Consider the following 57671-nt stretch of genomic DNA (forward strand, 5'->3'; position numbering starts at 1 on the left):
GCCCGGCAGCAGTACGAGATCGAGGCCACCCAGGCCGCCGTGGAGGCGCTCGCCGAGGCGCACAGCGACAACCGGCATCGCGACCGGCTGGTCCGCCTGCCCACCCTCGACGCGGTGCGGGACCGGCTGGAACACCTGGCCGCCCTGGCCGGCTCCGAGTGCCTGTCGTTCATTCCGGGCGGCCCGCGCAAGTTCGACGCCATCGCGGTCAGCCGACCATTCCACCGCCGCGCACTCGAACACGGAATCGCGGTCCGGGCCGTCTATCAGGACAGCTTCCGCAACGACCCGGAAACGCTGGCGTACGCGCGCTGGTTCAGTGAAATGGGAGGAGAGGCCCGGACCGTCCCACTAATCCATTTTCAACTGACAGTCGTCGATCGTCGGCTGGCCCTGCTCCCGATAGACCCGGCCGACCCGCGCAAGGGCGCGGTCGAGATCCACAGCCCGGGGGTGACCACCGCCGTCTGCGCCCTCTTCGACCAGGTGTGGTCGTCCGCCACCCCGTTCGGCAGCGCCGCGCCCGTCGACGACAACGGTCTCGAACCGCCCGAACGGGAACTGCTCCGGCTGCTCGGCGACGGCCACACCGACGAGTCGGCCGCCCGCCGGCTCGGCCTGTCCGTCCGGACGATCCAGCGGATGATGTCCGACCTGACCGACCGGCTCGGTGCCGCCAGCCGCTTCCAGGCCGGCGCGAACGCCGTACGCCAGCGCTGGCTGTGAGCACCGGACCGCCCGGATCATCGACTTTCGGCGACTGGTCGCCGGCCGTCCCCGACACCTAGCGTGGTCGACAGGGCGAGCCGGACCCGGCCCGCCACCGTCACACGGAGGGAACCGATGGACGCCCGCAAGACCGGCAAGCAACCCGCGGCCCGCCACGGTGCCGGCGACAACCAGACCTACCTCGGCGTCCCACTCCTCAACAAGATCGTCCTCTTCGCCGGGCTGCCCGCCCTCGTACTGGTGCTCGGGTTCGGCCTTCCCCCGCTCGCCCGCTGGGCGCTGAGCTGGGAGGTCGGACTGCCGATGGGCTTCGTCTTCCGGCTCTTCGCCGGCATCGACCGACCCTGGGAGATCGCCGTCAACATGGCCATCTGGCTCGCGGTGGTGGCCGGGATCGCCCTCACGACGATGACCGAGTCGCTGAAGCTGACGGTTGGCGACACCGAGCTGCGGATCGAGCGGGGCGAGGAGAAGTGGACCATCCCCCGCGCCGACGTGGCCGCCGTCTTCGTCGACGGCACCAAGGTCGTCGTCCTCGACCACGAGTCCCGCCAACTGCTGTACGAGACCCACGAGGCCGCCCCGACGGTCATCGCCGACGCCTTCCGCGGACACGGATACCCGTGGCGGGACACCGACCCGTTCACCGACCTCTACCGCCCCTGGCACGTCCACACCGCCGACCTGCCGCCCGCCGTCCACGACCTGCTCGCGATCCGCGCCTCGGCCCTGAAGAAAAAGGCCCACAAGGAGGTACGCGACCTGCGCGGCGCGATCCTCAAGCTCGACTACGCCGTCCGGGACGAGGGCACCCAGCAGTACTGGCGCCCCCTCGTACGGTCGTGACCCGGTGCTCTCCGCCGCCACCGGACAGCCGCGAACCGGCGGCGTCGCTACCGTGACCGGTATGGTCCGCGTCCTCCTCGTCGACGACGACTCCATGGTCCGCCTCGGGCTGGCCACGGTCCTCGGCGCCGGCCGGGACATCGAGGTGGTGGGGGAGGCGGCCGACGGCGCCGAGGCCCTGGCCGCCGTTGCCCGGCTGCGGCCGGACGTCGTACTCATGGACATCCGGATGCCCGGCATGGACGGCCTGGCCGCCACCGAGGCCCTGCGTACGGTCGCCGGCGGACCGGCGGTCATCGTCCTCACCACGTTCGACACCGACGCCCACATCCTCCGGGCGCTGCGCGCCGGCGCCAGCGGCTTCCTACTCAAGGACACCCCGCCGCTGGAGATCATCGACGCGGTGCGCCGGGTCGCCGAGGGCGAGTCGATGCTGTCCCCGTCGGTGGTCGGCAGGTTGATCGAACACGTGGTGCGCGACGAGGACCGCGCCGACCGCACCGACCGGGTGGCGCGGGCCCGGAGCATGCTGGGCCGCCTCACCGGACGGGAGCGCGAGGTCGCCGAGGCGGTCGGCCAGGGCCTGTCCAACGCCGAGATCAGCCTCGAACTGTTCATGAGCGTCGCCACCGTCAAGGCGTACGTCTCCCGGCTGCTGACCAAGATGGAGTGCGCCAACCGGGTGCAGGTCGCCATCCTCGTCCACGACGCCCGGGGCTGACGCGGCCCCGGCGCCTGGCCGGAGGCCGGTCAGCCGGTGCGGTCCTTCAGCGGATACGGGATGAAGGTGCTGCGGTTCTCGTCGAGGTCGAGGCGGCGGCTGATCGGGGCGGCGGCCCGCTGCGGGCAGGTCATCCGCTCGCAGGTCTTGCAGCCGGGGCCGATCGGGGTCGCGGCGTCGGTGGCGTGCAGGTCCATGCCGGCGGAATAGACCAGCCGGCCGGCGTGCCGGGTCTCGCAGCCGAGCCCGATGGCGAAGACCTTGCCGGGCTGGCCGTAGCCGCCGTGGTGCCGGATCACGGTGCGGGCGATCCACAGGTAACGCTGCCCGTCCGGCATCGCCGCGACCTGGGTCATCACCCGGCCCGGCGCGCTGAACGCCTCGTACACGTTCCACAGTGGACAGGTGCCGCCCGAGCGGGAGAACGGGAACCCGGTCGCCGACTGCCGCTTGGACATGTTGCCGGCCCGGTCGACCCGCACGAACGAGAACGGCACGCCGCGCGCCTTCGGCCGCTGCAACGTGCTCAGCCGGTGACAGACGCTTTCCCAGCCCATCGCGAAATGGTTGGTCAACAGGTCGATGTCGTAGCGCATCGTCTCGGCCGCGGACAGGAACCTCTGGTACGGCAGGATCACCGCGGCCGCGAAGTAGTTGGCCAATCCCACCCGCATGAGAATCTGCGTCTGCACATCGTCGAACCGCTCCTGTTCGATGATCTCGTCAATGATGTCGGTGTATTCGAGAAGCGCGATCTGGGCACCCATCCGGATCGCCTCCTGCCCGGCCCGAAGCGACGTCGACAGGTGCAGGGTGCGGGTCTGCGGCCGGTAGCGGTGCAGGTCGCCGGCGAGCGCGTCGGTGTCCTGCCGGGCGATCCGGATGCCGTGCCGGTCGGCCAGCCGGTCCCGCAGCGCCGACCGGGCCTCACCGCGCCGTACGCCGATGCTCCCGGCCAGCGCCTCGGCCGCCTCGTCCAGCTCCGGCACGTAGTTCTGCCGCCGGTAGAAGAAGTCGATGACCTGGTCGTGCGGGCTGCGCCCACCGACGGTGTCGCGGTCGCCGACCAGCTCGGTGAGCTGCTCGTTGACCTGCTGGTAGCGGCGGTGCAGGTCGATCACCGCCTCGGCGACCTCGGGCAGCCGGCTGGCCAGCTCGGTCAGGTCGGGCACGCTGGCCCGGGCACCGAGCGCCTCCCGCAGGTTCGCCACCAGCCGGGGCGCGTCGTGCGGGGCGAAGAACGCGGTGTCGATGCCGAAGACCTCGGTGATCCGCATCAGCACGGCGACGGTCAGCGGCCGGGTGTCGTGCTCGATCTGGTTGAGGTAACTCGGCGAGATGGCGAGCTGCCGGGCCAGTTCGATCTGGCTGATGCCCCGGTCCTCGCGCAGCCGGCGCAGCCGGGCGCCGGCGAACGTCTTGGTCATCGCGACTCCTCTCCGGCCGGGATTCCGACACGTTAACACCTCTGCTAAAGGACCCTTTCGCAAGTTGGCAAAAAGCGCTTTCCAGTTTTCAATAATTGGCCGATTACGTATCTCGACCCGATGATCCGCCCGGTGCCATGGTGGGGACACGCCGTTCCCGGATGACCGAAGGAGAGCCCCATGAGCACAGCGGCAGAGCAGTTGCGGAACGAGTGGGCCACCCAGGCCCGGTGGCAGGGCGTCGAACGCACCTACCGCGCCGAGGACGTCGTACGGCTACGCGGGGCGATCCAGGAGGAACACACCCTCGCCCGGCGCGGCGCGCGGCGGCTGTGGCAGCTCCTGCACGAGGAGGACTACATCCACGCCCTCGGCGCGCTCACCGGCAACCAGGCCGTCCAGATGGTCCGCGCCGGCCTCAAGGCCATCTACCTGTCCGGCTGGCAGGTCGCCGCAGACGCCAACCTGTCCGGCCACACCTACCCCGACCAGAGCCTCTACCCGGCCAACTCGGTGCCCGCCGTGGTCCGCCGGATCAACAACGCGCTGCTGCGCGCCGCCCAGATCACCACCGCCGAGGGCACCCCGACCGACCACGACTGGCTCGCCCCGATCGTCGCCGACGCCGAGGCCGGCTTCGGCGGCGTCCTCAACGCGTACGAGCTGATGACCGCGATGATCGCGGCCGGCGCGGCCGGCGTGCACTGGGAGGACCAACTCGCCTCCGAGAAGAAGTGCGGCCACCTCGGCGGCAAGGTGCTCATCCCGACCGGGCAGCACGTGCGGACCCTCAACGCCGCCCGGCTCGCCGCCGACGTCGCCGGCGTACCGTCGGTGATCGTCGCCCGGACCGACGCGCAGGCCGCCACCCTGATCACCACCGACGTCGACGAGCGGGACCGGCCGTTCACCACCGGCGAGCGGACCGCTGAGGGCTTCTACCGGGTACGCAACGGCATCGAGCCGTGCATCGCCCGCGGCCTCGCCTACGCCCCGTACGCCGACCTGCTCTGGATGGAGACCAGCAAGCCGGACCTGGAGGTGGCCCGGCAGTTCGCCGAGGCGATCAAGGAGCGCTACCCGGACCAGCTGCTGGCCTACAACTGCTCGCCGTCGTTCAACTGGCGCAAGCACCTCGACGACGCCACCATCGCCAAGTTCCAGCGCGAACTCGGGCACATGGGCTACAAGTTCCAGTTCATCACCCTGGCCGGCTTCCACGCGCTGAACTACTCCATGTTCGACCTGGCCCGCGGCTACGCCGCCGACGGGATGCCGGCGTACGTCTCCCTCCAGGAGAGGGAGTTCGCCGCCGAGGCCGCCGGCTACACCGCGGTCAAGCACCAGCGTGAGGTCGGCACCGGCTACTTCGACCTGATCAGCACCGTGCTCAACCCCGCCGCCGAGACGACCGCGCTGCGCGGTTCGACCGAAGAGGAGCAGTTCGCATGACACTCCAGGTCACCGGCCCGATGGGGGACCGGTTCGAAGAAGTCCTCACCCCGCACGCACTGGAGTTCCTGGTCGCCCTCGACCGGGAGTTCGCCGCCCGCCGGGTGGCGCTGCTGGACACCCGCCGCGCCCGCCGCGCCCGGTACGCCTCCGGACAGCTTCCCGACTTCCTGCCCGAGACCGCCGCCATCCGCGCCGACCCGACCTGGCGGGTGGCGCCGCCGGCCCCCGGACTCGCCGACCGCCGGGTGGAGATCACCGGCCCGACCGACCGGAAGATGACCGTCAACGCCCTGAACTCCGGGGCCAAGGTGTGGCTCGCCGACTTCGAGGACGCCACCGCCCCGACCTGGCACAACGTCGTCAACGGCCAGCTCAACCTGATCGACGCCCTCGACCGGCGGATCGACTTCACCAGCCCGCAGGGCAAGCGGTACGCCCTGTCCGACGACCCGGCCACCATCGTCGTCCGGCCACGCGGCTGGCACCTGGTCGAGAAGCACATCGTCATCGACGGCCGCCCCGTCTCGGCCAGCCTGGTCGACTTCGGGCTCTATCTCTTCCACTGCGCGCGGCGGCAGCTCGACGCCGGTCGCGGACCCTACTTCTACCTGCCCAAGCTGGAGACGCACCGCGAGGCGCGGCTGTGGAACGACGTCTTCGTCTTCGCCCAGCGCTACCTCGGCATTCCGCAGGGCACGATCCGGGCCACCACCCTGATCGAGACCATCACGGCCGCGTTCGAGATGGAAGAGATCCTGTACGAGCTGCGGGAACACTCCGCCGGCCTGAACGCCGGCCGGTGGGACTACATCTTCAGCGTCATCAAGAACTTCGGGCAGTGGCCGGACTACGTACTGCCGGACCGCGTCGACGTGACGATGACCGTGCCGTTCATGCGGGCGTACACCGAACTGCTGGTGCGGACCTGCCACAAGCGCGGCGCGCACGCCATCGGCGGCATGGCCGCCTTCATCCCCAGCCGGGACCCGGCGGTCAACGAGGTCGCCCTCGGCAAGGTCCGGGCCGACAAGGAACGCGAGGCCGGCGACGGGTTCGACGGCTCGTGGGTCGCCCACCCGGGGCTGGTCCCGGTCTGCCGCGAGGTCTTCGACGCCGTACTCGCCGACCGGCCGAACCAACTCGACCGGCTCCGCGACGACGTCTTCGTCACCGCCGCCGACCTGCTCGCCGTCGACAAGACGCCGGGCCAGGTCTCGCTGGCCGGGGTACGGTCCAACATCGCCGTCGCCCTGCGCTACTTCGACGCGTGGATCGCCGGCACCGGCGCGGTCGCCATCTTCGACCTGATGGAGGACGCCGCCACCGCCGAGATCGCCCGCTGCCAGGTGTGGCAGTGGCAGGCCCACGGCACCCCGCTGGCCGACGGCGGCGTGGTCACCGCCGACCTGGTCCGGTCGCTGGTCGCCGAGGAGTCGGCGAAGCTGGCGCGGGGACGCAGCGGCGCCGACCGGGAGCGGGCCCTCGCGGCGGCGACGGTCTTCGACCAGAACGCCCTCGCCGAGGACCTGCCGGCGTTCTTCACCACCGACGCCTACGCCCGGCACCTGGTCGAGTCGACGTAGGTGTCTCTGTCGGAGCCCACAGCGAATTCGGCGTACGTACAGCGAATTCGCTGTGGGCCGCGACAGGCAGCCGGACCCGCGACAGGCAGCCGGACCCGGGCGGCCGGGAGACGGGGCCAGCGCGGCCGGCCCGCCCGGCCCTAGCCTCTTACCCATGGAGACGAACTGGGCCGGTAACCACACCTACCGGGCGGCCGGGGTGCACGCGCCGGCATCCGTGGACGAACTGCGCGACGTCGTGGCCCGCGCGGACCGGGTGCGGGCGCTCGGCTCCCGGCACTCGTTCACCGACATCGGCGACACCACCGGCCTGCTCCTGTCGCTGGCCGCGCTGCCGGCCGGCGTCGACATCGACCCGGACCGCCGCCAGGTCACCGTCGGCGGCGGCGCCCGCTACGGCGAGGTCGCCGAAGCGCTGCACGCCAAGGGCTGGGCGCTGGCCAACCTCGCCTCCCTGCCGCACATCTCGGTCGCCGGGGCGGTCGCCACCGGCACCCACGGCTCCGGCGACCGCAACGGATCCCTCGCCACGGCGGTCGCCGCCGTCGAGATCGTCGGACCGGACGGCGCCGTCCGCCGGCTCACCCGGACCGACCCGGACTTCGACGGCAGCGTCGTCGCCCTCGGCGCGCTCGGCATCGTCGTCACGCTGACCCTCGACATCGAGCCGGCGTACGACGTACGGCAGACCGTCTACACCGGACTGCCCTGGGACACCGTGCTCACCGACCTCGACGCGGTCACCGCCGGGGCGTACAGCGTCAGCCTCTTCACCGACTGGGCCGGCGACCGCGTCGACCAGGTGTGGCGCAAGAGCCGCGCCGGCGAACCACCGGCGGACTTCCTCGGCGCACCCCGGGCCGACGGCACCCGGCACATGCTGGCCGGCGCCGACGTCGCGGCCGTCACCGGGCAGCACGGCGTACCCGGCCCGTGGCACGAGCGGCTGCCGCACTTCCGGATGGCGTTCACCCCCAGCCGGGGTGAGGAACTCCAGAGCGAATACCTGGTGCCGAGACGGCACGCCGCGGCGGCGATCACCGAACTGCGCCGGCTCGGTCCCCGGCTCGCGCCGGTTCTCCAGGTCGGCGAGATCCGTACGGTGGCCGCCGACCGGCTCTGGCTGAGCGGCGCGTACGGCACCGACGTCGTCGCCCTGCACTTCACCTGGGTACGCGACACCCCCGCCGTGTACGGGGTGCTGCCGGCGATCGAGGAGGCGCTGCTGCCGTTCGGGGCCCGCCCGCACTGGGGCAAGTGCTTCGTCGCGACCGGTGCGGAGCTGCGGGCGGTGTATCCGCGGCTCGCCGACTTCGCGCGGCTGCGTGACCGGGTCGACCCGACCGGCAAGTTCGGCAACGCCTTCGTCGACCGGGTGCTCGGTCCGTCGGCGGCCACCGGTGGGTAGCGGTGGCTCCAGCGGTCGAGCCGGTCGTCGCCACCGGTGACCCGGGTCAGCCGGCCAGGTCGAGACCGCGTAGCCAGTCACGCAGATCGGCGGGTAGGAGTGGGCGGGCGGTCACCCAGCCGTCGGCGTCCGTCCCGGGGTCGTCGGTGGCGGCGTCCGGTTGGACGGTCGCGGCCCAGAGCGGACCGGTTCCACCGGCGACCAGCACGGCCGAGCTGACATGGTAGGTCTCGCCGGTCCGGCCGAACGGGATCAGCTTCGCGGTGTACCGGTAGTCGGCGAGGGCGGCGACGAAACCGCAGGCGGTCACCCCGACCGGCTCATCGAGTTGCCGCAGCAGCGCGCTGTACCGCAGCCGGACGGGCCGGTCGTCGTTTCGGGTTCCGATGATGTCGTCGTCGGGTACCCCGAGCAGGGTGACCACCGCGGTGTCCAGGTCGTCGTCGACCCGTCTCAGCTCGTGGGTACCGCCCGGCCCTGCCCCGTGCACCACGACCCCGGCCGGCCCCTGGCAGACGATCGCCATCGCGGAGGAGTCCGGTGTCCGGACACGTACCGAGACGGCCTGTCGCGGATCGAGCACGGTGGTCAGCAGATCCTGGTACGCCGGACTGATCCGCCAGTGGTCCGGCGCCTCCTCCACGACACCACGCACGATCAGCGAGCCGAGCAGACGCCGCGCCATGACGGCCCGGTGCGGCTCGGCGGCCGCGGTGACGAGGGACGGCCCCACACCCGGGAAGCCGACCCCGGTCAGCCCGTAGGCGATCGCGTCGAGTTCGTCGGCCGACGCACGAAGTGCGAGAGGACCGGGGGAGCCGGTGGTTCCCGTCATGGACGTGTACCCGGCGGTCATGGGAGGAGACCACCAATGCTCCTGAGCCCGTTCAAGACCGGGGCCGGGGCGATGCTCTTGGCGGCCGCACCGGCGACATCGGCAGCACCCTTGAGGACCGAGCCGCCCGCGTTGCCGACGATGTGCACGATGTCGTTCCCCTTCTCGAACAAGAGGTAGTCCGCGCCGTCCATCAGCATCACCGGGCCGTCCAGCGCGACGAAGATGATTCCGTCGAGACCCTTGTCGGCAAGTGTGCCGGCACCCGGGACCACGTTCAGTACGTCGGTGCCGAGATGCATCAGCGAGGCGGTCACGGCCGCGCTGTCCCGGAGCTTCTCGAACCCGCCACGTAGGCCGTCGTGCTCCTGGGTGCGCCACTGCTTGATGTCGGCGAGCGTCATCGCGCCGGATCCGACTACCGGAACCATCATGGTGCCGCCACGCTTGAGGCGGTTGAGGCCGCGCCCGTCCCCGGCCAGCCGCTCGGCCAGGTCCGGCGCTGCGGGTCGACGCGCCGGGGTCGGCGGTGCGCCCGGCTTCGGAAGACGCTGGGACATGTCACGGAGTCTTTTCGCCGCTTCGTAGTAACGTGCGGCGATGTCGGGCAGTTTCGAGCCTGTGACGTCCTCACCGAAGAGGTCGGCGGCCACCGCGGTGACGCGGCCCAGCCGTCCCGTCTTCCGGTGTCGCCCCGATTCCCCGCCACCGTCGCGTAGCGCCCGGTGAATCTTGGCGACGGAGGCGCCGGCCCAGACCCCCGCGTCCACCGCGGCGAGCCTGCCGGCGGTCGCCGACAACCAGCGGCCTTCGGCCCCGAGGCTTCGTTCGAGCGCGTCCAGAGCCCTGGCCAGCGTCGTCGTCTGCTGGGCGATGCCCGGACCGACGTTCGGTAGCGTTTCGCAGGCCCGGCCGGCGGCCCGTACCGAGTCGGCGGTGCCACCGAGCGTGCCGGCGGCCCGGATCAGGGACATCCCGGTGCCGTTGATGTCGTCGAGATTGAACACGTACCGGGTGACCGGATTGTTTCCCACCACGGTCAGCCTCCCGTCAGGCCGGCGGCGCCCCGCTTGGCCAGCCAGTCGAGGTGCAGTTCGGCATAGTGCCGGCTGGTCCGGTCGAGCGTCTCGGCGAGGTCGGTGAGTCGCCGGGTCACCCCGCGCAGTTCCGCGTCGACTCCCTCGACGCGCCGCCGGAAGTCGGCCGCCGACGGGCTCTGGAACTCGACGGCCGCCACCTGCCGGCCGATGGTGTTCGTGGTGGTGCCGATCCGGTCGGCGGCGGCACGCAGCGCCACCGCCTGTTTCGCGGCGGTGGCGCTGTATTCGGCGTACCGTGCGCCGTCGGTGCTGGGGTCACATACGAGGGACATGCCCCGAGCCTTCCCGTTCCGGAGACCCCCCTCAATGGGCAGGGATCCCCGCCGGTCAGGGCCAGATGTGACAGAGCCGTGCCATCGGCTGGAAGCCTCTCGCGGTGAAGACTGTCCACTCGTTGGTGTATTCCCGGGCCCAGACCCAGACACCGGTCTCCGGATGGTGCAAGGCGTGCAATGGCAGGGTGCCGTGGGGCTGGTCGGCGAAGCAGGAGAAGGCCGGCCCACCCGGGGCGTAGTTCGCCGGGGTGTTGGGATCGGCGGAAAGGTAGTAGTTCGGTTCGCGGCATCCGCTGACGCACTGGAACTGGTAGATCTGGATCAGCCCGGGCACCTCGGCCACCTGGGTCGATTGGTAGACCCGGCCGGGGGAGGACTGGGAGCTCCAGCCCGGTGGCACGTCGGGGCTGATGGACAGGAGGTTGGTCTGTCGCGGATGGGGTGCCTTGAAGCGATGGAGGACCGTCGGACCGGTCGACTCGTAGACGATGTTCACCGGGCTGCCGGGCGCCAGTTCGGTGCCGGGCTGGGGGTCCTGGGTGATCACCTGGTTGACCGCGAGCGTCGCGGCTCCCTCGACCCGGTTGCAGGCCAGGCCCGCGCTCTGCAACACCTGGCAGGCCTGGTCCGGCGGCATGTTGTGGACGTCCGGGACCGCCGAGTTCGTGTGGTACCGCAGCGTGACGGTCCCGTTCGGGTCCAGCCCGGCACCCGGCAGCGGATGCTGGTCGATCACCGTGTACGTCGGGGAGCCGGGGCCGATCGGCGTCGGGGCACAGGTCAGGCCGACCGGGCAGGCCACGTTGTATGGCTGGCTCGCGAAGTTCGGCACCGCGATCTGGACCGGATAGGTGATGGTGACCCGGGTACCGGTGTTCGCCGGTTGCCCGGCCGTCGGGTCCTGGCCGGTCACCAGCCATATGGCGTTGCCATCCACGGCCAGTCCGGCCGGCTGCTCGACGCAGGTGAGGTGCGCCTGCGCCAGTGCCCGGCAGGCCTGGTCGGCCGGCAGGCCCTGCACGGGCGGAATGGTGGCCTCGCCCCGGTAGACGACGGTGACCGCGCTGCCGTGGGCGACCCGGGAACCGGCCGGCGGATCGGTGCGCAGCACCTGGTCGGTTTCGCCGGCTCCGTCGTTCTGGGCCACCGGAACGCAGCGCAGTTCCGGCGTGAGTCGCGCGCATGCCGCGGTACGGTCGGTGCCGACCAGGTCCGGCACCGTGATCGTCGGCTTCGCCGGCGGTGTCCGCCGGGGTGCGGTGGTCGGCTGCGGTGACTGCCGTGGGGTGCTGGTCGGGGCGACGGTGGGCGTTCCGCGGGGCTTGTCGCCGGGGTCGGTGGAGACGTCGATCTCGGTCTGCCTGCCGTCGGCGGTGAACGTGATCACGATGCTGGTGTCGTGCGGGTCGTTGATCCACACCCGGTTGTCGCGGACGGTCACCTGGAACTCGTCGGACTTGCCCGGCACCGTCACGACCGCTTCGACCCGAAGGCCGCGGTGCTCGACGACGATGACCTGCCGGGTGCTGTAGTCCGGCACGTAGATCCGCTCGTGGTGGACGACGGGAGCGCCGAACCGGTTACCGGCCCGGTCGTCGGGCAGCCTGACCCGGCGGTCCTCGCCCCGTTCCCCGTCGAGGTCGGTGATCACCAGCTCCCCGGTGGCGGGCAACGCGATGGCCAGTGGGCGGGCTCCGGGGGCGCTCACCCGGCCGTGCCGGGCGGCCAGGTCACGTTTGTGGAGCAACCCGTCCCCGCCGTACATCCCGACCTCGCCGGAATCCGGCCGGTAGAGCACAGGTGCGTCCGCGACCAGGGTCAGCATGGCCGGCTCGCCCCTGCCGGCGACGCGTTGCCTGTGGGCGATCCCGCCCTTGGGCATCTCGATCAGTTCCCCGGACTCCTGGGCGTAGCCCCAGGCCGTACCCCGGGAATCCACCACCGCCTGGGTGACCCTGACCGGTGTCGGCACCGGGACCCGTTGCCCCGTCGTCGCCTCCAGGCCGTCGACGGTGCCCCGTTGCCCGTCGACCAGGTAGGTGGCACCACCGCCGGTCACCACCGACAGGTGCCCCTTGGACTCGGGCCGGTTGTCCACCGTCTCGGGGTCGAGGGTGCGGGTGGGCAGCCGGGTGACCACACCGGTGTCGTTGTTGACCACGAAGACCGAGCCGGCGTCGACCTGGACGATCTCCAGTCGCTCCTTGCCGGTCGCCAACTTCTTGGCGGTGATCGCGTCGGCGTCCTGGTTGTCGGCGTTGACCCGCATGACCCGTTCGCCCTTTTGCAGGTAGGTGCTGCCGTCGCCGAGCGCGGCCTCCGAGGACCGGTAGCCGGTGCCGAAGCCGACGGCGGTCACGGCGAGGACGGCCACCAGACCGAGGGCCATCCGGTTGACCCGGGTGCCGGTCAACGTGGCCCGCGCGCTGGGCATCCGTCGACGGAGCCGGGCGGGCCAGGACGGGTTTCTGAATCCGGGCATCACATTCCTCCGTGGACGGACGAGCCGGGTGCGGGCACGGCGACGGGGCGGCCGGCGGTGTCCGAGAATAGGGGATGATGCCTCCTGGCGGTGAGTTCCGCGTTGGGGAGGGTTTCCCATCGCCCGAGGAAAGGCGATCGACGACGTTGATGCGCATCGAATACGCGGGTGGGGTGCGTGAACTGGCGGGCGACGAGCGGGTGACGTTCGGCCGGTCCCGAAACAGCGGCATCCTCCTGGACCCGGACGACGTCAGCATCTCCCGCACGGCCGGGACCGTCCACCGGCAGAACGGCGTGTGGTGGCTGACGAACTCGTCCGACACCCGCACCCTGTCCGTCGTGGACGATGTCGGCTTCCGTCAGGTGCTGCCCCCGGCCCGACGGGTCGCGGTGGAGACGCCGACCATGGTGCTCGTGGACGGCGCCCGTGGGCAGCATCTGCTACGACTGCTGCCGGCGGCCGCCGAGCGCGCCGAAGCGACGGACACGACGGCGCGACCGGCCGCCGCCGAGGTCGCGACCGCGATCGGCGCCGACGTGCTGATCAAAGACGCCGACCGCCTGGCGATGGTGGCGTTGTTCGCCGGCTACCTGCGCGAGCCACCCAGATACGACCCGCACCCCCAGTCGTACGGCGCCGCCGCCAAACGGCTGGGCTGGCCGGAATCGACGCTCCGGAAGCGGATCGAATACCTCCGGACCCGGCTGGACGCGGCCGGCGTGCCGAACCTGCACGGCTCGTTCGCGCTGGCGAACCTGGCCGAGTACGCGATCGGTCGTGGTCTGGTGACCCGCGAGGACCTGGCCCTGCTGCCCCGGTGAGCCGGGGCCGCCGGCCGGTGGGCCGAGACAGTTGGGGAACCCTGCCGATGGCTGGCTCGCCGTACCGCTCCTAGCGTCGGATCCGACACCGACCAACGAAGGAGATGCGATGCCCGTCATCGGCGGCGAGATCACCCAACTGCACTCGCTGAACGGCAACTTCCGGCGTCAGAGCGCCACTGTGGACACCCTGCTCCGCGATCTGCGCACCGAGCTGGACAACACGTACTGGCGCGGCGGTGCCGCGGACCGCTTCCGGGCGGCCTGGCAGAGCGAGTACGAGCCGGCGCTGATGCGGCTCTCCGCGGCCCTGGAGGACGCGGCCCAGGAGGTACGCCGGCGTACCGAGGCGCTGGAGCAGGTCGGCGGCTGAGCGTCGACTGAGGGAGCGTGGGGCGAAGGCGCGGACCGACATGGAACGGGAGCTACGCCTTGCCGTACCCGGCGGGGAGAAGGCGCTGACGGTGCGGGCCGGCTCACGGGCCACGGCACACGACCTCGCCCGGGCCCTCGCCGAACAGAGGGGTGCGGCGGCATCGCCGACGGGGCTGTGGGTGGCCGGCGAGCCGGTACCCGGGCAGACCCCGCTGGCGGAGCTCGCCCTACCGACCGGGGTACGGCTCAGCCTCTCCGGGGAGAGCGTCGCCCCGGTCGGCACGGGCACCGTGCCCGGCGACCGGGAGTTGGCGGTGGTGGGCGGCCGGGCCGAGATCGTCTCCGTCCCGATACCGGGCGACGGCACCCTGCTCATCGGTCGTGGCGCCGAAGCCGACCTGGTGCTGAGCGATCCGGAGGTCAGCCGGACCCACGCGCGCCTGCGGGCCGACGAGGAGGGAACCGGTGAGTTGAGCGACACCGGTTCGCGTAACGGGACGGCCTGGCGGGGCGTCCGCCTCGTCGCGCCCGTGGTCGTCCGGCCCGGCGACACGTTCGCGGTCGGGGAGACGGTGCTCGCGGTACGGGCGGCGACACCGTCGGACGCACCTGTCGATGTGGCAGCGGACGGCGAGGTCGTGCGGTACAACCGTCCGCCGCGCATCTCGTTCCGGCCGGCGGCGGTCCGGTTGACCGTGCCCCGCCGGCCGGAGCGACCCCGCCGGGTACGTTTCCCGCTGCTGATGATGCTGGTACCGCTACTGCTCGCGGGCGTCATGTACGTGGTCTACCCGGCGGCGGGTTACTTTCTGATCTTCCTTGCGCTGTCGCCGGTCCTGGTGCTCGCCAACCTGCTGTCCGACCGGCGTAACGGCGGCAAGGAGCACCGCGCCGCGCTGCGGGAGTACGAACGGCAACGCACGGAGCTGACCGACCGGCTCGACGCCCTTGCCCAGGAGCAGGGGCGGAGCTGGCGGGAGGCGCTGCCCGACCCGGGGCGGCTACTGCGGATCGCCGGCCGGCCGACCCGCCGTCTCTTCGAACGCCGCCCTTCGGACGAGGACTTCCTGCGGATCCGGGTCGGTCTCGCCCCGCGGCCGGTGGACGCCGTCCTCGCCGGACAGGAGGGCCGGTCAACCGGTTCTCCGGAGGAGGACGACGCGGTCGTACCGCCCCTGGTCGACCACGCGCCGGCCGCGATCGATCTGGCGGCCGTGGGGGTGTTGGGGCTGGCCGGCCCCCGGGAGCCGCTCCTGGCGACCGTACGGGCACTGTTGGCGCACCTGGCCACCCTGCACGCTCCGCACGACGTGGGGCTGGTCGTGCTGACCGGGCAGGCGGAAGCCGCCGAGTGGGAGTGGGTCACCTGGTTGCCGCACACCCTGCCGCACACCGCGGAACTGGCCTGCCGCCGCATGGTCGCCACCGACGCCGAACAGGTCCGGGCCCGACTCGCCGAACTGCGGCGCGTCGTCGACGAGCGGCAGGCGGAACGGCAGGCGACGTTGCGGAGCGAGCCTGTCGTCGGCCGCCGGCTGGTGGTCGTCGCCGACGGCGCCCGACGGCTACGTGGCCTGCCCGGGCTCGCCGAACTGCTGACCGAGGGGCCGGACGGCGGCGTCTACGCCGTGTGCCTGGACGCGGACGAGACGAACCTGCCCGCCGAGTGCGCGGCCACCGTCGTCCTCACGAGCACCTCGGGCACCCGCGCCCGGTTGCGGCGTCCCGGTCTGCCGGTCACCGAATCGGTGTTGCTGGACCGGCTGTCCGTCGCACACGCGACGGAACTCGCCCACGCGCTGGCGCCGCTGCGGGTGCTCGGCGGCCACTGGGGTGCGGGGGGTGGACTACCCGACACCGTACGTCTGCTCGAGCTGGCCGGACTCGGCCGCGACCCCGGTCCGGAGGCGGTGGAACGCCGCTGGGCGACCGGCGGACGGACCACCGAGGTGCTTCTGGGCGTCGGTCCCGACGGACCGGTGACCGTCGACCTGCGGCGGGACGGGCCGCACGCGCTGGTCGCCGGAACCAGTGGCGCGGGCAAGTCGGAGTTGCTGCAGACCCTGGTCGTCGGGCTGGCACTGGGCAACGCGCCGGACGCCCTGTCCCTGATGCTGGTCGACTACAAGGGCGGCAGCGCGTTCGCGGAATGCCGCCAGCTGCCGCACTGCGTCGGCATGATCACGGACCTGGACGGTCACCTGGTGTCGAGAGCCCTGGAATCGCTCGGCGCGGAGCTGCGCCGGCGCGAGGCGTTGCTCGCCGACGCCGGGGCGAAGGACATCGAGGACTACTGGTCGACCGGCGCTGGGCTGCCCCGACTGGTCATCGTGATCGACGAGTTCGCCTCGTTGGTCGAAGAGGTACCCGAGTTCGTCACCGGCGTGGTCGGCATCGGCATGCGGGGACGCAGTCTCGGCGTACACGTGGTGCTGGCCACCCAGCGCCCGGCCGGTGTGGTCAACGCCGAGCTCCGGGCCAACCTGAACCTGCGGATCTGTCTACGGGTCACCAGCGCCGGCGACAGCGGTGACGTGATCGATGTGCCGGATGCCGCCCGGCTCTCACGCCATCAACCCGGCCGGGCCTACCTACGGGCCGGACACACCGACCTGACGCTGCTCCAGGCCGCCCGGATCGGCTGGCCGCGGGAGAGGGCGGGCACCGCCGACCCGGCGGTCGTGACCGTGTCACCGCGGACCGTCGGCGAACTCGGCCGGCTCCGGCCCGCGTCGGACGGGCAACCGTCGGACGACGGTGCTGCCGACGAGACCGACCTCACCGTGCTGGTGGCCGCGATCCGGCAGGCGGCCCGGCGGGTCGGGGTGGCCACGCCGCCGAGCCCGTGGCTGCCGCCGCTGCCGGAACTGCTCGTCGCCGACCAACTCCCCACCCCGGACCCGACCGGCCCGGACTCGCCGGTGGCCGTCGCGATCGGGCTCGCCGACCATCCCCGGCGACAGGTCCAGGAGCCGTACGTGCTCGACCTGGCTCGGACCGGGCCGGTGCTGGTCGCCGGGATGGCCCGCAGTGGACGGTCCACTGCGCTGCGCGTGCTCGCCACCGGGCTGGCCACCCGCAGCGGGCCCGCCGACGTCCACCTCTACGTCCTCGACCAGGGCAACCAGGCACTCGCGCAGCTCGCCGGACTTCCGCACTGCGGGGCGTACGTCACCGGCGCCGAGACCGACCGCACCGAGCGGGTGCTGACCTTCCTGGCGGCCGAGATCGACCGCCGGCAACGGGTGCTCGCCGCGGACAGCTTCGGGTCGCTCGCCGAGCAGCGGTCCGCCGCCGCCGGAGAGGCGTTGCCCTACCTGGTGCTGCTGCTCGACAGGTACGAGTCCTTCGTGACGCGGTACGTGGACCGGGACGGCGGGCGGTTGGTCGACCTGCTGGACGGCCTCCTGCGCCGGGGGCCGGCGGTCGGCGTGGTCGCGGTGCTGGCGACCGACCGGTCCGGATTCACCCACCGCCTCGCCGGTGCGGTGGCCACCCGGATCGTGCTCGCCCACCCGGACCGGGACGCGCTGGCCGCCTACGGCCTGAACCCGCGGCAGGTGCCGGCGCACCTGCCGCCCGGCCGGGCGATCGTGCTGCCGGGACACGTCGACGTACAGGTCGCCCTGCTCGACGCCGACCCCGACGGCACGGCGCAGGCGGCCGCGGTCGACCGGCTGGCCGCCGAGGCACGGCACAGGGCGGCCGGCATCGAGGCACACGCGCTGCCGGCGCGGGTGGATCCGTTGCCGGACACCATCACCGTCGCCCAGGCCACCGCCCTGCGGACGGAACCGGTCCGAGCCCGCCCGACCACGATCACCGTCGGTGTGGGCGGCAACCACCTCGCCCCGGTCGACCTGGATCTGGTGGAGCTCGGACACGGCTTCCTGGTCGCCGGGCCGTCCCGGTCCGGCCGCACCGGCGCGTTGCTGGCCCTCGTCAGCTCGCTCGGCGGCGGGCCATCCGCGTCCGCCGACAGGACCGGGTCGGGTACGGCGGCGCCGACCCTCGTGCTGGTCTGCCCCCGTCGCTCACCGCTGTATTTGGCCGCCACCCAGCTCGGCGCGGCCGCGCTGCTCACCGGCGACGAGCCGCCTGGCACCCTGCGGAGTCTGCGGGCCGATTCGTCGGCGCCGGTGGTGGTCGTGGTCGACGACGCCGAACTGCTCGCCACTTCGGGTATGGCCAGGGAGTTGGAGGAACTGGCCCGTCGGGGACGCGACGAGGGTGACCACCTGGTCGCGGCGGTCGCCATCGAGGATCTCCATCGCAGCCGCCACGGCGGCTGGTTGGGCCTGTTGTGCCGCAACCGCGCCGGCCTGCTGCTCAACCCGTCGTCCGGGGACGGCGAGGTCTTCGAACTCCGACTGCCGAGGTCCATCGACGGCGGCTGGCCACCGGGGCGGGGGTTGCTGGTGGTGCCGGGACGGACCATGCCGGTGCAGGTGCCCGTGGCGGAAGCGGTGCCGGCAGGATGAGGAACCCGGCAGGGGCCCGCAGCGGCTATGGTACGACGACATTGGAACCCGGCCGCGTGCCGCACGCGGAGCCCGGCATCGTCCCACCGCTCACCGTCCCATCGCCCATTGTGGAGACAATGAGTACTCCGGAAAGCGGCCCGGCGGAGCTGCCGACCTCGCCGCCGACGCATCGTGTCCCGGCGCCGCCGGAGGCGGCCATCGGCCCCGCGCCGCCGATGCAGTTGGGGCGCGGCTATCTCAAGGAAGAGCTCATCGGGACGGGCGCCAGCGGAGCCGTCTGGCGTGGCCGGCGACGTGAGGACAACGAGCCGGTCGCGATCAAGGAGTTGCACGCGGGTCGTGCCGGTGACCGGGCCGTCCTGCACCGGTTCCTGCGCGAGCGAGAGGTGCTGCTCGAACTGGACCATCCGCACCTGGTGCGGCTGTACGACATGGTGGCGGAACGGAACACGCTGGCCATCGTCATGGAACTGGTAACCGGGCAGAACCTGCGCCAGGTCATGAGGCGCCAGCCACTGTCCACCGACCGGGCACTCTCGGTACTGTCCCAATTGGCGGCCGCGCTGGGCGCGGTGCACGCCGCCGGCGTGACCCACCGCGACGTCAAACCGGAGAACATCCTGGTCACCTGGCGCGGCGGCGAGCCGTGGATCCAGCTGGTCGACTTCGGCGTCGCCAAGTTCGCCGACGGCCTGCAGCTGACCCGGGTCTCCGAGGTGGTCGGCACGCCGCACTACGTCGCGCCGGAGGCGTCGACCGGTCGTCCGCACGGCCCGCCGGTCGACATCTACGCGCTCGGCCTGGTCGCCTACGAGCTGCTGGGCGGGCGGCATCCATACGCGGGCTCCCCGGATCCGTTGGCGGCGCACATCGTGTCAGAGCCGGCCCGGCTGGCGGGCGTCGCCGAGCCACTCTGGCAACTGATCAACGCCTGCCTGGACAAGAATCCGGACCGGCGGCCAACCGCCGACGCCTTCGCCGCCCACCTCGACCAGCTCAGACATTCCGAGAGCGGGCTACCCGCCGACGCACCCCCACCACGGCCGGCCGGCCCGCCGGCGGGACAGCCCGTCCAGACGGCCGATCCGGTGGTCCGGCCCGACCCCGCTCGTGCTGACGTGCCCGGAGCCACCACCGGGCCGGCTACCGGCCCGGAGACCGGCGAAAGCGTCGGCGGGGCGCCGGTGGACGCGCAACTGCCGACGACCGGGGCGACCGTACTGCTACCCGACCCGCCACCGCCGGCACCGGTCCGACGCCGGGGCTGGCGGAAACCGGTGCTGGCCCTGGCCGCGCTGCTCCTGGTCGCGACCGGGGTCGGGTGGTGGGTGGGCCGACCGGATCCCGGACCGGTCGGCACCCTGGCGGCCACGCCGAGCGGCCCCCCGCCACCCCAGTTCGTCCTGCTGCCGGTCACCGCGACCAGCCCGCGGCGCGGCACGGTCCGGTTGGAGTTCAGCGACGCCACCCACCTCGACGGCTTCGTCAGGTACGTGATCCTGCGCGACGGGTCCAAGGTCGCCGAGGTCGCTTCCGGCTCCGGATCGCCGTACGTGTTGCACGGGATCGACCACCGAACCGAGTACTGCTTCCAGGTGGCGGCGCTGGTCGAGTCGACACAGCCGTTGCCACCCGCCCCGAAGCCGAGCTGTCTGACCGCTGACGGCTGATCGTCCGATCACGTTTCGAAGTGAGGAACCCCCTGATGACCAGCAGCCAACTTGAGGCCGTCGACGGCGGGCGGGCCGGCGCGGGCTCGGACCCGGCCGCATACTTCACCGACCGGTACGAGGCGGTCCGGAGCAACGTCGCGCAGGCGCTGGCCGGCAAACCCGAGGCGGTGCGTCTCGCGCTGACCTGCTTCTTCGCCGGTGGTCACCTGCTGGTCGAGGACGTACCCGGCGTCGGCAAGACCAGCCTCGCCAAGGCGCTCGCCGCCTCGATCGACGCGAGCTGGAACCGTATCCAGTTCACCCCCGACCTGCTGCCGTCCGACATCACCGGGACCAACGTGTTCGACCAGCGTTCCGGGGTGTTCGAGTTCCGGCCCGGACCCGCCTTCGCCCACCTGGTGCTCGCCGACGAGATCAACCGCGCCTCACCGAAGACCCAGTCGGCGTTGCTGGAGGTCATGGAGGAACGGCAGGTGACCGTCGACGGGCGCAGCTACCCGGTACCCGTGCCGTTCCTCGTCGTCGCCACTCAGAACCCGATCGACCTGGAGGGCACCTACCGGCTGCCGGAGGCCCAACTCGACCGGTTCCTGCTGCGGATCGCGGTCGGCTATCCGGACGTGGCGGCCGAACGCGACATCCTGGTCGCCCGGGCCCGCAACGGGGTGGCACCGGTGCTCTCCCCGGTCGCCACCGTCGAGCAGGTGCGCTGGATGATCGAGTACGTCAGCCGTGTACACGTCACCGACGCCGTCGCCGAGTACGTGGCGCGGATCGCCGAGGCCACCCGCAACGACGCCCGGCTACGGCTCGGCGCGAGTCCGCGTGGCAGCCTGGCGCTGGTCCGGGCGGCGCAATCCTGGGCGGCCGGGGAAGGCCGCGGATACGTCGTACCCGACGACGTGAAGACGGTCGCCGAAGCGGTTCTCGGACACCGGCTCGTGCTCGGGTCCGAGGCCGACATGCAGGGAGTTCGTACGGCCGATGTGCTGCGTGACGTACTCGGCACGGTGTCCGTTCCGTTTGCCGCGGCCGTCCGGTGAGCCGAGCCGACCGGCGGCTTCGCAGGCGGCCCGCCGAACTGCTCGGCCTGACCGGTAACGGGCTGGCCACCGGGATCGGCGCCGCCGCGCTCCTCGCCGCCGGAGTGGCCACCGGCTATCCGACGCTGGTCGGCGTCGGCGCCGCGCTTCTCGCCGTGGTAGCCGTCGCGGCCCTCCTGGTACGGCTGCCGGTCCGCGTCGAGGTGCACCGGACGGTGACCCCCGACCGGGTCACCGTCCACGCCGGCGCGACCGGCCAGGTGGAGATCCGCAACGTCGGCCGGCTGGCCACCGCCGGGTTCGAGGTCGTCGACATGATCGACGGCGATTCGCTGCGGATCGCCGTACCGGCCCTGCCGCGTGGCGGATCGGGTCGGGTGACCTACCCGGTGCCCACACCGCGCCGTGGGGTGTTCCAGCTGGGACCGCTGCACGTCGAGCGGCGCGATCCGCTGGGACTGGCCATGCACCGGTCCCGGCTGGCCGCTCCGGCCAAGCTCTGGGTGCACCCGAGGGTCCGCCCGGTCCGGCCGCTGCCGGTCGGTATCGCACTCGATTTCGAGGGCCAGCTCAGCGAGAACGCCCAACGCGGTTCCACGGCGTTCGCCTCCTTGCGCGAGTACCGGGTCGGTGACGATCCCCGGCAGATCCACTGGCGCTCCACCGCGCGGATCGGCACGCTCGTCGTCCAGGACCGGGTCGACACCAGCGAACCGACCGCCACCATCCTGATCGACACCAGGCCCGACGTATTCGACGAGCCACGGTTCGAGGAAGCGGTCGAGTTGGCCGCGTCGTTGCTGGTGGCCACTACCCGGATCGGCCAGTCCGTCACACTGCTGGCGCCCGGGGAGGAGCCCGGTGAACTGTCCCGCGGGCCTGGCCAGCTGGATCGGTTGGCCGCCCTCCGCCGTACCGATCGCGGGGACGCCGGCGCCCTGCTCCGACTGCTGCGCCGCGCACCGGCCGGCGGCAGCCTGATCGCGATCACCGGGCCGGACCAGACCGTCGTGACCCGGCTGAGTGCCGAGCGGCGCCGGTACGCCAGGGTGGTCATCGCGCAGCTCGGTGCCGTACCGGAAGGTGCTGCCACCACCGGCCGCGCCGGGCTGGCCGTGCTCCGTGCGGCCGACGCCGGAACCGCCGTTGGTGCCTTCAACCAGCTTTCCGGCGGTCGCCGATGACATCGGCCCGGACGATCCGAGCGCTGCTCGCGACGACGCTGGTGTTGCCGCCGGTCATCGCGTTCGCGGCGGTCTTCGGCCGCACCCCGACCGAGGCGCTGGCCGACCTCGGATACCTGCTACCGGTGACCGGTGCCGCGCTGGTGACGGCCGTGACCTGCGTCGTGCTCGCGGCGGCCACCCGGCTCGTACCGGTGACCCGCCTGACGGTCGGGCTGGCGCTCCTGGCCGGCTACCTCGTACTGGTCACGCCGGCACGGATCGTCGACGGTCCGTACCGGTTGCTCACCTCGGTGCCACCGATCGACCCGTCCGGTCCCGAACTCGCCACGGTCGCGCTGCTGGCGGGGCTGGCCGCGCTCGGTGCCGTCGAACCGGTGCTGCGTGGTGCCGCGGTCGCCTGGGCGCTGCCCGTTCCTCTGCTCGTGACGACGGCCGGACTCGCCCTCGGCACCGCCGCCGGAGCCCCGAAGTGGCTGGCGCTCGCCGTGGTGCTGCCGTACCTCCTGGTTCTGGCGCTGGACACCGGGCGGGCGCGGCCCCGACCGGGTGGCGACGGCCGGCACCGAGCGCCGTGGCCGCTGACCGCGGCCGCACTCGTGACCGTGCTGGCGGCCGGTGTCGCCGGCAGCCAACTCGGTCCGGCGCTGCTGTCCGCCGCCGGCGATCCACCTCCGGTCGACGCGCGGGACCTGGTGACCCAACCGGTACGGCCCCGGGAGGACACCAGCCCGCTGTCCCGATTTCCGGCACTGCGTAGCGGAAAGCTACCGATGCGGCTCAGCGTCGCGGCCGACGAACCGCCGCAACGACTCCGCTACGCGACGCTGGACAGCTTCGACGGCACCTACTGGACCAGCACCGCCACCTACTGGCGGGCCAGCGGCCGCTTGCCGGAGGTGACGCCCGCCGGACCGGTCGAGGTCATCGAGGACAGGGTCCGGGTCGAGGAGCCCGGTACCCTCGGCTGGCTGCTGACGACCGGGCGACCGCTCGAGGTGTCGGTCAGCGGCCTCGGGGTGGACCGGGCGACCGGCGACGTCGTTCTGCCTGACGACCGTCCGGTACCGGGGGAGTACACCGCGCGCAGCGTGGTGAACCGACCCGATCCGGAGACTCTGTCGACCGACCTGCCGGTCCGACGGCCTCCGGGTGACCTCCCGGTGAGCCTGACCGAGCGGGCCACCGGCATGGTCGGCGACAGCTCCGGGTATCTCGCGCTGCGCCGGATGACCGAGCACTTCACCCGGACCGGTGGCTTCATCGCCGACACCTCGGCCCGGCCACCCGCAGGGCACGGCTTGTTCCAGATCGAGCGGCTGTTTCAAGACAAGCGGGGGACGGCGGAGCAGTATGCCTCGGCGTTCGCGGTGCTGGCCCGGTCGCTCGGGTACGACGCCCGGGTGGTGGTCGGGTTCCGGCCCGACCAGACCCCGGTCGCCGGCCGCTACCGGATCACCGGTAGCGATGTGGACGCGTGGGTCGAGGTCCGATTCTCCGTAGCCGGTTGGGTGCCGTTCTACCCCACGCCTGGGCAGGGGAACGCGGAGCGGGAGAGACAGCCCGAGGCGGAGCCGGCGGCTGAGCCGGAGCAGCCTGCCCCGACGCGGCCGGCGCCCGGTGCCACGACCGGACCGGGTCCTGCGGCGAGCGGGCCGGTCGGTAGCGGGGACGCGGCTCCGGGCTGGCTCTATCTGCTGGGCGTGCCCCTTGCCGGCCTTCTGTTGGGTGCCACCGGCCCGGCCCTGAAGACGGCGGTTCGGGCCCGCCGGCGCCGGGCGCCTGATCCGCGCGGCCGGGTTCTCGGGGCGTGGTGGGACACCCTGGACCGGTATGCCGAAAGCGGACTGCGGATGGGGCCCGCGATGACGACCGGTGAGGTGGCCGCCAGCGCCGGGAGACGTTTCCCTGGCGCGCGGGAGCCGATCCGGGAACTGGGCCACCTGGTCGACCGGGTGGTCCACGGCCCGGGGAACGTGCCGGACGGTGCCGCCGAGCGCGCCTGGCGGCTCGCCGACACGAACCGGCGACAGGTCTTCCGGGCACTGCCCCGGTGGCGACGTCTGCTCGCTGTGCTGACACCGCCACGACCACGGCGGTGATCGCCGGTGCCGGTCCGGCCAGGGCCGATACCGAACGAACTCCTGCGACCGCTGTGCCCGGCGGCGGGTCAGCGTAGGTCCAGCACGCCCCGGTCGAGGACCGGCCGGCCCCGGCCGTCGAGCGCTTGGAAGAGGGCACCGGCCGGGCGCCGCCACACCAGCACGGTCAGGGTGTCGCCGGGGAAGAACGGCGCGCTGAACCGGGCGCTGATCCGCCGTACCCGGTCGGGGTCGCCACCGGCGACGGTGTGCAGCAGGGTCCGGCCGGCGAAGCCGTACGTGCACAGTCCATGTAGGACGGGCCGGGGAAGTCCGGCGCGGGCGGCCACCACGGGATCGCAGTGCAGCGGGTTGCGGTCGCCGTTGAGCCGGTAGAGCAGCGCCTGGTCGGGGCGGACCGGGTGGCTGACGGTGTGGTCGGGGTGGTCGGTCGGTCGCCGCCAGTCGGCGACGGGGGCGCGCCGGCCGTCGAAGCCGCCGGCGCCGATGACGAACATGGCCCGTTCGATGGTGGCCAGCGGGTTGCCGTCCAGGTCGTGGATCTCCGACCGGTGGTGCAGCAGGAGGCCGCTGCCCTGGTCGTACACGTCGGTGACGGTGGCGGTGGTGCGGACCCGGCCGGCCGGCGGGAGCGGCCGGTGCAGGGTCAGGGTCTCCCCGGCGTGCCGGACGGCGGCCGGTTCGCCGAGGTACGGCGGGTCGGCGGCGAGCAGGGTGGCGAAGGTCGGCAGCGCGGCGGGCGGGTGGCCGGTGGAGTTCTCGGTGGTGAACCGGAGTTCGTCGGCCGGGTCGGCCTGCCCGGCGCCGACGCCGAGGGCGTAGAGGATCGTGTCGGCGGCGGTCCAGCCGCGCTCGGTCACCGTCCGTGCGTAACGGTCTCGTGAAGAGTCTCGACCGTTGGCCGGAGCTTGGACACGTTCGGTAACCGACTCGTTCGACACGGAAGTGGGATCCGAATCCGGATCTCCCGCGCCAAGTGGCTTGTTCAGGTACTTCATGGTTGTTACCTCCTCGACGTACCGCCGGCGGGATGGGGAGGTTTGCTGAAGTCTGCCTACTCTCTGTGTCTGGAGGTGGAGCCGTTGTGGTCTTGACCCGTTACCCGCATCGCAGTAGCGTCCCATATTAAGCAACCAAGACCACAATATGAGCCGCGCAAGTCTGGGGTAGCCATGAGAATGCGAGCTTTGCGGGCCGCGGCCGCAGCCCTGCTGATGACCGTCGCCGTCGCGGCGTGTTCCGAGAACCAGTCGCCCGGGGAGTCCGGCGGCGACGGCGGCACCACCGCCGCCGTCAACTTCGGCGTCGGCGTCGACCCGGCGTACTCGCCGATCTACCTGGCCGACCAGGAGAACCTCTTCGACCAGGCCGGCCTCGACGTGACCGTGACCCAGTACCAGGAGGGCACCGGCGGGCTCGACGCGATCCTGGCCAAGCAGGGCCAGATCACCGCCAGCACCGAGTCCAGCCTGCTCAACCGGGCCACCCGGGGCGACATCAAGGGCCTCGCGGTCTTCTCCCAGTCGCCGAGCTTCATCAAGCTCGTCGCCCGCTCCGGCATCACCGACGTCGCCGGCATCAAGAAGTACGGCGTCGTGCCGGGCACCGTGAATGAGTACGCCACCAACAAGGTGCTCGACAGCCGCGGCATCAGCCGGGACTCCGTCGAGTTCGTCAACGCCTCGCCCGCCGAGATGCCGGCGCTGCTTCAGCGCGGCGACGTCGACGGCTACATCATGTGGGAGCCGTGGCCGTCGCGCGGCGTCGCCAACGGCGGCCAGGTGCTGCTGACCAGCGGCGAGATCGGCTACGTCTACAACCTGGTGATCGGCGTCGACGGCGCCTGGTACGAGGCCAACAAGGAGACGGCCAAGAAGGTCGTCGACACCATCGGCCAGGCGTGCGAGCAGCTCACCGCCGACCCGGCCAAGGCCGGCACGGTGACCGAGACCGCGATCAAGGTGCCGGCGGCCGAGGCGCAGACCCTCCTGGAGGGCGTGCAGTGCCAGGTCCGCGACTTCACCGACGAGGACATCCAGCGCTACACCGAGATCGCCCAGTTCCAGCAGGACAGCGGGATCGTCAACCAGAAGGCCGACGCGGCGACCGTCATGGTCAGGGGAGTGGCGTGACCGGCTCCGGCTCCCCGGTGTCCGTACGCGACGTCGACATCAGGTTCGGCGACTTCGTGGCGGTCCAGCAGGCGAACCTGGACATCGCCGCCGGGGAGTTCGTCTGCCTTCTGGGCCCGAGCGGGTGCGGCAAGTCGACGCTGCTCAACGCGATCGCCGGCTTCGTCAAGCCGGTCGGCGGGGAGGTGACCTGCGCGGGGGCGCGGGTCACCGGACCCGACGTGTCGCGCGGCGTGGTCTTCCAGAGCGCCGAGGCCCTGTTCCCCTGGCTGACCGTACGGCAGAACGTCGAGTTCGGCCCCCGGATGCGCGGCGTCGGCAAGGCCCAGCGGGCCACCGACGTCGACCGCTACCTGGCCATGGTCGGGCTCAGCCACAGCGCCGACCGGTTCCCCGGACAGCTCTCCGGCGGCATGCGCCAGCGGGCGCAGCTGGCCCGGGTGCTGGCCAACGAGCCGTCGGTGGTGCTGATGGACGAGCCGTTCGGCGCGCTCGACGCGCAGACCCGGCTGGTGATGCAGGTCGAACTCGACCGGATCTGGCGGGAGACCGGGGCCACGATCGTGTTCGTCACGCACGACATCGGCGAGGCGATCCTGCTCGGCGACCGCATCGTCACGATGACCGCCGGCCCGTCGGCGGCGATCAAGAACGTCTACCCGTGCGACCTGCCCCGGCCCCGTGACCTGACCGACCCGGCGAGCGCCGCGCTCTTCCGCCAACTGCGTGAGGACATCGGCGCCGAGGTGGCCCGGACGCTGCGCGCCCAGGGCCTCGACGACGGGCACGACGGCCGGGCGGCCGACGGGGCGAACGGTCGGGACAGGAAGGCATTGCGATGAGCGTGGAAGCACCCACCGCCCCGGAGAAGGTCCGCCCGACCGCCCCCGGTCCGACCCGCCGGGGCAAGAGCCGGCCCCGGCTGACCCGGGTCGGGCTGTCGGTCCTGTCGGTGCTGCTCGGCATCGCCATCTGGGACCTGGTCAGCCGCAACTACACCGCCTTCTTCCTGCCCTCGCCGCTGCTCACCTGGCAGGGCGCGGTCGACCTGGTCCAAGACGGCACCCTGTGGAGTTCGGTCAGCGCCTCGTCGACCCGCATCCTGACCGGCTGGGCACTCGGCGTCGTGATCGGCGTACCGGTCGGGCTGCTGATGGGCTGCGTGCCGTGGCTGCGGCTGATGCTCGACCCGTACATCCAGTTCTTCCGGTTCGTGCCGCCGATCGCCTTCGTCACGCTGGCGATCATCTGGCTCGGCCCGGGCGAGGCGTCGAAGGTCGCACTGATCTTCTACACCACCGTCTTCATCGTCGCGCTCAACACCCTGGCCGGGGTCCTGTCCGTCGACGACCTGCGGCTGCGGGCGGCCCGCGCGCTCGGCGCGAACCCGGCCCGCACCCTGATCTCGGTGGTGTTGCCGTCGACCGTGCCGCACGTGGTCACCGGCGCCCGGCTGGCCATGGGCAACTCGTTCCTGACGATCGTCTCGGCCGAGATCGTGGCGGCGCAGAGCGGCCTCGGGTCGCTGATCTGGACCGCCCGCAACTACGCCAAGACCGAGTGGGTCTTCGTCGGGATCATCGCCCTCGGCCTGCTCGGCTACCTCTTCGACTGGATCCTGCGGGTCGTCACCAGCAAGACCCTGCGCCGCTACGGCGTCAACTTCTAGCCGGCCGGCGACGGCGTCACCTTCCAGCCGGCCCGTCGCCGGACCGCGCCCACCACTATCGAAAGGCTCGCCATGCTGTGCATCGGCGTCGACATCGGTGGCACCTTCACCGACGTCATCGTGTACGAGCCGGCCACCGCCCGGCTCGCCGAGGCCAAGACCCTGTCCACGCCGGACGACCCGGCCGCGGCCATCTTCGAGGGGCTGGCCAAGCTCGGCGTACGCCTCGACGAGGTCGACCGCTTCGTCCACGGCACCACCCGGGTCACCAACGCGCTGCTGGAGGGTTCCGGCGAGCCGGTCAGCGTGGTGGCCACCGAGGGCTTCCGCGACGTGCTGGAGATGGGTCTGGGACACCGGCCGCAGCTCTACAGCGTCAAGGAGTCGGCCCGCCCGCCGCTGGCCCCGCGCCGGCTGCGGCACGTGCTGCGGGAGCGGATCGGCGCCGACGGCAGCGTGGTCCGGCCGCTGGACACCGCCGACCTGGACGCCGTGCTGGACCGGGTGGCCGCCGCCGGCCCGAAAGCCGTCGCGGTGTGCCTGCTGCACTCCTACCGCAACCCGGCGCACGAGCGGGCGGCCGCGTCCCGGCTCGCCGAGCGCTTCCCGGGGCTGGTCTGCACGATCTCCTCGGACGTGGTGCCGGAGCAGGGCGAGTACGAGCGGTTCGCGACCACCGTGCTCAACGCGAGCGTCCGGTCGACGGTCGCCGACTACCTGCGCGGACTCGGTACGGCGCTCGCCGAGGGCGGCTACGCCCACCCGCTGTCGATCATGACGAGCAGCGGCGGGGTCGTCTCCACCGACGAGGCCGGCCGGTTGCCGATCAACCTGGCGCTCTCCGGTCCGGCCGGCGGGGTCGCGGCCAGCGTGCACGTCGCCGGCCTGGCCGGCTACCCGAACGTGATCACCTGCGACATCGGCGGCACCAGCACCGACGTCTGCCTGATCAAGAACGGCGCCCCGTTGATGACCAACGACGGGAAGATCGCCGGATACCCGAACCGCACCTTCCAGGTCGAGATCAACACGATCGGCGCCGGCGGCGGCTCGATCGCCTGGCGCGACCTCGGCGGCGAACTGCGGATCGGGCCGCGCAGCGCCGGCTCGACCCCCGGCCCGGCCGCGTACGGCCGCGGCGGCACCGAGCCGACCACCACCGACGCGCACGTCGTCGTCGGCCACCTCGACCCGCAGGAAAGCCTCGGCGGCGAGGTACGCCTCGACGTCGACGCCGCCCGCGCCGCCGTCAGCCGGCTCGCCACCGAGTTCGGCCTGGACGACCTGGAACTCGCCCACGGCATCCTCAAGATCGCCACGATCAAGATGACCAGCGCGATCAAGGAGATCTCGGTCGCCTGCGGCCACGACCCCCGCGACTTCGTGCTGATGCCGTTCGGCGGCGCCGGCCCGATGCACGCCACCGCCCTCGCCGACGAACTCGGCATCCGCCGGGTGCTGGTCCCACCGGTCCCCGGCAACTTCTCCGCGCTCGGCTTCGTCACCGCCCAGGCCCGGCACGACTACGTCCGCACCGTGCTGGTGCCGGCCGACGAGACCGGGCTGTCCGCCGTACGCGCCGTCGTCGCCGAACTGCGCGACGTGGCCCGCGCCCAACTCAAGGCCGAGGACGGCGTCGAACCCGACCAGGTCACGTTCGGCCTGTCGGTCGGGATGCGGTTCCGGGGCCAGAGCTTCGACCTCGCCGTACCCGTCGCCGACCTGCCGGCGACCGCCGAGGACCTGGTGGCCGCGTTCCACGCCGCCTACGCCGAGCGGTACGCGTACGCCCGCTCCGGACACCCGGCCGAGATCGTCAACTGCCGGCTGACCGCCTTCGGCCCCCGACCCGCCGTACGGTTCACCGCCCCGGCCGGCGGTTCGCCGGAGCCGGACCGGACCCGGATCTACGGCGCGGCCGGCTGGGTCGACGCCACCGTCTGGCGGCGTACCGAACTGGCCCCCGGCCGTGCCGTGCCCGGCCCGGCCGTCGTACGGGAGAACGGCAGCACCACCGTCGTCGGCGCCGGCTGGACCGCCACCGTCGACGACCACGGGAACCTGCTGCTCGTCCGGGAGTGACCGTGACCCCACCCGCCCTCGACGCCACCGTCCTGGACCGTGCCGGCCGGCACCCGGAGCGGCCGCTGTACGTGTTCGACGAAGACCGGCCGGTGTCGGCCGGTGAGTTCGCCGACCTGGCCGGCCGGGGCGCGGCGGCGCTCGCCGCCCTCGGCGTCGGCCGCGGCGACCGGATCGCGGTGTGGGCCGAGAACGGCCTCGGCTGGCTGGTCCTGCTCGCCGCCGCGGCGTGGCGGGGCGCTGCCCTGGTGACCCTGCACCCCGGCCTGACCACCCCGGAAATGACCGCGGCCCTGGCCCGTAGCCGCCCGCGCCGGCTCTTCGTCGCCGAGCGGGTCCGCGACCGCGACGGCCGGGCCACCGCCGCGCAGGCCGTCGCCGGGCTGCCGGCCGACGCCCGCCCCGACGGCTGGCACGCGTACGGCGACGACCTGGCCGGACTGCCCGGCTGGACCGACCCGGCCCCGGCCCCGGCCGGGCACCCGGACACCGCGCTGAACATCCAGTTCACCTCGGGCTCCACCGGCCCGGCGAAGATGGTCTCGCTCAGCGCCCGCAACCTGATCACCAACGCGGAGTGGACGGCCGCCGCCGCCCGGCTCGGCGCCGACGACCGGATCGCCTCGCCGCTGCCGCTGGCCCACGCCGCCGGCCTCGGCAGCGGTGCCGTACTCGCCCTGGTCACCGGGGCGCTGTGGGTGTCGGCCCGCCGGTTCCGGTCCGAACCGGTGCTGGCACAGATCGCCCGACACCGGTGCACCGTGCTGCAGGCCGTACCGACGATGGCGACGATGCTCGCCGACAAGGTGGAGGCCGACCCGGACCGGTTCGACCTGTCGGCACTGCGGGTCGGCTTCCTCGGCGGCGCCCCGTGCGCCCCGGCGCTGATCACCCGCACCCGCCGGGTCCTCGGCCTGGACCGGATCGCGGTGATCTACGGACAGACCGAGGCCGGCCCGACGATCAGCGTCGACCCCGGCGACGGAAGCTGCGGCCTGCCCGGCGGCACCGTCGGCCGGATCGTGCCGGCCCTGTCCGCCGTCGTCGTCGCCCCCGGCACCCGGACCGAACTGCCCGCCGGCGAGCCCGGCGAACTGCTCGTCCGCGGCGAGTCGGTGACCGCCGGCTACGTCGACGACCCGGAAGCCACCCGGGCGGCGATCACCGCCGACGGCTGGCTGCGTACCGGCGACCTCGGCGCGCTCGACGCCGACCGGATCTTCACCCTCACCGGCCGGGTCAAGGAACTGATCATCCGGGGTGGCGAGAACGTCAGCCCGGCCGAGGTGGAGGCGGCACTGCTCGACGACCCGGCCGTCGCCCAGGTCTGCGTGCTCGGCGTGCCGTCCCAGCGCTGGGGCGAGGAGGTCGGCGCGCTCGTCGTCGCCGCGACCGGCACCGAACCGGACCCCGACCGGCTCGCCGGGGTCGCCGCCGCCCGGCTGGCCCGGCACAAGGTGCCGACGCTGATCCGTACGGTGCCCGGCCTGCCGCTGCTGCCGTCCGGCAAGGTCGACCGCCGTGCCGCGCTCGGCCTGCTCACCGCCGAGGAGGACCGCTGATGCAGCTCGGCTCCTGTTTCCTGGACTCGCTGACCGTCACCAGCTTCTTCGGCAACGCCGAGATGCGCGGCGTCTTCAACGACCGCCAGCTCATGCAGTCCTGGCTCGACGTCGAGGCGGCCCTGGCCCGCGCCCAGGCCAGCCTCGGCATCATCCCGTCGGCCGCCGCCCAGGCCATCACCGACTCCGCCCGGCTGGACCGGCTCGACACCGCCGTCCTGGCCGCCGACGCCGCCGACACCGTGCACCCGCTGGTGCCGCTGGTCCGGGCACTGACCGCCGCCTGCCCCGGCGATGCCGGCCGCTACGTCCACCTCGGCGCGACCACCCAGGACGTCATGGACACCGGCTTCGTGCTGCGCGCCCGGGCCGGCCTGGACATTGTCACGCGTCAGGTCGACGAGCTCGTACGCATCCTGCGCCGGCTCGCGCTGCGGCACCGCACCACCCCGATGCCGGCCCGTACCCACGGCCAGCAGGCGCTGCCGACCACGTTCGGGCTGCGCTGCGCGGTGTGGCAGAGCGAGCTGCAACGGCACCGGGCCCGGCTGGCCCAGATGCGCGAACGGCTGCTGGTGACCAGCATGGGCGGGGCCGCCGGCACGATGGCCGGCTACGGCCCGCAGGCGTTCGCGCTCGAACGCGCCGTCGCCGCCGAACTCGACCTCGGCGTCGCCGACACCCCGTGGCACGCCACCTCGGACCGGTTCGCCGAGTGCCTGATGGTGCTCGGCCTGGTCGCCGCCAGCGCCGAGAAGCTGGCCCGGGAGATCTACTTCCTCGGCCGTACCGAGGTCGGCGAGGCGTACGAGCCGCAGCGGGCCACCCAGGTCGGCAGCAGCACCATGCCGCACAAGCGCAACCCGATCCGGTGCGAGGCGGTCATCGCCGCCGCCGGCACGCTGCGCGCCCAGGTGCCGCTGGCGTTGCAGACCATGGTCGCCCAGGACGACCGCGACATGGGCGTCGGCATGACGCTGTGGAAGCTGCTGCCGGAGTGCTTCATCCTCATCGGTGGTGCCCTGGAACGGCTGGTCGAGGTCTTCGGCGACCTCGGCGTCAACCCGGACCGGATGCGGTCCAATTTGGACATCACCGGCGGGCTGGTGCTCTCCGAGGCGGTCATGCTCCGCCTCGCCGGCCCGCTCGGCCGCGAGCAGGCCCACCACCTGGTGATGCGGATCGTCCGCGACAGCCTGGAGCAGAACCGGCCGTTCGCCGACGTGCTGCGCGCCGACCCGCAGGTGGCCGCCGCCCTGCCCGGCACCGAACTCGCCGGGCTGCTCGATCCGCTGTCGTACGTCGGCCACGCCGCCGCGCTGGTCGACCGCGCCCTACTGAACTCGGAGTCGCCGTGACCGCTGAACAGTCCGTGCTGCTGCACCGCTCCGGCCGGCTGGCCCGGGTGACCCTGAACCGGCCGGCCAGACGCAACAGCTTCGACCTGGCGATGCTCGCCCGATTCGAGGACGTGCTCCACGAACTCGGCCGGGACCGCGACATCGAGGTGGTGGTGCTCACCGGCGAGGGTACGGCGTTCTGCGCCGGCACCGACCTGCGCGAGCTGGCCGGCCTCGACGCCGAGACCACCATGTACGTCCAGCGGCGCACCGCCGAACTCGTCGAACGCTGGTACCGGCTGGAGCAGACCACGGTCGCCGCCTTCAACGGGCCGGCGATCGGCTCCGGGGCCGTACTCGGGCTCGCCAGCGACCTGCGGGTGGCCGCCGACAGCGCGTTCTTCACCTTCCCCGAGGTGACCTTCGGCATCCCGCTGACCTGGAGCGGCATGGCGATCCTCGCCGACCTGGTCGGCGCCGACCTGGCCAAGCGCTGGCTGCTGCTCGGCGAGCGGGTCGAACCCGCCGACATGCTCGCCCTGCGCCTGGTCACCCGGGTGGTCGACGCCGACGGGCTGCCGGCCGCCGTCACCGGCATCACCGACCGGCTGCTCGCCACCTCGGCCGTCGGCCGCTCGATGACCAAGCGGGCCGCCCGGCTGGCCGGCCCCCGGTTCGACGCGGTCGCCAACGACTCGTATCTCGGCGCGCTGAGCGTCGCGCTGCGCCCGCTCGGCGACTACCTCGACCGCGGTGCCCGGTGAAGGTCTTCGAGGCGATCGCCGACGCCGTCGTCGCGCACGGCGTCGACACCGTCTTCGGCCTGCTCGGCGACGCCAACATGTTCCTGGTCGCCGACCTGGTCGACCGGCACGGCGTACGGTTCGTGGCGGCCCGCAACGAGAACGCCGCGGTGATGATGGCCGACGGGTACGCCCGCACCACCGGCCGGTGCGCGGTCGCCACCGTCACCCAGGGGCCGGGACTCGCCGTCGCCGGGGCCGCGTTGACGATCGCCCGGCAGGCCCGCACCCCGCTGGTGCTGATCGCCGGCGACACCCCGCCCGGCGACCCGCTGCACGTACAGAGCTTCGACCAGCAGCCGTACGCGCTGGCCACGGCGGGCCGGTTCGTGCCGGTCACCGGCGCCGGAACCGCCGTACGCGACGTGGGGCTGGCGTTCCGGGCGGCCCGCGAACTGCCCGGCCCGGTCGTCCTGAACGCCCCGATCGACCTGCAGGAAGAGTCCGTGCCGGCCGGCACGGCGGCGGCACCGCCGGTGCTGCCCCGCCCGCCACGACCGCTCGTGCCGGATTCCGCCGACATCGAAGCGCTCGCGCGGCGGCTGCGTACGGCCGACCGCCCGGTGCTGCTCGCCGGCCGGGGCGCCGAACCGGCCGCCGACGCGATCAGGGAACTCGCCGACCGCAGCGGCGCGCTGCTCACCACCACGCTGATGGCCGCCGGCCTGTTCACCGGCCACCCGTACGACCTCGGGGTGGCCGGCGGGCTGTCCCGGCCGCCGACCCGGCGGGTGCTGGCCGGCGCGGACCTGGTGGTCACGTTCGGAGCCGGCCTCAACCGGTGGACCGCCGACCACGGCAGCCTCTTTTCGAACGCGACGGTGGTCAGCGTGGACGTCGACGCGGCCGCGATCGGCGCCCGGTGGTCGGTGGCCGCCGGGGTGGTCGGCGACGCGGGGGAGACGGCGCGGGCGGTGTCGGCGCTGCTGCCGGCGACCGAACGGCCGCACTGGCGCAGCCCGGAACTGGCCGCCGAACTGGCCACGGCCGACCCGTTCGCGGACCTCTACATCCGGTCCACGGTGGACCGGATCGACCCGCGGGCGTTCATCCGGATCTGCGCCGAACGGCTGCCACGGGAGCGGACCACCGTCGTCGGTGTCGGCCACTTCGGCGGCTGGCCCAACCTGCTGCTCGACTCGGCCGCCACCGACCGGTCGTTCGTCGCGCCGTGGGAGTTCGGCAGCATCGGCGTCGGGCTGCCGTTCGCGGTCGGTGCCGCCGTGGGCCGCCCCGACCGGCCGGTGGTCGCCTTCGAGGGCGACGGCAGCCTGCTCACCGGACTCGGCGAACTCGACACCCTGGCCCGGGTCGGTGCCCCGGTGCTGCTGGTGGTCCTCGACGACGCCGCGTACGGCGCGGAGGTACGCAAGCTCGCCCCGCGCGGGGTGGACCCGGACCTGGCCCGGTTTCCGGACCGGGATTTCGCCGCCGTGGCCCGCGCACTCGGGTTGCCGGCGTGGACGGTCACCGACGAGGCGGGCGCGCGGGCGGCGTTCGACGCGGTGCTGCCGCTGACCGGCCCGGCGGTGCTGCACGTGAAGGTGCGCCCCGACGTGGTGCAGGAGAAGTTTTGACCGGCTCAGTCGCCCCAGACCTCGCCGAAGCCGTAGCCGAGCTGGCGGGACAGTTCGTCGGCGGTCCGGCACGCGGCGGCGGCGAGTTCCGCCATCCGGTCGCCGTCGACCCGGAAGATCGGGCCGGAGACGCTGATCGCGGCGGTGACCCGGCCGTGGCGGTCGCGGACCGGCGCCGCCACGACCCGCAGTCCCTCCTCGCTCTCCTGGTCGTTGAGCGCCCAGCCCTGCTGCCGGACGGTCGCCATCCGGGACACGAAGGTGTCGAGGTCGGTGATGGTGTTGCCGGTCAGCGCCGTGAACGGCGCGGTGGCCAGCGTGGCTCGCAGCGCGGCGTCGTCCTGGTCGATCAGCAGGGCCTTGCCGGCCGCGCTGCACCACAGCGGGATGCGCCGGCCGAGCCGGGAGACGAGCTGCAGGTTGCGGGTGCCCTGGACGACGTGGATCGAGATCGCGTCGAGGCCCTCCAGGACCGACAGGTTGACGCTCTCGCCCTCCTCCTCGGCCAGTTGGTGCACCAGCGGGCGGGCGAGGGTGTGCAGGTCGAGGCCGGCGAGGTAGCGCGCGCCGAGTTCGAAGACGGTGACCCCGAGGCGGTAGTTCCCGTTCTCCTCGTTGCGCTGGAGGAAGCCGGCGTCGGCCAGCGCCCGGAACAGCCGGCTGGCGGTCGACTTGTGTAGGCCGAGCTCGCGGCTGACGTCGCTGACCTTGCGTTCGGTGTCGTTGCCGCGGAAGGCGAGCAGCACGCTGAGCGCGCGGTCCAGCGCCTGCGTGCCGGATTCGCGGGGGGCCGGCCCGTCGTCCGGGGTGGCGTCAGTGGCGTACGGCATCTTGCTTCCTCAACTCTCGGTTGCTAGGTTTCATAATATAACCCTAGGACCACAATATGGTCCACCTGAAGAATTGTCCCACTCAGATGGGGCCACCCGGATGGTCCGTTCTCCCACCGCCGGGATCGAGCCGGAAACCAGTGAGGCATCCGCATGACTGTGAACCCGATCGACCTGGAAGTCGTCACCGAAGGTCTCATCTCGATCGTCCGGGAGATGCGACAGACGATCTTCCGTACGGCGCACTCCCCGGTGATCGCCGACGCCCAGGACTTCTCCTGCGCGCTGTTCGACCCGCAGGGGCAGATGGTCGCCCAGGGCCGGGACATGCCCGGCCACGTCATCGCCATGCCGGCCTCGGTCGCCGAGATCTTCGCCGACTTCGCCGACGAGATGCGCCCCGGCGACCTCTACATCGTCAACGACCCCTACCGGGGCGGCAGCCACCTCAACGACGTCACCCTGATCAGCCCGGTCTTCGTCGACGGGAAGCTCTTCCTCTTCCCCTGCGTACGCATGCACTGGGCCGACATCGGCGGGATGACCCCGGGTAGCGTCTCCGGCCAGGCCACCGAGATCCTCCAGGAGGGCCTGCGGATCCCGCCGATCAAACTGATCGAGGAGGGCCGGCCCAACCGCGCCGCGTTCGACATCGTCTTCGCCAACGTCCGGATGGCCGAGGAACGCCGCGGCGACCTCGAATCCAGCATCGCCGCCTGCCACACCGCCGAACGTCGGCTGCGCGAACTCGTCGCCCGGCACGGCACCGGCCTCGTCCTCGAATCCGTCGCCGCCAACATGGACCGCACCGAGCAGCGGCTTCGCGACATGATCCGGGCCCTGCCCGACGGCACCTACCGCTACGAGGACTACCTCGACCTCTACACCGACGGCCGCTACGACGCCGCCATCGTCCGCTGCCGGCTCACCGTCGACGGCGACGAGATCGAAGCCGACTTCCGCGGCTCGTCGACCCAGGTCGCCGCCGTCGTCAACTCGTCGCGGGCGATGACCGTCGCCGGCGTCTTCATCGCCGTCAAGTCGGCCCTCGACCCCGGCGGCCTGGTCAACCACGGCGCCTTCCGGCCGCTGCGGGTGCACACCGAACCCGGCACCGTCGTACACGTCAGCTATCCCGCCCCGGCCAACGCGCACAGCGAGGTCCGCAAGCGGGTCATCTCCGCCGTCATGGCCGCCCTCAGCCAGGTGGCGCCCGACCTCATCGCCGCCGACCAGTTCGGCACCACCTTCCAGAACCTCATCGGCGGCGTCGACGAGCACACCGGACGGCCATACCTCTACTACGACTACCCGGCCGGCGGCAACGGCGGATTCCTCGAATCCGACGGCCCCAGCGCGATGAACCCCGTCGACCTCGGCGACATCTCCACCATCCAGTCCGTCGAACGGCTGGAGACCGAGATCCCCATCCTTGTCGAGGCGTGCGAGCTGCGCGTCGGATCCTGCGGCGACGGCGTACGCCGCGGCGGGCTCGGCAGCCGCCGGGAGACCCGGCTGCTCGCCAGCGGCGGCGCGTACTCGGTGCAGACCGACCGGACCACCGTCCCGCCGTACGGGCTGAAGCACGGCGGCCCCGGCGCACCCACCGTCACCCACATCCGGCGGCCGGACGGCGACCGCGTCGACTTCGCCACCCCCGGCAAGGTCGCCGGCTTCCCGATGCGCGCCGGAGACGTACTGGTGATGGAGTCCGCCGGCGGCGGCGGCTGGGGCGACCCGCTGGACCGGGCACCCGAAGACGTCGCCGAGGACGTGGCCCAGGAATACCTGACCGCCGGCGAAGCCCGGGACCGCTACGGCGTCGAACTCGACCCGGCCGGACAGGTCGACCCGGCCGCCACCGCCGCCACCCGGCAGCGGCTGCGCGACGAACGGCGCTGGCTACGCGCCACCGTCACCACCAGCCCGGCCTACACCGGCCAACGCGGCCAGCGGCGACTGGCGTACGTCGCCCCCGGCAGCGGCCTCGCCGAGGACACCCTCGTCGAGGTCCACGGTGGACACCCGGCCCCGCTGCGGGCCTGGATCCGGCACGACGCGGCCCTGGCCGCGGACGAACTCGCCCTCGACGACGACGGGCTGCAGATTCTCGGCACCGCCCCGCACGACCGCTCCTACGTGCGGGTGCTCGCCGGGGGAGGAGGGGCATGAGCAAGGTCTTCCGGGTCCCGCTGGCGCCGGCCCGCGGCGGCGCCACCACCGCGCCACGCGGCCCGCAACCGACCGCGACCCCGACGTCGACCCGGCCCGGCATCGTCGCCGGCTGCCTCAGCCCGCACCCGCCACACCTGATCTACGCCGAGAACCCGCCGCAGAACGAACCCCGCTCCACCGGCGGCTGGGAGACGCTGCGCTGGGCGTACGAGCGGCTGCGCGCCCGCATCCGCGACGTGCACAAGCCGGACGTGCTCATCGTCCACGCCCCGCACTGGATCACGATGGTCGGCCACCACGTCAACTGCGTACCGAACCCGCGCGGCCTCTCCGTCGAACCGATCTTCCCGCACCTGTTCCGCTACCGGTACGACTTCCGCACCGACGTCGAACTCGGCGAGGCGATCGCCGACGAGGCCAGCGGACTCGGCCTGGTCACCCGCAAGATGCGCGACCCCCGGGTACGCGTCGACTACGCCACCATCGGCGCCCTGCACCTGGCCAACCCGGCCTGGGACATCCCGGTGGTGTCGCTGTCGGCCAACAACAACCCGTACTTCTACTCCGACGCCTCCCTGGAGGAGATGGAGGTCCTCGGCGAGGCCACCCGCCGCGCCGTCGAGGCCACCGGCCGCCGCGCCGTACTGCTCGCCTCCAACTCGCTGTCACACCTGCACTGGCACGAGGAACCCGAACTGCCCGAGGACATGGAACGGGAACACCCGTACAACAACCACCAGTACCGGTGGGACATGAAACTGCTCGAAGCGGTCCGGCGCGGACCCACCGCGCCGCTGCGCGAACTCATCCCCGAACACATCGAGGCGACCGCCTCCGAAACCAAGGCCGGCAGCCTCACCTGGATGCTCGCCGCGATGGGCTGGCCCAAGGTCGCCGGCGACGTGCTCGGCTACGGCACGATCATCGGCACCGGCAACGCCGTGGTGGAGTGGCTGCCCGAGGGGAGCCACCATGGCTGACCGGACCGGAATCGTCGCCGGGGCACTGCTGCCCGGCATGCCGCACCTGCTCGCCGGAGAACCGGCACCGAGCTGGTCGGCACTGGCCGACGCGGCCCGCGACGTCGGCACCCGGCTGCGCCGCCTCGAACCCGACGTCGTACTGCTGCTGTCGACCCAGTGGTTCACCGTCCTCGGCCACCAGTTCCAGTGCGACCCCAACCCGCGCGGCGAACACGTCGACGAGAACTGGTACGCCTACGACTACGGCCTGCTCGACTACGACCTGCGCTTCGACGTCGACTTCACCGAACGCTGGGCCGACCGGGTCCAGGCCGGCGGAGTGCAGGCCCGCCGGACCCGCTACGACGGCTTCCCGATCGACACCGGCACCATCGTCACCTCCGCACTGCTCGACCCGGACCGCAAACTGCGCTGGGCACAGGTCTCCTGCAACCTCTACGCCGACGCCGACACCCTCGCCGACGTCGGCCGGGCCGGCGCCGCCGCCGCCCGCGACGCCGACCTGCGCGCCGCCCTCGTCGTCGTCACCGGGATGTCGTCCGGCCTGATCCAGCAGTGGATCGAGCCCGGCCAGGACCGCATCGGCGAACCCGGCCACGACCAGTGGAACACCCGGATCCTCGACCTGCTCACCGCCGGCAAGGTCGACGAGGTGCTCGCCGTACGCGAGGACTTCGCCCGGCAGGCACAGGCCGACAGCCAGTTCCGCGCCCTGGCCTTCGCCGCCGGCGCCGGGGCGACCGCCGGCCCGGCCCACCTGCACGCGTACGGCCCGATCTGGGGCACCGGCGCCGCCGTCCTGTCCTGGAACCTGCCCGACCACCAGTAAGGAGAAACCATGCGCAACATGGCCGTGGGCTTCCTCGAAGCCGAAGGCTTCACCCCCATCTTCGACGCCGTCGACGCGATGGTGAAGGCCACCGAGGTCGAGGTGACCAAGGTCGTCCGGCTCGGTGGCGGCATCGTCGCGGTCGCCGTACGCGGCGACCTCGCCACCGTCGAGGAGGCCGTCGACATCGGCGAGGAGACCGCCCGGGCCAAGAGCCGCTCGGTGCGTTCGATCGTCTTCGCCAGCCCCTGCGACGCCGTCAGCGCCCTGGCGGCCGACCCCCAACTCGTCGGCAACTGACCCGGTAAGGAGAACCAGACATGTCGTCCGACATCGCGATCGGAATCGTCGAGACCCGCGGCGTGGTGGCCCTCTCGGCGGGCATCGAAGCCATGATCAAAACCGCCGACGTACGGTGCGTCGGCGTCGAACGGGTCACCAGCGGCTACCTCGCCGTCGCCGTACGCGGCACCCTCGCCGCCGTACGCCAGGCCGTCGCCGCCGGTGAGGCCGCCATCCGTGCCCACGGCGAACTGCGCAGCTCCCAGGTCTACCCGAAGCCGCACCCGACCACCGCGGCACTGCTCGACAACCCGGAGACCGCCCGGATCCGCGAGGTCATGGCCGGCCTGCGCGGAGAAGGCTGATGCTGCTCGGCGAGGTCGTCGGCAAGGTCTGGGCGGACCGCATCCTGTCCCCGCTCCAGGGCCGGCGACTCGTCCTGGTCCGGGTCCGGCCGGACGGCCCCGACCTGGTGGCCGTCGACCCGCTGAACGTCGGCATCGGCACCACCGTGCTCGTCGTCACCGACGAGGCCGCCGCCGCGGTGACCGGTGAGGCCACCGTTGACGCGGCCGTCGTCGCCCTGGTCGCCGACGCCGACGCCGGCACCGCACCCACCACCGACTGACCGAGAGGTACGCACATGACCGGGCTCTGGTCCCCGACCCTGCTCACCGGCCGGCCGGACGGCGAGCCGACCGTGCTGCCGAACTATGTCGGCGGCGAGTTCGACACCTCCGGCACCCACTTCGCCAAGGTCTCCCCGGTCACCGGGGAAACCATCCGGTACGTGGCCGAGGCAGATCAGTCCACGGTGGATGCTGCGGTGGGTGCGGCGCGGTCGGCGTTGGCTGGTGCGTGGGGTCGGATGGGTGAGCGGGAGCGGGCGGCGGTGTTGTACCGGGTCGCCGACGAGTTGGAGCGTCGGTTCGATGATCTGGTGGCGGCGGAGGTCGGGGACACGGGTAAGTCGATTTCGCAGGCGCGGAGTCTGGACATTCCTCGTGGTGCGGCGAACTTCCGCGCCTTTGCGGAGATCGTTTCCACCACGCCGACGGAGTCGTTTACGACCGTCACCCCGTCCGGTGGTCGGGCCCTGAACTATGCGGTGCGTAAGCCGGTCGGGGTTGTGGCGGTGATCGTGCCGTGGAATCTGCCGTTGCTGTTGTTGACGTGGAAGGTGGCGCCGGCTCTGGCGTGTGGGAATGCGGTGATTGTGAAGCCGTCGGAGGAGACGCCGTCGTCGGCGACGTTGTTGGCCGAGGTGATGGCCGCCGCCGGGGTTCCTGACGGTGTTTTCAATGTGGTGCATGGGTTTGGCCCGGGGTCGGCGGGGGAGTTTTTGACCCGGCATCCGGGGGTGGACGCGATCACGTTCACGGGTGAGTCGGCGACTGGTGGGGCGATCATGCGGGCGGCTGCTGATGGGGTGAAGGCGGTGTCGTTCGAGTTGGGCGGCAAGAACGCCGGCCTCGTCTTCGCCGACGCCGATCTGGATGCGGCGGTCGAGGGGTCGGTGCGGTCGTCGTTCACCAACGGTGGTCAGGTGTGTCTGTGCACCGAACGGCTCTATGTTGAGCGACCGGTGTTTGACGAGTTCGTGTCGCGGGTGGCGAAGCGGGCGGATGAGTTGACGTTCGGCTGGCCGGCTGACGAGGCGACGGTGAACATGCCGTTGATCTCGCACAAGCATCGGGAGAAGGTCCTCGGTTATTACGACCTGGCCCGTGCCGAGGGCGCGACGGTCCTGGCTGGTGGTGGGGTTCCCGAGTTCGGTGACGGGCGTGATGGTGGCGCGTATGTGCAGCCGACGGTGTTGACCGGGCTTGGCCCGGATGCGCGGGTGAACCGTGAGGAGGTGTTCGGACCCGTATGCCACGTCGCGCCGTTCGATGATGAGGACGAGGCGTTCGCTCTGGCCAATGACAGTGAGTACGGGCTTGCCGGGACGGTGTGGACGCGGGATGTGGGTCGGGCGCATCGGGCGGGGGCGCGTTTGGAGGCGGGGATCGTGTGGGTGAACACGTGGTTCCTGCGGGATCTGCGGACGCCGTTTGGTGGGGTGAAGGCGTCTGGTGTCGGGCGTGAGGGCGGCACCCATTCCCTGGACTTCTACTCGGAGCTGACGAATGTCTGTGTGGATCTGTCATGACTGATGTCGCGCGGGTGGCCGGACTGCTCCGGTCGGCGTATGAGAGTGGGACGCCGGTTCCGCCGTTGCGTGGCGACCTGTTGCCGGTCGGCGATGTCGATGCGGCGTATGCGGTCCAGCAGGCGCAGGTCGGCGAGTGGCTGGCGGCTGGTCGGCGTCGGGTCGGGGCGAAGATCGGGTTGACGTCGCCGGTGGTGCAGCAGGCGTTCGGGGTCTACCAGCCCGACTTCGGGGTGTTGTTCGCTGACATGGCGGTCCCGGACGGCGCCGAGGTCGACCTCGGCGGGTTGATTCAGCCTCGGGTGGAGGCGGAGGTCGCCTTCGTCCTCGGCGCTGACCTGCCGTTCGAGCGGGTGACGGTCGCCGACGTTGTTCGGGCGACGGATCACATTCTTCCCGCGGTCGAGATCGTGGATTCGCGGATCGCGGGTTGGGACATCTCGATCGTGGACACGGTCGCGGACAACGCGTCATCGGGTCTGTTCGTGCTCGGTAACCAACCCCGGCGCCTGTCGGACGTCGATCTGCGGCTGGCCGGGATGGTTCTCGAACATGCTGGCGAGCCGGTCTCGGTCGGCGCGGGCGCCGCCTGCCTCGGTAACCCGGTGCACGCGGTTGCCTGGTTGGCGCAGACGCTCGCCGTCGCGGGTAGCCCGCTCGCAGCCGGGGATGTGGTGTTGTCCGGGGCGTTGGGGCCGATGGTGTCGGTCACGCCTGGGGCGGCGTATGAGGCGCGGATCTCTGGCCTGGGCTCGGTCCGGGTGTGCTTCGGGATGAGGGAGGAAGCGTGACCACGGGTGTGGCGGTGATCGGGTCGGGGAACATCGGTACCGATCTGATGATCAAGGTGTTGCGGTTGTCGGAGTCGTTGCGGATGGTGGCGATGGTCGGTATCGACCCGGACTCCGACGGTCTCGCGCGGGCTCGCCGGCTTGGTGTCGCGACGACGGCTGAGGGTATCGACGGGCTGCTCGGGATGCCGGAGTTCGCGGACGTGCAGGTCGTCTTCGACGCGACGTCGGCGGGTGCGCACAAGCGGCACGCGGAGTTGTTGCGGGAGCGCGGTCGGCTGGTGGTGGATCTGACGCCGGCGGCGGTCGGGCCGTATGTGGTGCCGCCGGTGAATTTGGATGAGCATCTGGGCGAGCCGAACGTGAACATGGTGACGTGTGGTGGTCAGGCGACCGTTCCGATCGTCGCCGCGGTCGGTCGGGTCACGCCGGTGGCGTATGCGGAGATCGTGGCGTCGATCGCGTCGAGGTCGGCGGGGCCGGGGACGCGGGCGAATATCGACGAGTTCACCGAGACGACGGCGCGGGCGATCGAGGTCGTTGGTGGTGCCCGGGCGGGCAAGGCGGTCATCGTGCTGAATCCGGCTGATCCGCCGCTGCTGATGCGGGACACCGTCTACTGCCTGTGCCCGGACCGGGACGTGGACCGGGATGCAATCGCCGCGTCGGTGGAGGCGATGGTCGCCACGGTCGCCGAGTATGTGCCGGGTTACCGGTTGAAGCAGACGGTGCAGTTCGACGACGTGTCCGCTCACGTTCCGGCGTTGGGCGGGCATTTCGAGGGGGTGCAGGTGTCGGTGTTCCTGGAGGTGTCCGGGGCCGGGCACTATCTGCCGGCGTATGCCGGGAATCTGGACATCATGACGTCGGCGGCGTTGCGGACGGCGGAGCGGATGGTGGCGTTGCGGGCCGAGCGGGGAGTGGCGGCGTGAACCTGTATATCCAGGATGTGACGTTGCGGGACGGGATGCACGCGGTGCGGCATCAGTTCACCGTGGACCAGGTCCGGTCGATCGCGGCCGCCCTCGACAGTGCTGGTGTGGCGGCGATCGAGGTCGCGCACGGTGACGGTCTGGCCGGCTCCAGCGTCAACTACGGGCATGGTGCGGCGTCGGACGCGGACTGGATCGCCGCTGCCGCCGAGGCGGTGACGAACGCGAAGCTGACGACGTTGCTGCTGCCCGGGATCGGCACGATCGCCGATTTGAAGGCCGCCCGCGATCTCGGGGTGACCAGTGTGCGGATCGCGACGCACTGCACGGAGGCGGACATCTCCGCGCAGCACATCGGGTGGGCGCGTGAGAACGGTATGGACGTGTCCGGGTTCCTGATGATGTCGCACATGAACGACCCGAAGGGTCTCGCGCAGCAGGCGAAGCTGATGGAGTCGTACGGGGCGCACTGTGTGTATGTCACGGATTCGGGTGGTCGGCTGCTGATGCGTGACGTCGCGGAGCGGGTGGACGCGTATCGGCAGGTCCTCGACCCGGGTACGCAGGTCGGGATCCACGCCCACCACAACCTGTCGTTGGGGGTGGCGAACAGTGTCGTCGCGGTCGAGCACGGCACCACCCGCGTCGACGCGTCCCTGGCCGGGCACGGTGCCGGGGCCGGGAACGCGCCGCTGGAGGTGTTCGTCGCGGTCGCGGAGTTGCACGGTTGGGAGCATGGTTGTGACGTGTTCGCGTTGATGGATGCTGCCGAGGACCTGGTCCGGCCGTTGCAGGACCGGCCGGTACGCGTCGACCGGGAAACCCTGACGCTGGGCTATGCCGGGGTGTATTCGAGTTTCCTGCGGCATGCGGAGCGGGCGTCGGACCGGTACGGGGTCGACGTGCGCTCGATCCTGGTCGAGCTCGGCCGCCGTCGCATGGTCGGTGGCCAGGAGGACATGATCGTCGACGTCGCCCTCGACCTGGTCGGCGGCGGGGAGGGCAAGCCGTGACCGACCTCGCCACCATCGCCGAACGACTCGACCAGGCGGCGACCAGCCGTACCGTGACCCCGCAGTTCGGGGCCGACGCCGGGCTGGACGTGCCCACCGCGTACCGGATTCAGGAGGCCGTGGTCGCCCACCGGACGGCCCGCGGCGAACGTCTCGTCGGGTTGAAGCTGGGGCTGACCAGCCGGGCCAAGATGGCGCAGATGGGCGTTGACGAGGTCATCTGGGGCCGGCTCACCGACGCCATGGCCATCGCCGACGGCGGCACGATCAGCCTCGCCGACCACATCCACCCGAAAGCCGAACCGGAGGTCGCCTTCCTGATCGGGGGCGGCACCATCGCGGCGGTCGCACCGGCGATCGAGGTCATCGACTCCCGGTACGTCGACTTCCGCTTCACCCTGCCCGAGGTGATCGCCGACAACACGTCGGCGAGTGGTTTCGTGGTCGGCGCCTGGCAGCCCGTCCCGGCCGGGATCGACAACCTCGGGGTGCTGCTGGAGGTCGACGGCCGCACCGTCCAGATCGGATCGACGGCCGCCATCCTCGGCGACCCGCGCCGGGCCCTGGCCGAGGCGGTCCGGCTCGCCGCCGCCGATGGCGTCGAGCTGACCGACGGCTCGGTCCTGCTCGCCGGCGCGGCGACGGCCGCCGTACCCCTGAAACCCGGCGCCCACGTCCGCGCCGTCGTGGAATCGCTCGGCGCCGCGTCGCTGAAGGTGACGCCGTGACCGAGCGGAGTGAGGGAACCATGAGGCTCAGTTGTCGGCACGGCGGTGCCGAGCGCAGCGAGGTGACGCCGTGACCGGGGAGTCTGGCGGGGTCGTGGCCGGCAAGGCCACACCACGCGGCCGGTTCCCACACGTCCGGGTCGCCGGCGACCTGGTCTTCGTCTCCGGCACGTCCAGCCGGCGGCCGGACAACACCATCGCCGGCGCCTCCGTCGACCCGATGGGCACCACCGACCTCGACATCCGCGTCCAGACCCGGGCCGTCATCGAGAACATCCGCGACATCCTGCACTCCGTCGGCGCCGACCTGACCGACCTCGTCCAGATCACCACCTACCTGGTCAACATGAACGACTTCGGCGGCTACAACGAGGTCTACGCCGAATACTTCGACGAGACCGGACCCACCCGCACCACCGTCGCCGTACACCAACTCCCGCACCCGCACCTGCTCATCGAGATCCAGGCGGTGGCCGTACGCCGGGGTTGACGGCACCGCTACCGGTGGAGGCCCGCTGGCAGGATGTGGCGGGTGGAGACGGTCGACTGGGCGGGGTTGGAGCACGCGTACGGCAGTGCCGAGGACGTACCGGCGAACCTGCGGGCGCTGGCCTCGCCGGACGAGGAGGAACGGCACGGAGCGTTCGGCGAGTTGTACGCCAGCATCGTCCACCAGGGCACCCGCTACGAGGCGAGCGCCTACGCGGTGCCGCCGCTGCTGGACCTGCTCGCCGACCCGGCGACCCCGGACCGGTGGCTCGTCGGGCAGCTACTGGTGCTGATCGCGATCGGGTCCGACGAGGCGTGGGTGCCCGACGGGCTGCCGGTCGGCGAGTTGCGGTCGGCGGCGGCCGGCGGTGCCGAGGCGCTGCGGCGCTACAAGCGGCGCGAGTCCCTGGACGAGGCGGACCAACGGCGGATGTTCACGTACGTCGACCTGCGCGCGTACGAGGCCGTCGGCGCCGGCCTGCCGCTGCTGCGCCGGCTTGTCGGCGGGGACGACGCCGACCTGAGCACCGTCGCGGCGTACACGCTGGGCTGGTATCCGGAACCGGAGCCGGCGGCGAGCATCGCCGCGCTGGCGACGGTGGCAACGGACCCGGCCCGAGGTGAAGAGGAAGTGGCGGTCGCGGTGGTGGCGGCCGGGATGGTCGGCGCCGACGGTGCCGACCGGCTCGCCGCGACGGCACTCGACGACGAGCGGGCGGTGGTGCGCTGGGCGGGGGCCGTCGCGTCCGCCCGCCTGCACGGGCCGACCACCGGCGAGCGGGCGGTCACCGAACTGCTGCACTGGGCCGGCGGCGCCAGCCAGCCGGACACCCGGCTGCCTTACCTCGAGGGTGACCTGGGCGGCTACGCCTCGCTGGCGTTGCGCCAGCTCGGCCCGGCGTACGCCGACGCCGCGTTCGACGCCCACCTGGCCCGGCTGCCGAAGGTCCAGGCCATGCCGGCACTGACCGTCGTCGACGCGGCGCTGCGGCTGGCGTTCCCGGCCGGCCCGGTGCCGGCGGGTACACCGTTCGCGGCACTCGACGACCGGCAGCGCCGCCTGGTCCGGGTGCTCGCCGCCGCGCCCGGCTCCTGGTGCTGGTCGGATCGGCAGGAGTTCGGCAACTTCAGCATGGCGGTCGGGGACTACGGCCTGCCGAACAGTAACTCCCGCATGCGCGAGTACGTCCGAACCGCCTGACCAGGCGAAAGAAGACTCCGTCTGGCGATACTATCTCTAGAGAAAGTATCGCCAGAGAAAGTCTTTGGAGGACCTGTGGTCGCGTTCGTTGGGCGGGAACGGGAACTCGGCGTGCTCGGCACGCTGCTCGACGACGTGGCCGCCGAGATCGGCACCGCCCGGCCCGGCCGTTGCCTGCTCATCCGTGGACGGCGGCGGATCGGCAAGTCCAGCCTGGTCGAGACGTTCGTCGGTGCCGCCGGAGTGCCGTCCGTCTTCTACACCGCCGCCGGGGCGTCGTCCGAAGCCGAACTCGAAGTCCTGACCGACGCCGTCCGTTTCTCGACCCTGCCGGACCGGGCCGTCTTCGACGAGGCGATACCGGGGAACTGGACGGCCGCCCTACGCCAACTCGCCGGCACCCTGCCCGACGACCGGCCGAGCGTGGTCGTCATCGACGAGGTTCCCTACCTGATGGACCGGGTGGACGCGTTCGAGGGCATCCTGCAACGTGCCTGGGACCGGGAACTCAGCCGGCGTCCGGTGCTCCTCGTCCTGATCGGCTCGGACGTGTCCATGATGGAGTCGCTCGGCTCGTACGGCCGGCCTTTCCACCAGCGGGGACAGGAGATGGTCCTCGGTCCGCTCAACCCGGCCGAGGTCGGCCGGATGCTCGACCTCGATCCGCCGGCCGCTTTCGACGCCGCACTCGTCACCGGCGGACTGCCGCTGATCTGTGCGTCGTGGCGTCGGGGCATGGACCTCTGGGACTTCCTTGCCGCGGAACTGACCAATCCCGTGTCGGCCCTACTGGTGAGTGCCGAACGGTCGCTCGCGGCGGAGTTCCCCGACCATGCCCACGCCCGAGCCGTACTCTCGGCGATCGGCAGTGGCGAGCGGACCTTCACCAACATCGCCCGGGCGGCGGGCGGGATCGCCAACACGACCCTGACCCGGTCCGCCGAGTTCCTCGCCCGCAAAAGGCTCGTCGCCGCCGAGTTGCCGCTCTCCACCCGGCCGTCGAAAGAGCGTCGATACCGGATCGCCGACCCGTACCTGCGGTTCTGGCTGCACTTCGTGCGGCCGCACCTGCCCGAGATCGAACGGATGCGCGGCGACCTCACTCTCGACCGGGTCCGGGCGGGCTGGACGACGTGGCGTGGCCGCGCGATCGAACCGCTCCTACGGGAGTCGCTCGCCCGGCTGCTACCCGACGGCAGCCTGCCGTCGGCCGCGGCCGTCGGCGCCTACTGGACCCGGTCGAACGACATCGAGATCGACATCGTCGGCGCGGACCGCGAACCGATCGCCCGGGAACTGCTCTTCCTCGGCTCGGTCAAGTGGCTGGAGCAACGGCCGTTCGACGCCCACGACCTCGCCGCGCTGCACCGGCACCGGGCGCTGTTGACCGATCAGCCGGTTCCGCTGGTCGCGGTGAGCCGAAGCGGGGTCACCTGCACCGGGCTGGAGGCGGTCTACGGTCCAGCCGAACTGCTCGCCGCCTGGCGGCCGGCGTCGCGCTGACCGCCACACCCCGTCGTCAGTACAAGAGCAGGGTGCCGGCCAGGGAGATCAGGGCGCTCACCAGCAGGGCGGCGCCGCAGCCGACGCCGGTCACCGCGCTCACCGGCAGGGACCGGGCCCGCGCCACCGGCACGGCGGCCAGCGCCACCACGGTCAGCAGCACCGCCGGCAGGTGGATGAGCGGATAGTGCAGCAGCACCGCCACCGGGAAGAGGTGCAGCCCGACCACGAGGGCGACCCAGGCGGGAATCAGGTCCTTGTGCCGGGTGAAGGCCAGGAGCAGGGCGCCGAGCCCGGCGGCGCCGAACTCGATGGCGACGACCAACCCGAACGCCTTGCTGGTGTCAGCGTCGAAGACGGTGCCGTCGGTCCAGTGTCGCCAGGCGAGCAGACCGCCGGCCACCGCCGTCAGCATCGACACACCGGATCCGATGCCGAGCCACTTCGGCCAGGTCGGCGGCGGCTTCTCCTGCGCCCACCCGAACCAGCCGGAGGCGAAGAAGCCGAAGATGACGGCGGTCATGGCCGCGTCCCGGACGAAATCTGCGGTCATCGGTCTGCCCCCTCCGGCCGGGCGGCGGCTCCCGGACCTGGTTCACCGTACGGGAGACGTTCTACCTGGTCCGATGCCCGCGATCCACCGACGGGTGCCGGATCACCGGATGCCCCGTGAAGATCAGCGCGGCTGTTACGGTGGCGCCCATGTCCGACCCCGCGCGTCCCGCAACCGGTGGAGCCGTCGCGAAGCGCCGGGAGGCGAGCACCCTTCTCGCCGCCGCGCTGACCAACGGGCCGGCCGAACTCGTCGACTTCGTACTCCCGCTCTGGGCCGGCATCGCCCTGGGGGCCAGCGCCACCGAGGTCGGCCTGCTCGTGGCGCTGGAACTCGCCGTGTCGGTGGTCGTCCGCCCGATCGCCGGGGTGCTGGCCGATACCCGGGAGCGCCGCTACGTGGCCGGTGCCGGGGCACTGCTCTACGGCCTGTCCTGTGTCGGGTACGCGGTGGCGGGCAGCCTGCCGCTGGCGTACGTCGCGGCGGTCCTCGGCGGTGTCGGCGGCGCCCTGCTGTGGGTGTCGGTACGCGCCATCGTCGGGGAGCGGCTGGCCCGCGACACGACCGTCTACCCGCGCCTGATGTCGGCCCAGGAGACCGGGACCTGGATCGCCTTCGTCGCCGGGCTGACCCTGCTCGGCTTCGTCGACTTCGTCGGGCTCTTCCTGGCCTGCGCGGCGGCCTGCCTGGTCGGTGCGGTGGCCCTCTTCGCGATGCCGGCCCGGCCGGCTCCGGCCGGGGAACACGGTGGTGCCGACGTCGCCGGCACGGTGGGGCTCGGCGCGGTCGGGCGCCGGCTGCGGCCGATGCTGCTCGCCGTCGTCGTCACGATGACCGCCGAGGCCGCCATCGGCATCCTGTTGCTGCTGCACCTGCAACGCGGGTTCGACCTCGAGATCATCGAGATCGCGTACGTCTTCCTGCCCGGCGCCATCGCGATGAGCGTCCTGCCGGGCTACCTGCACCGGTTCGTGCTCCGGTTCGGTCGGACCAGGGTGCTCGCGACCGCCTCGGTGGCCAGCGCCGCGTTCGCCGCCAGCCTGTCCCTGGCCCCGAACCCGTGGGTGCTCGCCGGGCTGTGGGTCCTCAGTGGTGCGGCGTGGGCGGCGGTTATGCCGATCCAGCAGGCGGTGATCGCCGAGGCGTCCGGCGCGCAGACCGGTCGCGGGATGGGCCTCTACGAGTCGGCGGCGCTGGTCGGCGGCGTGATCGGTTCGCTGGCCGGCGGCCTGCTCTACGACGGTGGCTCGTGGGCGCTGGCCTGCCTGGTCGCCGCCGCGGTCATCCTGTCCGGCGCGCTGATCGTGCCCCGGTCGGTGCGCGCCCTCGGCGTCGCCGACGTCCCGACCGCCACCGAGCCCGAGGAATCCGATGTGGACGACGGCGGGGCGTCGACCGCCGGCGGGGGAGCGGTGGTGGCTCCCGCGCCGGGGGTCGTACCGGTCGTACCCGTCGCGACCCGCCCGGTGGAGCCGGTGTCGCTGACCAAGCCCGAGCCGTCCGCTGATCTACGGGCCGGGACCGGCGAGCCGTCCGCCCCGGAGACGACGAAACAGCAGGCGGCCGGGAAGCCGCCGAAGACCCCCCGTCAGCGCCTCGTCGAACTCGGCCAGCACGCCGCACTCTTCGCCGCCGTGCAGGTCGGGCTCGCGGTGTTCGGCGTCTCCTGGCTGTGGGACCTGCTCACCGGCCGGCTGTCCGGGCTCGTCATGCGCGGCGGCGTCGAGCACGACGGGCTGGCCGCCGCCGCGTACGGGGTCGGCCGGATCTGGACCATCGTGCTGGTCGTCGACGTGCTGTGGACCATGATTCAGGTGTCGCGCTCGCGACGCCGGTAGGTGGCCGCCTAGGCTGGCCGGGTGGCAGCGTGTCCCGAGCTGACCAGGCCGCGTCCGCGCGGTCCCGGTCTCTCCGGGGCAACCCCGGGGACGTCACCCGTACCACCGCATCGCGTCGCCTGCGCTCCGGTGCGCTCCGCGCACGTCCGCGCACGCACGACCGGGCCTCGTCGGGACACGCTGCCCCACCCGACCGTGGACCGCCCATGCTGAGCGGCGCCGGACCAGAAGAGCCGCCCGGCCGGCCCGGGGAGCGGTTCGCCACGGCGCTGGCCGATTCGTTCCTGGCCGGTGACTGGGTCCGCGACGGCCTGCTCGGGCGGGGTGCGCTCGTCGTCGGCGTACGGGCCCGCTGGCTGCGCCGGGTGGTGGCCGAGGTGCTCGGGGCATACCCGAGGGTGCCGGCCGACCGGCCGCGCGAACTCGCCGGTTTCGTCGCGGCGTCGCCGGTCTACCGGGCGGCGTGGCACTCGGCCAGGCTGCGTGGCCGCCGGCTGCGGGTCCGCGCCCGGCCGGTCACCGCGACCCGGACCGTACGCCGGCCCTGGCCCACCCCGGTCGTCGACGACCTGGCCGCACTCTCCGACCTGCTCGGACTCACCCCCGAAGAACTCGACTGGTACGCCGACCGCCGGTCGATCAACCGGCATGCCCGCGAGGAGCGGTTGCGCCACTACCGGTACACCTGGCTCGGCGGGCGGTTGATCGAGGCGCCGAAGCCCCGGCTGCGGGCGCTCCAGCGGCTGCTGCTCGCCGAGGTGCTCGGACCGGTGCCGGTGCATCCCGCCGTGCACGGCTTCGTGCCCGGCCGGTCCGCGCACACGTTCGCGGCGGCACACGCCGGGCGGCCGACCGTCGTACGCGTCGATCTGGTGTCGTTCTTCGCGACCGTGTCGGCACCCCGGATCTTCGGGCTGCTGCGGCTCGCCGGCTATCCCGAGCCGGTGGCGCACACGCTGACCGCGTTGTGCGTGACCCGTACCCCGGTCCGGGTGCTGCGGGCGGCGCCGGCCGGGCTGCCGGACCGGCCGTACCGGCTGGCGTTGCTGCGTGGGCCGCACCTGCCGCAGGGCGCGCCGGCCTCGCCGGCGCTGGCCAACCTGTGCGGCTTCCGGCTCGACCGCCGGCTGGCCGGGCTGGCGGCCGCGTTCGGCGCGACCTACACCCGGTACGCCGACGATCTCGCCTTCTCCGGCGACCTGCCGTCGCGCCGGGCGGCGGCCCTGGTCGACCGGGTGACCGCTGTCGTGGCCGGGGAGGGGTTCCGGGTCCGGCCCGACAAGACCCGGATCCGTGGCCAAGCCGACCGGCAGGTGCTCGCCGGCCTGGTCGTCAACGCCCGGCCCGCGGTGCCGCGCGACGAGTACGACCGGCTCCGCGCCCTGCTGCACAACGCGGCGCGGACCGGGCTGGCGGCGCAGAACCGCGACGGCCACCCCGATTTCGAGGCCCATCTCGCCGGTCGGATCGGGTGGGTCGGTCGGGACCGTCCGGCCCGGGCGGCGAAGTTGCGGGCGCTGTTCGAGGCGGCCCGCTTCCGCCCGGACGGCGGCTGGTCAGGCGGCGTGACAGCAGGTCAGTGATACGCGGAAGTTTCAGGCTGATGTCGACTGTTGTGCATGGAAGCGCTCCCATGTAAGAATTCCAGCACTGTGTCGGCCAACACACCACACAGTAATGGCGCCGAGGGCATCCGGCTATCCGGGCGGCGCCGATGAAAGCCCGACCGGGCCGGGCAGAGCAGCACCCCCGAATGGCGCCCCACGGACGACGTCCGGCGGTCGTCGCCGTTCCGGACCCCACCCCCGGGGGCCGGACCGACCCGAGGAGATCAGCGGTAATGAATTTGCGGAACAGGTTGTCCGGCCGGCGTAAGGCCGTGGCGCTGGCAGGTGCCAGCGCCCTCGTGGCCGCCGGCCTCGCCACGATCCCGGCCACCATGGCCCACGCGGCGACCGGCTGCGACGTCACCTACACCACCAACGACTGGCAGGGTGGCTTCACCGGCAACGTCACCATCAAGAACGTCGGTGACCCGCTGACCGCGTGGACGCTGCGCTTCACCTTCCCCAACGGCAGCCAGCAGGTGCAGCAGGGCTGGTCGGCGAACTGGTCCCAGAGCGGCAGCCAGGTCACCGCCACCAACCTGTCCTGGAACGGCTCGCTGGGCACCGGCGCCTCCACCAGCATCGGCTTCAACGGTGCGTGGAGCGGCAGCAACCCGAAGCCGACCAGCTTCACCCTGAACGGCGTCGTCTGCAACGGCGGCACCACGAACCCGACCACGCCGCCGCCCACCACGCCCCCGCCGACCACGCCGCCGCCCACCACGCCCCCGCCGACCACGCCGCCGCCCACGACGCCGCCGCCCGGCGGTCCCCGGGTCGACAACCCCTACGTGGGCGCCCAGGGATACGTGAACCCGGAGTGGCGCGCCAAGGCCAACGCCGAGCCGGGCGGAAGCCGGATCTCCAACACCCCGACCGCCGTGTGGATCGACCGGATCGCCGCGATCGAGGGCACCGACAACAGCCAGTCCAACGGCCCGATGGGCGTACGTGACCACCTGGACGCCGCGCTCGCCCAGAACGCCGGCTACATCCAGTTCGTCATCTACAACCTGCCCGGCCGCGACTGCTCGGCCCTCGCCTCCAACGGTGAGCTGGGCGTCGACGAACTGCCCCGCTACAAGGCCGAGTACATCGACCCGATCGCCGCGATCCAGGGCGACGCGAAGTACCGCAACCTGCGCATCATCAACGTGATCGAGATCGACTCGCTGCCGAACCTGGTGACGAACCTCAACGTCGCCAAGTGCCAGACGATGAACAACAACGGCGGCTACGTCAAGGGCGTCGGCTACGCGCTGCACAAGCTCGGCGCGATCCCGAACGTCTACAACTACATCGACGCCGCGCACCACGGCTGGATCGGCTGGGACACCAACTTCGGCCCGTCGGCCGCCAAGTTCAAGGAGGCGGCGACCGCCGAGGGCGCGACCGTCAACGACGTGCACGGCTTCATCACCAACACCGCCAACTACTCGGCGCTGCGCAACCCGCACTACACCATCAACACCCAGGTCAACGGCACCTCCGTGCGCCAGTCCAAGTGGGTCGACTGGAACTTCTACGTCGACGAGCTGACCTTCGCCCAGGCCTTCCGGCAGGAACTGGTCAACCGCGGCTTCAACAGCAACATCGGCATGCTGATCGACACCTCCCGCAACGGCTGGGGCGGCCCGAACCGGCCGACCGGCGCCGGCCCGACCGACAACGTCGACAACTTCGTCAACGCCCGTCGGATCGACCGCCGCATCCACGCCGGCAACTGGTGCAACCAGAGCGGTGCCGGCCTCGGCGAGCGTCCGGTCGCCGCTCCGGAGCCGGGCATCGACGCGTACGTCTGGGTGAAGCCCCCGGGTGAGTCGGACGGCTCCAGCCGCCTGATCCCGAACAACGACGGCAAGGGCTTCGACCGGATGTGCGACCCGACCTACACCGGTAACGAGCGCAACGGCAACAACCTGAGCGGTGCCCTGCCCGACGCCCCGATCTCGGGTGCCTGGTTCTCGGCGCAGTTCCGCGAGCTCATGGCCAACGCCTACCCGCCGTTGAGCTGAGCGTCACACCCCGCCCGGCGGCCCCCGATGCGATCCGCATCGGGGGCCGCCCCCTTTTGTCGTTCCGGCGGCTAGGGCACGGTCCGCTCGATGGCCGCCGGACCGTCCCGGTCCAGTTCGGCCTGGGCCCGCCGGACGCGCTCCGGGGTCGGCTCGCCGCCCTGCGCCATCACCAGGTCCTCCGGATCCCACGGCTGCTCCGCCCCGGTACGCGCACCGCGCGCGGCCGGCGTGCCACCGCCGAACGGGGCGCCGAGGATCTCCTCGGTCGGCGGAAACTCGGCGGTGTCACCGGCCTCCCGAAAGTCCGGATTGTCCGGGCCCGGCCCGCCACCGCCGGTCAGCTTGTTCACGCTCGTCTCCTGCTCGACCGCGGCGGCCACCTCAGGCGTCTCCTCCAGCGGTCGCTGCGCATCCGAACTGCGGTCCGTCATGGCTCCGCCCTCCTGTCGGTCGATACCGACGGCATACCCGGCGCCGGCCCGGACATTCCGGCCGCGACCGGACGGGGAGCGGGCGGTGAGCGGCGGGCGGCCGGGATGCCGGAGAAGAAGCGGCCGGCTACCCCAGGGTCAGCCAGCGGATCGCGCGCTGCTCGACCCGGGCCGTCTCGGCCGGGGTGAGCGGCTGACGGCCGGTCGCCTTGCGCAGGAACGTGATCTCGTCCCAACCCAGATCGGCCACCGCCGCGATGCCGTGGTCGGGCAGCAGCAGGTCGGTCAGCACGCCGGCCGCGGCCGGGGTCAGCCACGGCCGCCGGTCCAGGGCCGTGGCCAGGTCGAGGCCGTGGATGCCCACCTCGACGATTCTGGTGACCAGGAAATCGGTCAGCAGCATGGCGTCGCCGTGCCGGGTCCGCACCACGCGGTCGGCCGGCTCCCGCCCGCACTGTTCGACGATCCGCCGCCAGGTGCCGTCGAACTCGACGGCCAGCGCGGCCCCGTCCGCGACGTCCGCCACCCGCCGCTCGGCCAGCCCGATCCGGGCGGCGTTCGTACCGGTGGCGAAGCGGTGGTCGGGCCGGTAGTAGCCGGCGGCGGAGACCGTCGCCCGGGGCGGCGCCGGTGCCGCCAGCATGCCGGGCAGCCACTCCAGGATGGTCAGCACGTGACCGAGCAGCCCGGCGACGTTCCAGGGTGGACACGGGGTGGGCCGCGACCAGTCGTCCGCCGGCAGTTCGCGCAGGACGGCGGCGAGCTGTGCGGCCTCGGCCCGCAGTGCCGGCAGGACCCGATCACTTGGCATGTCGGGCACCCTATCGGGCCGCCGTGGAGCCCTCTCGACAATGCAACGTATGACCAATGACGCGTGGGAATCCGTCGACCGGTATTTCAGCGACCTGCTCATTCCCGCCGACCCGGTGCTGGCGGCGGTGCTGCGGGCCAACCAGGAGGCCGGCCTGCCGGCCATGGACGTCGCGCCCAACCAGGGGAAACTGCTGATGCTGCTGGCCCGGATCAGCGGTGCCCGCCGGGTCCTGGAGATCGGCACCCTGGGCGCCTACAGCACCATCTGGCTGGCCCGGGGAATCCCGGCCGACGGGCGGATCGTGACCCTGGAGGCCGACCCCTCGTACGCCGCCGTGGCGCGGGCGAACCTCGACCGGGCCGGCGTCGCCGGCCGGGTCGACCTGCGGGTCGCCCCGGCCCTGGACACGCTGCCCGAACTCCTCGCGCAGGACGCCGGACCGTTCGACCTGGTGTTCATCGACGCCGACAAGCCGAACAACCCGCACTACCTGGAGTGGGCGCTGCGCCTGACCCGGCCCGGCAGCCTGGTCATCGGTGACAACGTCGTACGCGACGGGCACGTCGTGGACCCGGACAGCCCGGACGACAGGGTACGGGGGGTGCGTACCTTCCTCGAGATGACCGGCGCCCACCCGCGCCTCGACGCGACCGCGCTGCAGACGGTCGGTGCGAAGGGCTGGGACGGCTTCTCGCTCGCGGTCGTCAGGTGACCGGCGGGCGCCGGTGGTGCGTGGTCCGGCACGACCACGCGCCACCGGCGCCGGGGAGAGGGCGGCTCAGGTGTCCAGC

Annotated in this window: 50 protein-coding genes (2 of these 50 cut by a window edge); 39 read left to right on the forward strand and 11 right to left on the reverse strand. The window is 72.2% G+C overall.

Going from position 1 to position 57671, the window contains the following annotated elements:
• From QCD66_RS06085 to QCD66_RS06095, 3 genes are all read left to right on the forward strand, one after another.
• Positions 1–726 carry the 3' portion of a LuxR family transcriptional regulator gene (locus tag QCD66_RS06085; RefSeq protein ID WP_375733024.1) on the forward strand. The gene continues 249 nt to the left of window position 1, outside the view, so only the last 726 of its 975 coding nucleotides appear in the window; its start codon lies off the left edge, out of view; it ends in the stop codon at positions 724–726.
• A 117-nt stretch (positions 727–843) separates the two neighbouring features.
• Positions 844–1575: a hypothetical protein gene (locus QCD66_RS06090; RefSeq protein WP_375733023.1), complete on the forward strand. Its 732-nt coding sequence runs from the start codon at positions 844–846 to the stop codon at positions 1573–1575.
• 52 nt (positions 1576–1627) lie between these two features.
• On the forward strand, positions 1628–2296 hold the full coding sequence (locus QCD66_RS06095; RefSeq protein ID WP_375733022.1) for a response regulator: 669 nt from the start codon (positions 1628–1630) through the stop codon (positions 2294–2296).
• Positions 2297–2325: 29 nt separating this feature from the next.
• On the opposite strand, the gene QCD66_RS06100 is transcribed toward QCD66_RS06095, so the two are convergent.
• Entirely contained in the window at positions 2326–3723 is a 1398-nt protein-coding gene (locus QCD66_RS06100) for a short-chain fatty acyl-CoA regulator family protein (protein WP_357541985.1), read from the reverse strand.
• Positions 3724–3903: 180 nt separating this feature from the next.
• Between QCD66_RS06100 and aceA the strand changes: the two genes are divergently transcribed.
• From aceA to QCD66_RS06115, 3 genes are all read left to right on the forward strand, one after another.
• Positions 3904–5175, forward strand: coding sequence for an isocitrate lyase (gene aceA / locus QCD66_RS06105; protein ID WP_375733021.1), 1272 nt, complete (start codon positions 3904–3906; stop codon positions 5173–5175).
• The gene (gene aceB, locus QCD66_RS06110; RefSeq protein ID WP_375733020.1) at positions 5172–6761 is read left to right on the forward strand and encodes a malate synthase A; all 1590 of its coding nucleotides are present in this window, start codon (positions 5172–5174) and stop codon (positions 6759–6761) included. The genes aceA and aceB overlap by 4 nt, the downstream gene beginning before the upstream one ends.
• 154 nt (positions 6762–6915) lie before the next feature.
• The gene (locus tag QCD66_RS06115; protein ID WP_375733019.1) at positions 6916–8169 is read left to right on the forward strand and encodes an FAD-binding protein; all 1254 of its coding nucleotides are present in this window, start codon (positions 6916–6918) and stop codon (positions 8167–8169) included.
• 46 nt (positions 8170–8215) lie between these two features.
• Here QCD66_RS06115 and QCD66_RS06120 read toward each other — a convergent pair whose 3' ends face one another.
• Genes QCD66_RS06120 through QCD66_RS06135 form a run of 4 tightly spaced genes read right to left on the reverse strand, consistent with a single transcriptional unit; the run spans position 8216 to position 12861 of the window.
• Positions 8216–9004 (reverse strand): hypothetical protein, encoded by a 789-nt coding sequence (locus QCD66_RS06120; protein WP_375733018.1) that lies wholly within the window; start codon positions 9002–9004, stop codon positions 8216–8218.
• Between the two features lie 17 nt (positions 9005–9021).
• Positions 9022–10038 (reverse strand): hypothetical protein, encoded by a 1017-nt coding sequence (locus QCD66_RS06125; protein WP_375733017.1) that lies wholly within the window; start codon positions 10036–10038, stop codon positions 9022–9024.
• A gap of 5 nt (positions 10039–10043) precedes the next feature.
• Positions 10044–10376, reverse strand: a complete 333-nt coding sequence (locus QCD66_RS06130) for a hypothetical protein (protein ID WP_375733016.1) — start codon at positions 10374–10376, stop codon at positions 10044–10046.
• A gap of 55 nt (positions 10377–10431) precedes the next feature.
• Positions 10432–12861: a PASTA domain-containing protein gene (locus QCD66_RS06135; RefSeq protein ID WP_375733015.1), complete on the reverse strand. Its 2430-nt coding sequence runs from the start codon at positions 12859–12861 to the stop codon at positions 10432–10434.
• 149 nt (positions 12862–13010) lie between these two features.
• Between QCD66_RS06135 and QCD66_RS06140 the strand changes: the two genes are divergently transcribed.
• The 7 genes from QCD66_RS06140 to QCD66_RS06170 all read left to right on the forward strand — a co-directional run bounded on the left by QCD66_RS06140 (position 13011) and on the right by QCD66_RS06170 (position 24546).
• A complete protein-coding gene (locus tag QCD66_RS06140; protein WP_375733014.1) occupies positions 13011–13685 on the forward strand; it encodes a hypothetical protein in 675 nt (224 codons plus the stop codon).
• Between the two features lie 109 nt (positions 13686–13794).
• Positions 13795–14058 (forward strand): WXG100 family type VII secretion target, encoded by a 264-nt coding sequence (locus QCD66_RS06145; RefSeq protein ID WP_375733013.1) that lies wholly within the window; start codon positions 13795–13797, stop codon positions 14056–14058.
• Between the two features lie 40 nt (positions 14059–14098).
• The gene (locus QCD66_RS06150) at positions 14099–18541 is read left to right on the forward strand and encodes an FtsK/SpoIIIE domain-containing protein (RefSeq protein WP_375733012.1); all 4443 of its coding nucleotides are present in this window, start codon (positions 14099–14101) and stop codon (positions 18539–18541) included.
• A gap of 119 nt (positions 18542–18660) precedes the next feature.
• The gene (locus tag QCD66_RS06155; protein WP_375733011.1) at positions 18661–20214 is read left to right on the forward strand and encodes a protein kinase domain-containing protein; all 1554 of its coding nucleotides are present in this window, start codon (positions 18661–18663) and stop codon (positions 20212–20214) included.
• A 35-nt stretch (positions 20215–20249) separates the two neighbouring features.
• A complete protein-coding gene (locus tag QCD66_RS06160; protein ID WP_375733010.1) occupies positions 20250–21260 on the forward strand; it encodes an AAA family ATPase in 1011 nt (336 codons plus the stop codon).
• Positions 21257–22444, forward strand: coding sequence for a DUF58 domain-containing protein (locus QCD66_RS06165; RefSeq protein WP_375733009.1), 1188 nt, complete (start codon positions 21257–21259; stop codon positions 22442–22444). The genes QCD66_RS06160 and QCD66_RS06165 overlap by 4 nt, the downstream gene beginning before the upstream one ends.
• Complete coding sequence (locus QCD66_RS06170) at positions 22441–24546, forward strand: transglutaminaseTgpA domain-containing protein (protein ID WP_375733008.1); 2106 nt, start codon at positions 22441–22443, stop codon at positions 24544–24546. Before QCD66_RS06165 ends, QCD66_RS06170 begins: the two co-directional genes overlap by 4 nt.
• A gap of 68 nt (positions 24547–24614) precedes the next feature.
• Here QCD66_RS06170 and QCD66_RS06175 read toward each other — a convergent pair whose 3' ends face one another.
• Positions 24615–25406 carry a MaoC/PaaZ C-terminal domain-containing protein gene (locus tag QCD66_RS06175; RefSeq protein ID WP_375733007.1) on the reverse strand — a complete coding sequence of 264 codons (792 nt, stop codon included), beginning with the start codon at positions 25404–25406 and terminating at the stop codon, positions 24615–24617.
• Positions 25407–25718: 312 nt separating this feature from the next.
• Between QCD66_RS06175 and QCD66_RS06180 the strand changes: the two genes are divergently transcribed.
• The 8 genes from QCD66_RS06180 to QCD66_RS06215 all read left to right on the forward strand — a co-directional run bounded on the left by QCD66_RS06180 (position 25719) and on the right by QCD66_RS06215 (position 35711).
• Complete coding sequence (locus tag QCD66_RS06180) at positions 25719–26678, forward strand: ABC transporter substrate-binding protein (protein WP_375733006.1); 960 nt, start codon at positions 25719–25721, stop codon at positions 26676–26678.
• Positions 26675–27520, forward strand: coding sequence for an ABC transporter ATP-binding protein (locus QCD66_RS06185; RefSeq protein ID WP_364218106.1), 846 nt, complete (start codon positions 26675–26677; stop codon positions 27518–27520). Before QCD66_RS06180 ends, QCD66_RS06185 begins: the two co-directional genes overlap by 4 nt.
• Positions 27517–28347, forward strand: a complete 831-nt coding sequence (locus QCD66_RS06190) for an ABC transporter permease (RefSeq protein ID WP_375733005.1) — start codon at positions 27517–27519, stop codon at positions 28345–28347. Before QCD66_RS06185 ends, QCD66_RS06190 begins: the two co-directional genes overlap by 4 nt.
• 72 nt (positions 28348–28419) lie before the next feature.
• Positions 28420–30429 carry a hydantoinase/oxoprolinase family protein gene (locus QCD66_RS06195; RefSeq protein ID WP_375733004.1) on the forward strand — a complete coding sequence of 670 codons (2010 nt, stop codon included), beginning with the start codon at positions 28420–28422 and terminating at the stop codon, positions 30427–30429.
• Between the two features lie 2 nt (positions 30430–30431).
• A complete protein-coding gene (locus QCD66_RS06200; protein WP_407567035.1) occupies positions 30432–31991 on the forward strand; it encodes a class I adenylate-forming enzyme family protein in 1560 nt (519 codons plus the stop codon).
• A complete protein-coding gene (gene purB, locus QCD66_RS06205) occupies positions 31991–33349 on the forward strand; it encodes an adenylosuccinate lyase (RefSeq protein WP_375736747.1) in 1359 nt (452 codons plus the stop codon). The genes QCD66_RS06200 and purB overlap by 1 nt, the downstream gene beginning before the upstream one ends.
• Complete coding sequence (locus QCD66_RS06210) at positions 33346–34095, forward strand: enoyl-CoA hydratase/isomerase family protein (RefSeq protein WP_407567036.1); 750 nt, start codon at positions 33346–33348, stop codon at positions 34093–34095. The genes purB and QCD66_RS06210 overlap by 4 nt, the downstream gene beginning before the upstream one ends.
• Positions 34092–35711, forward strand: a complete 1620-nt coding sequence (locus QCD66_RS06215; RefSeq protein WP_375736745.1) for a thiamine pyrophosphate-binding protein — start codon at positions 34092–34094, stop codon at positions 35709–35711. The genes QCD66_RS06210 and QCD66_RS06215 overlap by 4 nt, the downstream gene beginning before the upstream one ends.
• 5 nt (positions 35712–35716) lie before the next feature.
• Here the strand turns inward: QCD66_RS06215 and QCD66_RS06220 are convergent, their stop codons facing one another.
• Positions 35717–36541, reverse strand: a complete 825-nt coding sequence (locus tag QCD66_RS06220) for an IclR family transcriptional regulator (protein WP_375736744.1) — start codon at positions 36539–36541, stop codon at positions 35717–35719.
• Between the two features lie 153 nt (positions 36542–36694).
• On the opposite strand from QCD66_RS06220, the gene QCD66_RS06225 reads away from it, so the two are divergent.
• The 14 genes from QCD66_RS06225 to QCD66_RS06290 all read left to right on the forward strand — a co-directional run bounded on the left by QCD66_RS06225 (position 36695) and on the right by QCD66_RS06290 (position 49619).
• Entirely contained in the window at positions 36695–38713 is a 2019-nt protein-coding gene (locus QCD66_RS06225) for a hydantoinase B/oxoprolinase family protein (RefSeq protein WP_375736743.1), read from the forward strand.
• Entirely contained in the window at positions 38710–39696 is a 987-nt protein-coding gene (locus QCD66_RS06230) for a tRNA U-34 5-methylaminomethyl-2-thiouridine biosynthesis protein (RefSeq protein ID WP_375736742.1), read from the forward strand. The genes QCD66_RS06225 and QCD66_RS06230 overlap by 4 nt, the downstream gene beginning before the upstream one ends.
• Positions 39689–40528: a 2-amino-5-chlorophenol 1,6-dioxygenase subunit alpha gene (locus QCD66_RS06235; RefSeq protein WP_375736741.1), complete on the forward strand. Its 840-nt coding sequence runs from the start codon at positions 39689–39691 to the stop codon at positions 40526–40528. Before QCD66_RS06230 ends, QCD66_RS06235 begins: the two co-directional genes overlap by 8 nt.
• Before the next feature lie 9 nt (positions 40529–40537).
• Entirely contained in the window at positions 40538–40828 is a 291-nt protein-coding gene (locus tag QCD66_RS06240; protein WP_357542019.1) for a BMC domain-containing protein, read from the forward strand.
• 20 nt (positions 40829–40848) lie between these two features.
• Positions 40849–41175: a BMC domain-containing protein gene (locus QCD66_RS06245; RefSeq protein WP_357542021.1), complete on the forward strand. Its 327-nt coding sequence runs from the start codon at positions 40849–40851 to the stop codon at positions 41173–41175.
• Positions 41175–41438, forward strand: coding sequence for a EutN/CcmL family microcompartment protein (locus tag QCD66_RS06250; RefSeq protein ID WP_375736740.1), 264 nt, complete (start codon positions 41175–41177; stop codon positions 41436–41438). Before QCD66_RS06245 ends, QCD66_RS06250 begins: the two co-directional genes overlap by 1 nt.
• 15 nt (positions 41439–41453) lie before the next feature.
• On the forward strand, positions 41454–42962 hold the full coding sequence (locus QCD66_RS06255; RefSeq protein ID WP_375736739.1) for a 2-hydroxymuconic semialdehyde dehydrogenase: 1509 nt from the start codon (positions 41454–41456) through the stop codon (positions 42960–42962).
• Positions 42959–43753 carry a 2-keto-4-pentenoate hydratase gene (locus tag QCD66_RS06260; RefSeq protein WP_375736738.1) on the forward strand — a complete coding sequence of 265 codons (795 nt, stop codon included), beginning with the start codon at positions 42959–42961 and terminating at the stop codon, positions 43751–43753. Before QCD66_RS06255 ends, QCD66_RS06260 begins: the two co-directional genes overlap by 4 nt.
• Complete coding sequence (locus tag QCD66_RS06265) at positions 43750–44685, forward strand: acetaldehyde dehydrogenase (acetylating) (RefSeq protein ID WP_375736737.1); 936 nt, start codon at positions 43750–43752, stop codon at positions 44683–44685. Before QCD66_RS06260 ends, QCD66_RS06265 begins: the two co-directional genes overlap by 4 nt.
• On the forward strand, positions 44682–45698 hold the full coding sequence (dmpG, locus tag QCD66_RS06270) for a 4-hydroxy-2-oxovalerate aldolase (RefSeq protein ID WP_364206082.1): 1017 nt from the start codon (positions 44682–44684) through the stop codon (positions 45696–45698). Before QCD66_RS06265 ends, dmpG begins: the two co-directional genes overlap by 4 nt.
• Positions 45695–46426: a 2-keto-4-pentenoate hydratase gene (locus tag QCD66_RS06275; RefSeq protein ID WP_375734027.1), complete on the forward strand. Its 732-nt coding sequence runs from the start codon at positions 45695–45697 to the stop codon at positions 46424–46426. Before dmpG ends, QCD66_RS06275 begins: the two co-directional genes overlap by 4 nt.
• A gap of 70 nt (positions 46427–46496) precedes the next feature.
• Positions 46497–46916 (forward strand): RidA family protein, encoded by a 420-nt coding sequence (locus QCD66_RS06280; RefSeq protein ID WP_375734028.1) that lies wholly within the window; start codon positions 46497–46499, stop codon positions 46914–46916.
• A gap of 42 nt (positions 46917–46958) precedes the next feature.
• Positions 46959–48116, forward strand: coding sequence for a hypothetical protein (locus QCD66_RS06285; RefSeq protein ID WP_375734029.1), 1158 nt, complete (start codon positions 46959–46961; stop codon positions 48114–48116).
• A gap of 75 nt (positions 48117–48191) precedes the next feature.
• A complete protein-coding gene (locus QCD66_RS06290; protein WP_375734030.1) occupies positions 48192–49619 on the forward strand; it encodes an ATP-binding protein in 1428 nt (475 codons plus the stop codon).
• Between the two features lie 16 nt (positions 49620–49635).
• On the opposite strand, the gene QCD66_RS06295 is transcribed toward QCD66_RS06290, so the two are convergent.
• Positions 49636–50172 carry a hypothetical protein gene (locus tag QCD66_RS06295; protein ID WP_357543473.1) on the reverse strand — a complete coding sequence of 179 codons (537 nt, stop codon included), beginning with the start codon at positions 50170–50172 and terminating at the stop codon, positions 49636–49638.
• Between the two features lie 149 nt (positions 50173–50321).
• Here QCD66_RS06295 and QCD66_RS06300 point away from each other — a divergent pair, with 149 nt between their 5' ends.
• The 3 genes from QCD66_RS06300 (at position 50322) to QCD66_RS06310 (ending at position 55632) form a co-directional block, all read left to right on the forward strand.
• Positions 50322–52010: an MFS transporter gene (locus QCD66_RS06300; protein ID WP_375734031.1), complete on the forward strand. Its 1689-nt coding sequence runs from the start codon at positions 50322–50324 to the stop codon at positions 52008–52010.
• Positions 52011–52216: 206 nt separating this feature from the next.
• Positions 52217–53593 carry a reverse transcriptase family protein gene (locus QCD66_RS06305; protein WP_375734032.1) on the forward strand — a complete coding sequence of 459 codons (1377 nt, stop codon included), beginning with the start codon at positions 52217–52219 and terminating at the stop codon, positions 53591–53593.
• Positions 53594–53850: 257 nt separating this feature from the next.
• The gene (locus QCD66_RS06310) at positions 53851–55632 is read left to right on the forward strand and encodes a glycoside hydrolase family 6 protein (protein ID WP_407567037.1); all 1782 of its coding nucleotides are present in this window, start codon (positions 53851–53853) and stop codon (positions 55630–55632) included.
• 71 nt (positions 55633–55703) lie between these two features.
• Here the strand turns inward: QCD66_RS06310 and QCD66_RS06315 are convergent, their stop codons facing one another.
• Both QCD66_RS06315 and QCD66_RS06320 read right to left on the reverse strand, forming a co-directional pair.
• Positions 55704–56066 (reverse strand): hypothetical protein, encoded by a 363-nt coding sequence (locus QCD66_RS06315; protein WP_357543481.1) that lies wholly within the window; start codon positions 56064–56066, stop codon positions 55704–55706.
• A 127-nt stretch (positions 56067–56193) separates the two neighbouring features.
• Positions 56194–56877, reverse strand: coding sequence for a maleylpyruvate isomerase family mycothiol-dependent enzyme (locus tag QCD66_RS06320; protein WP_375734034.1), 684 nt, complete (start codon positions 56875–56877; stop codon positions 56194–56196).
• A 49-nt stretch (positions 56878–56926) separates the two neighbouring features.
• Between QCD66_RS06320 and QCD66_RS06325 the strand changes: the two genes are divergently transcribed.
• On the forward strand, positions 56927–57592 hold the full coding sequence (locus tag QCD66_RS06325) for an O-methyltransferase (protein WP_375734035.1): 666 nt from the start codon (positions 56927–56929) through the stop codon (positions 57590–57592).
• A gap of 66 nt (positions 57593–57658) precedes the next feature.
• Here the strand turns inward: QCD66_RS06325 and QCD66_RS06330 are convergent, their stop codons facing one another.
• On the reverse strand, positions 57659–57671 hold the 3' end of the coding sequence (locus QCD66_RS06330; protein ID WP_375734036.1) for a hypothetical protein. Its footprint extends 794 nt past the window's final position; the window shows 13 of its 807 coding nt (coding positions 795–807); its start codon lies off the right edge, out of view; its stop codon occupies positions 57659–57661.

It is taken from the genome of Polymorphospora sp. A560 (genome assembly GCF_045781765.1).
In the GTDB taxonomy this organism is placed as follows: Bacteria; Actinomycetota; Actinomycetes; order Mycobacteriales; family Micromonosporaceae; genus Polymorphospora; species Polymorphospora lycopeni.

Coding starts and splice junctions, on each gene's coding strand:
- QCD66_RS06090 (WP_375733023.1), top strand. CDS start 844: ATGGACGCCCGCAAGACCGGCAAGCAACCCGCGGCCCGCCACGGTGCC.
- QCD66_RS06100 (WP_357541985.1), bottom strand. CDS start 3,723: ATGACCAAGACGTTCGCCGGCGCCCGGCTGCGCCGGCTGCGCGAGGAC.
- aceA (WP_375733021.1), top strand. CDS start 3,904: ATGAGCACAGCGGCAGAGCAGTTGCGGAACGAGTGGGCCACCCAGGCC.
- aceB (WP_375733020.1), top strand. CDS start 5,172: ATGACACTCCAGGTCACCGGCCCGATGGGGGACCGGTTCGAAGAAGTC.
- QCD66_RS06115 (WP_375733019.1), top strand. CDS start 6,916: ATGGAGACGAACTGGGCCGGTAACCACACCTACCGGGCGGCCGGGGTG.
- QCD66_RS06120 (WP_375733018.1), bottom strand. CDS start 9,004: ATGACGGGAACCACCGGCTCCCCCGGTCCTCTCGCACTTCGTGCGTCG.
- QCD66_RS06130 (WP_375733016.1), bottom strand. CDS start 10,376: ATGTCCCTCGTATGTGACCCCAGCACCGACGGCGCACGGTACGCCGAA.
- QCD66_RS06135 (WP_375733015.1), bottom strand. CDS start 12,861: ATGCCCGGATTCAGAAACCCGTCCTGGCCCGCCCGGCTCCGTCGACGG.
- QCD66_RS06140 (WP_375733014.1), top strand. CDS start 13,011: ATGCGCATCGAATACGCGGGTGGGGTGCGTGAACTGGCGGGCGACGAG.
- QCD66_RS06145 (WP_375733013.1), top strand. CDS start 13,795: ATGCCCGTCATCGGCGGCGAGATCACCCAACTGCACTCGCTGAACGGC.
- QCD66_RS06150 (WP_375733012.1), top strand. CDS start 14,099: ATGGAACGGGAGCTACGCCTTGCCGTACCCGGCGGGGAGAAGGCGCTG.
- QCD66_RS06155 (WP_375733011.1), top strand. CDS start 18,661: ATGAGTACTCCGGAAAGCGGCCCGGCGGAGCTGCCGACCTCGCCGCCG.
- QCD66_RS06160 (WP_375733010.1), top strand. CDS start 20,250: ATGACCAGCAGCCAACTTGAGGCCGTCGACGGCGGGCGGGCCGGCGCG.
- QCD66_RS06170 (WP_375733008.1), top strand. CDS start 22,441: ATGACATCGGCCCGGACGATCCGAGCGCTGCTCGCGACGACGCTGGTG.
- QCD66_RS06180 (WP_375733006.1), top strand. CDS start 25,719: ATGAGAATGCGAGCTTTGCGGGCCGCGGCCGCAGCCCTGCTGATGACC.
- QCD66_RS06190 (WP_375733005.1), top strand. CDS start 27,517: ATGAGCGTGGAAGCACCCACCGCCCCGGAGAAGGTCCGCCCGACCGCC.
- QCD66_RS06195 (WP_375733004.1), top strand. CDS start 28,420: ATGCTGTGCATCGGCGTCGACATCGGTGGCACCTTCACCGACGTCATC.
- purB (WP_375736747.1), top strand. CDS start 31,991: ATGCAGCTCGGCTCCTGTTTCCTGGACTCGCTGACCGTCACCAGCTTC.
- QCD66_RS06220 (WP_375736744.1), bottom strand. CDS start 36,541: ATGCCGTACGCCACTGACGCCACCCCGGACGACGGGCCGGCCCCCCGC.
- QCD66_RS06225 (WP_375736743.1), top strand. CDS start 36,695: ATGACTGTGAACCCGATCGACCTGGAAGTCGTCACCGAAGGTCTCATC.
- QCD66_RS06230 (WP_375736742.1), top strand. CDS start 38,710: ATGAGCAAGGTCTTCCGGGTCCCGCTGGCGCCGGCCCGCGGCGGCGCC.
- QCD66_RS06235 (WP_375736741.1), top strand. CDS start 39,689: ATGGCTGACCGGACCGGAATCGTCGCCGGGGCACTGCTGCCCGGCATG.
- QCD66_RS06240 (WP_357542019.1), top strand. CDS start 40,538: ATGCGCAACATGGCCGTGGGCTTCCTCGAAGCCGAAGGCTTCACCCCC.
- QCD66_RS06245 (WP_357542021.1), top strand. CDS start 40,849: ATGTCGTCCGACATCGCGATCGGAATCGTCGAGACCCGCGGCGTGGTG.
- QCD66_RS06250 (WP_375736740.1), top strand. CDS start 41,175: ATGCTGCTCGGCGAGGTCGTCGGCAAGGTCTGGGCGGACCGCATCCTG.
- QCD66_RS06255 (WP_375736739.1), top strand. CDS start 41,454: ATGACCGGGCTCTGGTCCCCGACCCTGCTCACCGGCCGGCCGGACGGC.
- QCD66_RS06260 (WP_375736738.1), top strand. CDS start 42,959: ATGACTGATGTCGCGCGGGTGGCCGGACTGCTCCGGTCGGCGTATGAG.
- QCD66_RS06295 (WP_357543473.1), bottom strand. CDS start 50,172: ATGACCGCAGATTTCGTCCGGGACGCGGCCATGACCGCCGTCATCTTC.
- QCD66_RS06300 (WP_375734031.1), top strand. CDS start 50,322: ATGTCCGACCCCGCGCGTCCCGCAACCGGTGGAGCCGTCGCGAAGCGC.
- QCD66_RS06305 (WP_375734032.1), top strand. CDS start 52,217: ATGCTGAGCGGCGCCGGACCAGAAGAGCCGCCCGGCCGGCCCGGGGAG.
- QCD66_RS06310 (WP_407567037.1), top strand. CDS start 53,851: ATGAATTTGCGGAACAGGTTGTCCGGCCGGCGTAAGGCCGTGGCGCTG.
- QCD66_RS06315 (WP_357543481.1), bottom strand. CDS start 56,066: ATGACGGACCGCAGTTCGGATGCGCAGCGACCGCTGGAGGAGACGCCT.
- QCD66_RS06320 (WP_375734034.1), bottom strand. CDS start 56,877: ATGCCAAGTGATCGGGTCCTGCCGGCACTGCGGGCCGAGGCCGCACAG.
- QCD66_RS06325 (WP_375734035.1), top strand. CDS start 56,927: ATGACCAATGACGCGTGGGAATCCGTCGACCGGTATTTCAGCGACCTG.